We start from the raw sequence: 55,959 nt of genomic DNA, 5'->3' as shown, positions 1-55,959 counted from the left end.
TCCTCGGCGTGCTCGGCGTCGCCAAGCTCATGCGCTTCATACCGCGCAGCGTCATGGTCGGATTCGTCAACGCGCTCGCGATCTTCGTCTTCAGTTCGCAGTTCCCTCAGCTGATCGGCGTGCCGTGGCTGGTGTATCCGCTGGTCGCGCTCGGCATCGTCGTCATGATCGTGATGCCGAGGCTCACCAAGGTCGTCCCCGCCCCACTGATCTCGGTGATCATCGTGACGGGCGTCGTGCTGGTGTTCTCGATCGGAGTGCCCACGGTCGGCGATCAGGGCGAGCTGCCCCGGAGCCTGCCGTCGCTGTTCCTCCCGAACATCCCGTTCACCTGGGAGACGTTCACGATCATCGCCCCGTTCGCGCTCGGAGTCGCGCTGGTCGGCCTCATGGAGTCGCTGCTCACCGCGAAGCTCGTCGATGAGATCACCGACACGCACTCGAACAAGACGCGCGAGTCGTGGGCGCAGGGCGTCGCGAACATGCTGTCGGGGATCTTCGGCGGCATGGGCGGCTGCGCGGTGATCGGTCAGACGATGATCAACGTCAAGGAGTCCGGGGCGCGCACCCGCATCTCGACCTTCTGCGCGGGCGTCTTCCTCTTCCTGCTCGTCGTCGTGTTCGGCGACTTCGTGGGCACGATCCCGATGGCGGCGCTCACCGCGGTCATGATCATGGTCGCGATCGGAGCATTCGACTGGCACAGCGTGAAGCCGTCGACGCTCAAGCGGATGCCGAAGAGCGAGACCTTCGTGATGATCGCGACGGTCGTGCTCGTGCTGCTCACGCACAATCTGGCGGTCGGCGTGGTCGGTGGCGTGCTTGTGGCATCCGTGCTGTTCGTCCGCCGGGTGGCGCACGTCGTGAACGTCGAGCGCATCGTGTCGGATGCCGGTGTGCGATACGTCGTCGACGGCGAGCTGTTCTTCGCTTCGAGCAACGACCTGACGACTCTGTTCTCCTACACCGACGACCCCTCGCACATCGTGATCGATCTGTCGGGCTCGCACGTGTGGGACGCGTCGACCGTGGCCGCGCTCGACGCGATCGAGACGAAGTACTCGGCCCTCGGCAAGACGGTCGAGATCGTCGGCATGAACGAGGCGAGCGAGCGGTTCCACGGACGGCTCAGCGGCGGGTTCGAGTAGCCTGCGGGGGTGACTCTCACCCCTAATCAGCTCGACCGCGCCGCGGGTGCGGTGCTCGCCTCGGCCGCCGGAGACGCGCTCGGCTCGCAGTACGAGTTCGGTCCGGCGCTCGACGACGCCGTGACTCCCGAGTTCGGCGTGGGCACGTTCGGCCACGGCCTCGGCGAGTGGACGGACGACACGAGCATGGCGATCCCGATCCTCGACGTGCTCGCCCGCGGCGATCGGCTCGAGGACACCGCGTCTCTGACGGAGATCGTGGGGCGCTGGATCGGCTGGGCGCAGACTGCGAAGGATGTCGGCGCGCAGACCCGGACGGTGCTCTCGGGCATCCCCTCGCCGTTCACGGAGAGCGACGTGCTGCGGTCGTCGCAGGCCGAGCACGAGCGGGCGGGTCGCAGTGGAGGCAACGGCGCGCTGATGCGGACGGGTCCTCTGGCGCTAGGTTATCTGTCGCGGCCTGCCGATGCTCTGGCCGCGGCCGCCGAGGCGGTGTCGAAGCTCACGCACTGGGAGCAGGACAGCTCGTCCGCCTGCATCCTGTGGTCGGCGGCGATCCGACACGCGGTGCTGACCGGCGAGCTCGATGTGCGAGCGCAGTTGGTGCTGCTGCCGGCGGCGGATGCTGCGCGGTGGAGTGTGCTGATCGATGAAGCGCTGTCGCCGGGGGCGCATCCGCGGGACTTCATGGCGCAGAACGGCTGGGTCGTGCGGGCGTTCCAGGGCGCGCTGGCGGCCGTGGCCGGAGCGTCGTCGCTGCGGGATGCGCTGGAGCGGGCTGTGCGGGGTGGCGCCGACACCGACACGGTCGCCGCGATCGCCGGGTCGCTCGCGGGAGCGGTGTGGGGCGCGTCGGCGGTTCCGTCTGAGTGGCGCGGGCTGCTGCACGGCTGGCCCGGGTACACCGGAGACGACCTGGTGCGGTTGGCCGAGGCCGCAGCACTGGCTCCCGGTGTCTGACGCGCCCGGTCCCTGAGCGAGGAGCGCAGCGACGAGACGAAGGGCGTCGTCGAGATGTCAGCCGAAATGACGAGTGTCAGCCGAACCACGATTCTCGACCGACTTTCGTCATCTGAGCGACATTCCGCAGCCGGCACGCACGGACCCCGGGCCCGAACCGGCCCCGCATAGGCTGTCAACCATGCCCAACGACGAGCCCGCTCCCCGGAAGGCGTCGCGAGCCCAGGTCGCGACCGGCGCCCTCATCGGCGCCGCGATCGCGGCTCCCGTCACGGCGTGGGCGCTGCAGAACGCCCTCCTCGGCCTGCCCATCGGCGCTGTGGTCGGCGCGTGCATCGGCGGCACGATCCTCGCGCCTTTCATCGGCCGGCGTCGCGACGACGACCGGTGATCCGCGGCCCCCATCCGCACCGGTTGTAGGCCACCCCTGATCGGACCCGCGCGCACCGATGACTCGCCTTCAGAACTCCGGAGATCTCGACGACCGCGGCTCCCTCGTCCCCGCAATCACGCGCGCTCCGACCGTGGCAGCCTCCGATCTTCCGGAGTTATGCGCGCCCCGCCGTCGGCAGCGTCAGGATCTCGGCCCCGCTCTCGGTGATCGCGATGGTGTGCTCGGTGTGCGCGGTGCGCGCACCGGTCGCGCTGCGGAGCGTCCAGCCGTCGGCATCCGTCACCAGTTCGTCGGTGTCGGCCATGATCCACGGCTCGAGCGCGAGCAGCAGCCCGGGGCGCAGCACGTAGCCTCGGCCAGGGCGGCCGTTGTTGGCGACGTGCGGATCCTGATGCATGGTCGAGCCGATGCCGTGGCCGCCGAACTCCATGTTGATCGGGTAGCCGTCGGCCTTGAGCACCGTGCCGATCGCGCGGGAGATGTCGCCGACGCGAGCGCCGGGCTTGGCGGCCGCGATGCCCGCGGCGAGCGCACGTTCGGTCGTGTCGATCATGGCGAGGTCCTCGGGGCGCTGCGTCGACCCCACCACGAAGCTGATCGCGGCGTCGGCGGCGATGCCGCGCAGCGAGACGGCGAGGTCGAGGGTGAGCAGGTCACCGTCGGCGAGCGTGTAGTCGTGGGGCAGGCCGTGCAGCACGGCATCGTTGACCGCGGTGCAGATGTAGTGACCGAAGGGCCCGCGGCCGAACGAGGGGGCGTAGTCGACGTAGCAGGAATCGGCTCCGGCATCCTCGATCATCTGCTTGGCCCAGCGGTCGATGTCGAGCAGATTGGTGCCGACGGTCGCGCGGGCTTTGAGCGCGTGCAGGATGTCGCCGACGAGTGCGCCGGTCGCGCGAGCCTTGGTCAGTTCGTCGGTCGTGAGGATCTCGATCATGGGATAACTATACCGGGATTACTATAGGAGCCATGATGGTCCGGATGCCGCTCACTCCCGCCGACGTCGCCCGCGGCGAGCGCTTGGGTGCACTGCTGCGCCGAGCTCGCGGCGAACGACCCACGCTCGGCATCGCGCTCGAGGCCGGCATCTCGCCCGAGACGCTGCGCAAGATCGAGTCCGGCCGCGTGGCGACGCCGTCGTTCTCGACGGTCGCCGCGATCGCCGAGGTTCTGGACCTGTCGCTGGATGCGGTGTGGGCCGAGGTCGGGGCGGATGCTGCGGGGCGGAAGGTCGCGTCATGACAGGCGGATTCAACCGATGGCGGCCTGGATCTGACCGGCGAGCTTCTCGACCGCTTTGCGGTTCTTCACGCCGTCCATAAGGGCGGGCGGGCGGTTGTGGTGCACGTCGAGCGACAGATGCACATCGGATCCGGATGCCGCGGGCGTCGTGATCGCGCGACCCACGAGCTCCCAGTTGAACATCGTCTTCTTGGTCTGGAAGTCGATCGTGCTGCCGTCGGGCGCCTGGCCCAGCACCTTGGCTTTGGTGTCGGCGAGCACCCGCTGGATCGCGGCCGCTGTGGTGGCCGCATCAGCGGTCGAATGGAAAGTGGTGGTCGCTGCAGATGACATCGTGATCCCCCTCGGTCATAGTGATGCCCTCACCCTAGCGAAGGCGTGTTCGCCGCCGGTGTCAGGCCGTGAGCACCGAGTCCAGCAGTCCGGGGAAGAGCGCGTCGAGGTCATCGCGCCTGAGCGTCAGCATCCGTCGCCGTCCGTTGGGTTCGTTGCGGATGACGCCGGCCTCGCGGAGCACCTTCATGAAGTGCGATTTGGTGGACTTCGGCAGGTTCGGGTCGGTGGCGAGGCAGTCGGCCATGTCGAGGGGGCCGTCGGCGAGCTGGCGCGTGATGGCGAGGCGTTCGGGGTCGCTGAGGGCGAAGAGCACGTCGGTCAACTGGATCTCGGAGCGCTCTGGGTGCGGAAGCTCGCCAGGCATGGTTCGAGAATAGTTGAACAATCGTGGGTTGGCGAGTAGTCTCCGATAGTTCGATGAATCTCGAACCATTGAGGAGCCTGTCATGACCACCACCGAACCGATCGTCGTGCCGCGCACCCCGACTGCTGGGCGCCCGCGCCCCGTTCCGGTCCCTGAGCGAGCGAAGCGAGACGAAGGGCGCCCCACCACCGGGCGCACCCGTTTCGGCTTCACCCTCGCAATCGTCGCGCAGATCCTCATGATGTTCGGGGCGAGCGCGCCGTCGCCGTTCTATCCGGTGCTGGCGCAGCAGATCGGCTTCGCGCCGGTCGTGATCAGCGCGGTGTTCGCGGTGTACGCGATCGCGCTGCTGCTGACGCTGCTCACCGCGGGTTCGCTCTCGGACCACGTTGGTCGCCGGCCGGTCGCGATCGCCGGGTTCCTGCTGCTCGCCGCCAGCATGGTGCTGTTCTGGCATGCGGATGCTGTCGCTACGCTCGTCCTCGCCCGGGCGCTGCAGGGGATGGCGAGCGGCCTGCTGATCTCGGCCCTGTCGGCCGCGGCTCTGGATCTCGCTCCCGCAGGACGTCCCGGTATCGCGTCGCTGTGGAACTCGCTCAGCCCCGGCATCGGTCTCGCGTCGGGTGCGCTGGTGTCGGGCCTCGTGCTCGATGTGACGGGTGAGCCGCTGCTCGACGTGTTCGCACCGCTGACCGTCGCGTACGTCGTGCTGGCCGGGCTGTTCTTCCTCGCGCCGGAGACGGCTCCGCTGCGCGAAGGTGCGTGGGCGTCGCTGAGCTTCAGGCTGTCGCTTCCGGCGGCGATCCGCGTGGACTTCTGGCGTGCAGCTCCCGCGGTGATCGCGGGCTGGGCGACTGGCGGGCTGTTCCTGTCGCTCGGGGCGAACATCGTGCGCAGCGAGCTCGGCGGCGAGGCGCACCTCTGGCAGGGACTCGCTGTCACGATGCTCGCCGGAGTGGGCGCGGTGACAGCGTTCCTCATGCGGCGCGTGTCAGCGCGGTCGACGGTGCTGTTCGGCACGGCAGCGTTGGCGGTCGGCACGCTGCTGTCGCTCGTCGCGCTGGGCGTCGGATCGCTGGCGTTCTATCTCGTCGCCGCCGGCGTGACCGGCATGGGCTTCGGGACGACCTTCTCCGGCGTGGTCGCGTCACTCGCTCCGCGGATTCCGGCGGAGGCGAGGGCGGATGCTTTCGCCGTGATCTACCTGCTGGCGTATCTCGCGTTCGGGGTACCGGCTGTGGTGGCGGGGGTGCTCGTGGGGATTGTCGGGTTGGGAGCGGTGTGCGTGGGGTACGGGGTTGTGGTTGTGGTGCTGGCGGGGGTGGCGTTCGGGATGCGGGCGAGAAGAAGGACATAGCCGCGTCGGTGGCCACAAGCTGCCCAGTCTGACCGATCCCGGCGAGCTTGTCAAGTTGTGTGTGTAAGGAGTCGGGGTCTCACGGTTAGAGGTAGGGCTCGATGCGCTCGGGATAGACGAGGGCGAGTTGTTCGAGGGCTTTCATCCAGTTCGTGACGACTTGTCCTTCGACGAGGCGTCCTTCGGCTTTGCGTTTCGCGCCGCGCCCGAGGCCGCGTTCCTTCGCGCGGTCGCGGGCGCGTTTGTCTTCGATGTCGCAGATCGCGAGCCAGAGCAGCTTCACGGCGGCGTGATCGTTGGGGAAGTGGCCGCGGTTCTTGATGATCTTCCGCAGCTGGAAGTTCAGCGACTCGATCGCGTTCGTCGTGTAGATCACCCGCCTCAGTTCCGGCGGGAACGCGAGGAAGGGTGTGAACCGCTCCCAGGCGTCCTCGAACACCTGCGCCGATCTCGGGTTCGCCCGCCCGAGCTCAGAGGCTGTGAACGCGTCCAGAGCCGCCTGGGCGGCGTCCGCGGTCGGGGCCTGGTAGATCGGCTTCAACGCGGCCGCGACGGCCTTGCGCTGCCCGTAGGCGACGAAACGCATCGCGTTGCGGATCAGGTGGACCACGCAGGTCTGGACCATCGATTCCGGCCAGGTCGCCTCGATCGCCTCGGGGAACCCGGTCAGCCCGTCGACGCAGACGATGAGGACATCGCGGACGCCCCTGTTGGCGAGCTCGGCGCAGACCGACGCCCAGAACTTCGCGCCCTCGACCTGCTGGATCCAGATCCCGAGGACGTGCTTGATGCCGTCCATGTCGACGCCGACAGCGATGTGCGCGGCCTTGTTGCGGACATGCCCACCATCTCGGACCTTCACCACCAGGGCGTCGAGGTAGATCACCGGGTAGAACGCCTCCAACGGGCGTGACTGCCAGGCCAGGACCTCGTCCGCGATCTCCTCAGTGATGTTCGAGATCGTCTCATGCGACAGATCGACGCCGAGAGTGGCGACGAGGTGATGCTCGATATCGCGGACCGTCATCCCGCCGGCATAGAGCGAGATGATCATCTCGTCCAACTGTGAGAGCCGTCGGCTGCCGGTCGGGACCAGACGCGGCGTGAACGACCCGTTCCGATCCCGCGGGACCCGCAGCTCGATCTCCCCGGCCGTGGTGCCCACCGTCTTCGGGAACGACCCGTTCCGCGAGTTCTCGAACAGCCGTGCTTCCGGGTCGCCCTTCTCATACCCGACGTGATCGGTGAGCTCTGCCTGCAAACCCCGCTCGAGACCAGTCTTGATCAACTGCTGGATGAACCCGCCATCCCCGTCCAGCTGGACCTCGCCCGCGTCGATCTTCGCGAACAGATCATCCAGCATGCCCGAGTCGATCAGACGCTGAGCGCCCTCCGCCTGAGACTTCCGCCGCGCCTCACGCGACGCCTTGTCAATAGCCACCAGTGTGCTTCCTTTCATAAGGAGACCCACCCCTTACACACACCATTTGACACGCTCATCCCGGCGCGACAGCAGACGCCAGCGACAGATGCCATCAAGTATTCGCGCCACCTTCTGATCCGGCCCTACGGTGAAGAGATGCGTATTGACGCCACGACCCGCTAAGTTGCTCATGTGACCCCCTCCATTCAGTTCGAGACAGAAGAAGCGGATCATCTATCACGAGTCGCAAATTTTAGGCAAGCGTTAACCGTCGAACCAGATGGAGAGCAAATTGTTCGACAACACATACTTCATGGCTCCGCTGTCGCAATCTCGAACGCTCAGGAATACGCGCTCAAGAAGAGCGTGAGCAGTCAATTCTCCGTGGACCCGAACCAGGATGTATTCGTCGTAGGGTCAGCCAAATTGGGATTTAGCATTGCGCCACACAAACGCTTTAATGCCTTCAACGATCGAAGCGACATTGATGTCGCGATAGTTAGCCACGACCTCTACTTTCGCGTATGGCATGAAGTTCACCAGTATTCGCTCCAGGGCGCGGACTGGCCCGAGCAGGAAAAGTTCAAGGGCTATCTCGCTTGGGGTTGGATTCGACCCGATCTACTCCCTCGCTCGAAACAGTTTCAATTTTCGAACTCATGGTTCGAGTTCTTCCGAAGCCTTCAACAGGAGAGGGTAGCCGGCCCTTTCAAGGTGGCCGCCGCCTTATACCACGACATCTCATTCTTAATAAAATACCAACACAGCGCTGTAGAGAAATGCCGGGAAGAGTAGAATATATGGACACTTCAGCCACAAATTGGCGGATTCACACTATTGTGACGGGAATTCGGGATGGGAGAATCAAGCCCGACCCCAACTTTCAACGTCGTCTCGTTTGGTCTGCTCATCACAAAATTGCCCTCGTTAGAACTGTGCTAGAAGGGCTGCCCTTCCCTGAAATATTTATTGCGGCCGGAGAGCTCAATGAAGATACCGGAGATTCAACCCAGGTGATTGTTGACGGCCAGCAACGCGTTTCCACCTTGTACCAATACTTCAGCGGCTCGGAGGACTTCCCGGAGCTGGACGGAACAGACATAGCCCCATACGCCGGTCTCAGCACGGACGAAAAGAAGTCGTTTCTCGAATACAGCGTGGTAGTCCGCGACCTCGGCTCGTTGCCGGAGGAGGAGACTCGTCGAGTTTTTCAGCGCATCAACTCAACGTCCTATTCTTTGAACGCAATGGAGATTAATCACTCCAGATTCGACGGGGTTCTGAAAAAGACGGCCGAACACCTTGCGGAAAATGACTTCTTCTTAAAGCATAATATCTTCTCGGCTCTTGATGGGCGCCGAATGAATGACGTTCGGTATGCACTGACTATTCTCATCACGATGATGAGTGGATACTTCAACGCCGAAGATGAGCATGAATCATATCTCGAGCAATACAATGATGATTTCCCCTTGAAGTCGGATCTCCTGACTCGACTTGAAGCAGTATTTTCCCTTATTGAACAGGCCGAATTCGATTCAAAATCACGCGTTTGGCGCAAAGCCGATTTGTCAACGGCGATCATCGAACTGGATCGAACAATTAACTCGGGGGGCATTAAACTGAACCCCAGTAAACTGCGCTCCGCGTTGGAGACCTTCTACTCGGAGGTGTCCAGTGCAGCCTCGGACCAGCCAACAAGCAACCAAGAGGCCCTCGAGTACTCAAGGCGAGTGCGGGCAGGTGTAAATCAGCGCATGTCCCGAGTACTTCGCGGAGAGATATTTTCCCAAGTGATCCGAACGGCTGAAGAAGTCTAACCCGCGTTCTCTTCTATCGCTCGATACGCGTGAGGAGAGCTTTTTGGCCCGACGATCGCCCCAATACCAGATTGAACCTCGGGAGGTTTACGCTGACGGCACCTCAGGGGCCGCAACGATGGGATCGTCGACATTACCAACGCGCCAATATTCAGACCCGAGAAAGACGGCGAACGCATCCACCGCTTCGGCGGGAACGATCCGAGCGCTCACTACCTCCCCCGGCTCCGGCATGATTAAACCCAAACCGGTGGCGACCGCTCGATGTCTCGCATAATCGCCGCCAAGGACGATTATGCCCTCGGGCTGGAGAAGAGTGCGGGCGCCTCCGTTCGCGCGCACCCGTTTCATGAAGTCGTCCTGCTGCGCAACAGTTGCGATCGCGTTCCGTCCGATCCGCTGGCCCTGAACTCGACGCAGAAGCTCATTCACTCGCTGCTGGCCCGATCGCCGCGAGAAGATCGCTCGTAGATCCTCATCATCGCACTGAAGCAACACATTCGGGGGCAACTCACCCGGGCGCTCAAGCCATCGCACCGCATCACGGCCCAGTGGGTTGAGCTGCACTTTGGCGTCTCGGTTAGATGCCGTGCGACAATGCTCGGCGCTCGCTCGAACGACGCCGAAAGCGAACTCACTTACTGCGTCGTCTACGAATCCCACTACGAGAAGGTGACCTATCGCTTCCGGCGGGATCATCCAGCCATACATGCGCTGCGAAAATTTACAGTCGACATCCAACCCGGCAACCCGATAATCGAGCTTGACCCCCTCATCGATGACGTCATCAAACTCTCGACGCAAATTGATCTCGAACAACGTGCCGAAGTGAGTTCGCTCAGTCTTGTGGAGCTGCTGCCAGGAGTATCGCCCAGTTCGCTGCCCGTCGTAAAGCTGGTCCAATGTCCTGCGCATCAACCTGCCGATCCGAGCTCCATCGGGATCAGCCGACCGAAATGCGTTGAAGACTGCAACCAGTTCTTGATCCGTTTCGCCGTAGAGCGGATCGGCAGACCAGCCGTCCAACGCCTCTAGTGTCATCTCAGCTCACTCGATTTGAGTGCTTCGCGAGCATTTCGTGACGCCAGTGGTCGCTCTGCCCAGTGAAACCCTTGAACTCACCAAGGAGGTACCGCTCAGTTTCCCCATCTTGAACCGTGACGAGCTCAAAGTCGCGCTGAAGTGCCGCGAGGCGCTGTTGAACAGCAGCGACACTACCGTCGTTGTAGTTGGCGACGAGCTCATCAAGACTGAGCCCGTTCTCGCTGCGAGCAAGCGCGCGATATACCGGGTCATGCAGATCAGCATGCTCCGCGAGATCAGTGCGCTCCTCCCCCTCGTGGAGCAGTGCCGCTCTGATGCTGTCTCCGATGGCCTTTGCAACGGGAGGCGGAAAAGCGTTCCCAATCTGTCGATATTGAGAAGTCTTGCGACCGGCGAACTGGTAATGGTCTTCTTCAGCCCACCCTTGAATCCTTGCCGCCATCTCGACGGTAAGGCGCGGCATCCACTCACTTGGCGGCGGCGCGTCCTTGCTGGGTGGCGCGTCCGCGACACCCTTACCGTCGACACCAAGCCGTGCCCAGCCGAGCTTGGCGCGGGTTGGACCCAGATCTGCTCCGCCGTGCTTTTTGCTACCGCCAACCAGGGTTGGCCCGATGTCATTCGCCACCTCGCGCCACGCGTCAGCGTGCCTCCACCCGCCCGCCGCCATAAGGGAGTGCAGTGCATCGCCGACCGTCGTGCGGGTCCGATCTTGAGGCTCCGGCCAGCGGAAGTACCGCATGTCATCAGCTTGCATGGCGACAAGTACAAAGCGCGGCCTCAGCTGAGGGACACCAAATTCTGATGCGTTCAGGAGCTTCCATTCGCCAACGAAGCCAAAGTCATCGAGCCGATCGAGGACACGCTGCCTGTACGCGGCGAACCTCGGCGCAGAGAGGCCACGGACGTTTTCAAGCATGACTGCCCTCGGCTTCATGACGGGAATCTGCTCAATCGCCCAGGCGAAGAGGTCGCGCTCATCTGAGGTACCGAGCTGCTTGCCTGCGGCCGAGAAGGGAGGGCACGGCACTCCGCCAGCGAGCAAGGTCACACCTTCGAAGTCGCTCGGCTGCCACACCTGCGGGTCCGCAACGTCCCCGACAACCACCGGGAACTTGAGATTCTGGCTGAGCGTCAGTGCCGCGGTCGCGTCGAGCTCGACTGCCACGCTGTGCGTGAAGCCTGCCTTGTGGAGTCCTAGCGACTGTCCTCCAGCGCCAGCACAAATCTCAGCAACAGTGAACGCGGCGGCAGATAGAGATTTTTTGCGAGGCACCTGCTAATCGTACGTTCGGCCGCGGACATTGGAAGCGTGCCCGACGCGAGTGACGAATCAAGACAGATCAAAGATGCTGATACTCTCCGTGCCATGCCGTCCGAGCAGACTCTCGCAGCCCTCCGCGCCTTCGTCGAGGCCCGCGAATGGGACCAGTTCCACTCCCCCGAGAACTTGGCGAAGAGCATCAGCATCGAGGCCGCGGAGCTCCTCGAGTGCTATCAGTGGAACTCGACGCCCGACCAGCAGAAGGTCGAGGACGAGCTCGCGGATGTCGTCACCTACTGCATCCACCTCGCGAACAGGCTCGGCGTCGACCTCGACGAGATCGTGATGAACAAGCTCACGAAGTCCGCGGAGAAGTACCCGGTCGACCTCGCCAAAGGCAGCATGAAGAAGTACACGGAGCTGCACGAGTGACTAGCATCCGCCGCCTGCCGTTTCGGCGAGAAGCGCTGCAGACGAACATGGATCCCCAGCTCCGGGACTGGCCCGTCGTCTACGTCATCGATGGACGCCTGAAGCTCTACGTGGGTGAGACGATCAGCGCGCAGAAGCGGATGCGCCAGCACCTCGACGGCCCGAAGCAGCACGAAGGACTCCAGTCGGTCCGCGTCGTCATCGACGACACGTTCAACAAGTCCGCCTGCCTCGACCTCGAGTCGCACCTGATCCGCTGGTTCTCCGGCGACGGCCGCTTTGAGGTGCTCAACGGGAACGACGGGCTGACCGACGCCAACTACTACAACCGCGAGGTCTACCGGCAGACCTTCCATGACGTCTTCGAGCAGCTTCGCGACGAAGGCCTGTTCACGCGCAGCATCCCCGAGATCGAGAACTCCGACCTCTTCAAGCTCTCACCGTTCAAGGCTTTGACGACGGATCAGGCCGCGGCCGTCGAAGACACCGTCGAGGGCCTGGTCGACGATCTGCGGCATCCGGATCGCCGGTCCACGCTCGTCGTCCAGGGCAACCCGGGCACCGGCAAGACGATCATCGCGATCTATCTGATGAAGCTGCTCGCCGACATCCGCGACTTCCAGCATCCGGACGATGTCGAGCCGGAGTCGATGTTCGCGGAGTTCTTCGTCCCTGAGAACCGCGAGCTGTTGAAGGACCTGCGGATGGCATTGGTCATCCCGCAGCAGTCGCTCCGCGAATCCGTGCGGCGCGTGTTCAAGCGAACCCCGAAGCTCAAGCCAGAGATGGTGCTCTCTCCCTTCCAGCTCGGCGAATCGGCCGACTCATTCGACCTCGTTCTCGTCGATGAGACGCACCGTCTGAATCAGCGCGCCAACCAGGCATCGGGCGTGCAGAACAAGAAGTTCACAGACATCAACACGGCGCTGTTCGGCGCCGACGATCCGCGGTACAACCAGCTCGACTGGATCAAGGCCCGCTCCACGCATCAGCTGCTGCTCATCGACGGCGATCAGACCGTACGGCCCCATGATCTCTCCCCCGCCACCCTCGGAGCTGAACTTCAGGGGGCACGCAACGCGCACCGCCACTATCCGCTGACCACGCAGATGCGCGTGCGGGCCGGAGCCGATTACGTCGAGTACGTTCGATCGCTGCTTCGGGGTGAAGCAGCGCCTCGACCTGATCTCGGCGAGTACGAACTCCGCTTCTTCGACGACCTCGGTGAGATGCGCGCCGCGATCCGCGAACGGGATGCCGAGAAGGGCCTTGCCCGTCTCGTCGCCGGTTACGCCTGGCAATGGAAGTCGCGACGCACCCCGGATGCTGTCGACATCGAGCTCGACGGCGAACGCATGCGCTGGAACAGCACCGACAAGGACTGGATCAACTCACCGCACTCTCTGGACGAAGTCGGCTCGATACACACTGTGCAGGGATACGACCTGAACTCTGCCGGCGTGATCATCGGTCCGGACCTGTGTCTCGACACGGCGTCAGGCCGGATCATCGCCGACCGCGACTCCTACCGCGACAAGAAGGGCAAGGAGAACACCGGTCATCTGAAGGATGCCTTCGGTGACGACGACCTGCTCGTGTTCATCCGGAACATCTATGCGGTGCTGATGACCCGCGGGATGCTCGGAACCTATGTGTATGTGTGCGATCCGGCGCTGAAGCAGTACCTTCGGGCTTTGTTGACCTGATGTATCGCGCCGTCATCTAAAGATGCAGAGCTGCCTGCTCGTAGGCAACCACCGCGCGCCGACGACTTCGTGCGACCGCTGGCTGCGAGGAGTTCCCTAGATGGAAGTTCCCGCAGTGAACACACCGGAATGCGTTCAGGGTGTCGTCCGCGAAGCCAAAGATCGCCGTCACCCACGCCTCTTCCGCCGTGGCGTACGAGAACTTCTTCGTATCGGGACACCGAGCAGACGAGGCTCGCAAATCCTGGCCTCCCATCCGGCGCTCCAGCGCGTCCTTCCATGGCGCAATGTCCACCTCTGCGCGTCGAGGCTCGTCAGCTACGAAACGCGCTTCGTTCTTGCGTCGCTGCCTTCGCGCTTTGTCACGAGCCCGCCGGCCGCAACGCGGACTGCAGAATCGGGGCTTCTGACCTGCGAAGACGTACAGCTCGACTCGCTCCCCACAATGATCGCAATCGACGATCGTTCGGACGCGCGTCGTGTAGTGAGTAACGATGTCGACCATGGAATGAACGGTGCCGTGACCCACGGACATTGTGACGAAGACGTTGCCACCAGCGACCATTCCGCAGGCCGCTTCTCCCGGGTTATCCCCTGACGCACAGCGAGGGCTTTTGCGTCTCACGCGCGACTGCCGATATACAGGTCTGATGCGCGCGAGTTCTGGCTGCGCGTCACGCGTAATGGGGGAAGTCGCAATGGCGAAGGCAGCACGAACGACTCGCAAGTCGGGCTGGCGCACAGGGGGCGTGATCATCGGAGCCCTGGTGGTCGGTGGGCTCCTCGCGAGATGGTCGCCGGTCGCGATCGTTCTGGCGGCGATCGCGGCATTCGGAATCGCACTTTTCGTGCTGTTCGCTCGGCCGGTGCCGGCGCTCGGCCTGCGGTCGCGCGCGTCGGGCTTCGCCGCCCTCGGCGTGGCCGCACTGCTGGTCACCGGCGGCGGCATTGCGAGTGCGAACACCGGCAGCGCGCCGACGACGGCATCCGAGCCTCAGAGTTTCGCCTCGATGCCGACATCGACTCCGAAGGCTACCCCGACCCCGACCCCGATCCCGATCCCGACCACGTTCGAGACGGTGACGGAGGAAGTACTGATTACGTTCGAGGCGACGACGATCGATGATCCTCAGCGCGATCAGGGCACAACCGCGATCGTGACCGCAGGTGCGAACGGCGTGAAGGTAATCACCTACCGCGTGACGCGCGTCGATGGTGTCGAGACCTCGCGTGAGGTCGTTAGCGAGACAGTGCAGGTCGCTCCGGTGAACGAAGTGACTGCAGTGGGCAGCAAGGCACCGGCTCCGGCGCCCGTGCCTGCGGCTCCCGTGCCTCTTGTCCAGCAGGGCGGCAACGGCTGCGACCCGAACTACACCGGCGCCTGCGTTCCGATCGCGAGCGATGTGGACTGTGCGGGTGGCGGAGGCAATGGCCCCGCGTATGTCACTGGCCCCGTGCACGTCGTGGGAAACGACATCTACGACCTCGACCGGGACGGCGACGGGATCGCCTGCGACTGACCGATGCTCATAGTGTCAGTTCGCGTTCAGACCCCAATGTCGCGTATCTAGCGCGATCTTGTAATGACTCTCCGCGCCGTTGATCTCGTGCTCCGGCGTGCTGGGATCGAACACGCGCAAAAGCGAGTACCGAAACGACGACGGATCAAGGCCCTGCAGGTCTCGGTTGCCTCCGTGCCCATTGGTGGCGTACACGTTCCATCGCTGGCGGATGTTCTCCTCCCCATCCGCCTTGCCGATGTAGTGACGGCCGTCCTGAGTGTCCGTGATCAGATAGATGCCCTTCACGGCCGATAACGCCGTCCGCCATGTCGCGTACCGCGTCTCACGCATCACCGCCTGAAGCTGGGCATAGTCGAGCACCAAGCGATCGAAGCCAGGGAAAGGTATCGGCTGGGAGTCAGCGATCTCCTTCACCGGATACCCCGCCGCCGTCGTGCCGTTGATCCACCACGCTCGCGGCGAGCGCCAGCCGATCACGAGACGGTTCCGCAGATCGGCAAGTTCTGGCGACACAGTCAGCTCGAATGCACGTTGTCTGCCGTCGTTCCAACTCTCGCCGTGATTCTCGACCACGGACCACAGCCGAGCCCGATCACCACCGTCTCGCACGAAGACGACCCACACACGCGGTGGCACCACCGGGAACACCCGCGGCTTCGCGCTCTGGCGTGACGTGTAAAAGAGAATCTCGTCATCCGTCGAGTCTGCGTGGATGCCGATGAGGCCGGAGTCTTCGTGCTCGCGCACGTACGCGTGGCGAATCACCATCGCTTCCTCCGGACGGATACCGGCGCTCTGGAGAACAGCGTCAAGTGTTAAGACCATGTCGGTGACTTCCCCTGCCCGCGCATGCCCTCAGGATAGTGAGGACATGCACGCTAGACCCGCTTCGTCTCGCTGCGCTCGCTCAGCGACCGGGTGTGCAAGCGGCCGAAGAATGAAGAGGGGGCCCTCGGCAACGACCGAGGACCCCGCTCACCACCTACTGACTGTCAGGCCTTCCGCTTCCGCAACACCAGCGTGATGCCGAGAGCAACAACGCCCGCGGCCCCGGCAACCCACAGCAGCATCCACGCCCCATCCAGACCGGTCGTCGCGAGCGGGTCGCCCGCGGCATCCGTTCCGCCGGCACCGATGCCACCGCTTCCGGAACCGCCGTCACCAGGAACCGAAACCACCGAAGGGTCGAACACCTCGACGGCATCCCAGCCGATGACCGTGCCATCCGCCGCATACAGCGCCAGCTGGTGATCGCCGAACGCGACCGACGATGGAACCGTCAGCGTCACCGCATCAGAAGCAACGACCGCCGACCCGAGCGCCACCGGCGACGAGAACAGGAATCCATACACGGTCTGACCGGAGAAACCGGCCGGCAGCGTCACCACGACGGAGGAACCCGGCGCGAACCGCGACGGATCCACCGACACGAGCCCCTCGAGCGACGGCGAGAGATCCGCGACATCCGGCACCCAAGGAGAAGGAGCCTCACCGATCACAAGCACGCCCTCGAACACTGAACCCGACCGAGACCCGAGAGACTGCACGACCGACACCGTGTGCGACCCCGAGCCGGCGATCGGCGTCGACAGCTCCGCCGTCCACGACCCATCAGCCGAGACGACAGCAGACCCGGCGACAGCGCCATCGACAGACACCGTCACCGACGCACCCGCATGCCCGGTTCCCGCAAGCGACGACACCACCGAATCGTGAGCACGAACCGTCGCCAGATCGGTGGTCACCGCCACATCGAGCGAGACCCGCTGGTACAGGAACTCCGACGACGCCAGAGCGTGGTCCACGACCCGCGTCTCGCCCACACATCCGAACCAGCCGTGGTCGGCCTCAGTGTTCCACGTCGACGTGCCGATGATCCACGGCATGATGTCCGCCGCCAGCATCCCGCCCACGTTCGACGCGTTGCGCAGCACCGGCACGCCGTCGACGTACATGATGACGGTGTCCGCAGCAGGATCGTTCACGATCGCGACATGGTGCCACGACCCCGGCATGATCTCGCCTGACCAGAGGGTGTAGGAGTTCGAAGACGAGGTGTCACCCGCCGACCACTGGTACTCCCGCAGACTCGAGATCCCAAGCCACGACGCACCCGCACCCGGGTCGGACCCGTCGTTGATGCCCATCCACTCACGAGCACCGCCGCGCGTGATCGCCGCACTCCACCGGTTCGCCGCCTCGGTCCACTCCTCATCCACCTGCAGGAACGTCTCGAGCGTGTATCCGCTCGTCGAGTCGAGATCCGCGAACGTCGCCGGAGCCCCGTACTCGGTCGTGATGTACGACAGATTGTCGGGTCCGGATGCATTGCGATAGACGTCCGAGAAGCACACCGCACCCCGATCGGCCGAGTAGAACGGCACGTTCTCGTGCGACACCTGCACGTCGTCGAGCTCCTCCGGAGCATCCGTGTTCTCGATCGCGTTGCGATACATCGGGCTGCCACCCGCGATGTCGGGGATCACCGTCGACTCATCGACGATGCCCTCGTCGACCGAACCGAACCGCCAGTGCGCCACCGTGCCGTCGACCGCGATGTAGTCATCCGCCGATCCCGCAGCCGCCCACGTCTCGCCGACGCCGGTGCCGTCCCAGCCCTCGGACACGATCTCCTTCGCGCGCTCGGACAGATCGCCCTGCGTCGCGACCGCCGGCTCGTACCCGAACCGCGACTCGAAATCGATCGGCATCGAGAACGACTGCCACGTGCCGTCGAGCACGGGAGCGTCGTTCGCGGTGAGCGACTGCTTGTCCTTCACGGTCACCCACGGCGACACCGTCTCGACATCGATGCGGTCGTTCGTCAGATCGAACTCGAACAGCGACATGATGCCGTTTCCGCCGTCGGCGGCCATCTGGTAGTCCGTCAGCACCTGGTAGACGGTGTTGCCGAAGTCGTTCGTGCGCTCACGCATCGTGGCGCCGTGGAAGTGCCCGTTCACCGTCAGGATGATCTGATCGTTCTTGCGGATCAGCGCATCCCACAGCTCCTCGCCCCAGCCCCAATCGGCCGGCGACGTCTGGTCGAGAGCGATGTTGATGATCGCGTGCGACGACAGCACCACCGGGATGCCGGGATGAGCGTCGAGGATGCCCTGCGCCCACGTGAACGTGTCGACCGAGGCGTTCCAGGCGAGAGCCAGCGACATCCACCGGTGCCCCTCGGCCTCGAAGATGTACGCGGTCGACAGACCGTTCTGGTAGCTGCCGACGAACGTGTCACCGCCCTGCGCCGCCATCTTCGCGGCGTCGAAGCGCTGCAGGTACTGCCACGAGTTCGCCTCCGAAGACCGGGCGCCCTGGTTCGCCACATCGTGGTTGCCGGGGACGACCGAATACGGCACGCCGCCGTCAGTGAGACCCTTCATGGCCTTCGCCGCGGCATCCCACTCGCCGGTCACCCATTCCTGGTCGACGACGTCGCCGACGTGCACGGCGAACGGGATGTTCAGCTCGTCCTGGTTCTCGACGATCCAGTCGGTCTGCACCTCGAACGGGTTGGTGTCGTACTTCGGGTAGAACTGCGACGCGCTGTAGCGCGAGTAGAACTGCGTGTCGGGGATCACCGGCAGCACGAAGCTCGACCGGAGCTCGGCGGACGCCGCCTCGATGCCGGCGGCGAGCGCACCGCTGACGGTGGGTGCGGAATCGGATGCCGCGGACGCGGGCACCGCGGGCACGGCCAGCAGGCCGAGCGCGATCGCGGCCGCGCTGAGAGCGCGCCAGGGACGGCGCGGGGACGGAGAAGTCATCATCATCTCGGATCTCGAATCGGGGTCAGCCGGCGAGCGCGGGGCCGTAGGCCTCGACCTCGGACAGGCTCATCCAGTTGTCGTTCGTCTTGTTCGTGATCACGACGCGCATGCCGGTCGCGAGGACGGGCGTGCTCGTGAACTCGAGGTTCAGGTTCGGGGAGGGGTTGACGTAGGGCCAGCCGCCCTCGCTGGGCATGTCGATCCAGCCGCCGATCAGGTCGCGGTACTGCACCGTCACACCGCCGATGTTCTGCCGGCCGGCGTTGTCGAACACGGCGGCGCCGGTGAGCTGTCGCGGCTGATCGAAGTAGAAGCTCACGGTGTTCGGGTTGACCCGGTTCGCGGCTCCGCCTGAGCGCCAGTCATCGAAGCCGGGAGCGTTGCGGTTGCCGTCGAGCAGGCCGAACGACGTGCCGTTCAGGTGCGTGTAGTCGTAGTGGATGCCGCCGTCGCGCAGCACGTTCACTATCTCGGCCGGCGCGATCGTGATGAGCAGACGGGCGTCGAACCCGGTCGCGGCCGTCGCCGGCACCTCGAGAACGCCTTCGGTCGCCGTGGAGGCCTCGGTGAGCACCGACCAGTCCCACGTGACGGATGCCGTGACCGTGGTGTCCGACCCCGACACGGTGCGCTCGACCGTGGTCGGCGCGTGCATCTGCAGCTCCTTGAGCGAGATGCCGACGTAGCCGGTCATCGCAGCATCCGCTGCCGAGCCGAGCGATCCGACCAGGTACTCGGCGGTGACCGGGATCGCCTCGCCGAACAGGCCGGCGGCGGTGCCCTCGACCGTGACGATGCCGTCGGTGTTCCAGATGGCGGCATCCGGAGCCGACCAGGTCGGCGTGAGCGTCGTGGTCAGGCCCCAGCTGTAGCGGCCGGTGAGGGATGCCGGGAACGCCGGCGCTGCGCCCGCATCGACGCGCGTCTGCGCGAGCGGCGCCACCTGCGCCTCGAGACGGTGGAGCTTCCACTTCTGCACGTCGGCGGTGCCGGCGTCGTAGGTCTGCACCTCGGATCCGGTATCCGTCTTCCAGTTGTACATGTCGAGTCCGGCGGGCGCGCCGTTCGCATAGGTCTGCGCGTTGCGCAGGTACGAGGCGCCGTTGCCGGCGTCGCTGATGTTCCACTGCGCGAGCGGGTTCGCGGCGGCCTCGTCGAGCGTGAGTCCGGGGATCGTCAGGTAGCGGAAGTTCGCGTCGTCGTTGCCGCGGCGCACGAGCACCTGGCCGTCGTCGTTCGTGAGCACGACGCTGGAGGCACCCTCGACCGGATACGCGAGCACGGCCTGGGCCTGCAGCTCGGCAGGCGTCTTCGCGAGGGGGAAGACCGCCGCTGCCGCGAGCGAGTTCTCGGGAACCGTGGTCTGGGCGTTCGGGTTGCCGATCTCGAGCACCTTGCCCGAGGCGGAGACGCTCTCGATGAGGTACGGAGTCGGCTCGCCGAGAAGCTCGGGATCGGACTCGGCGACGGCGACGGAGGGCAGGAGGGCGACGGTCGTGAGCGCGGCAACACCGAGTGCGGTGAAGGCACGCCGACGGACACGCCGGGTGGGCGTTCTCATGGGGGTGGGGGTCCTTTCGAGGGCGCGCACGATCGGGGTATCGCGGCACCGCCGACGAACCTACTGATGCCGGATGCCGTTGCGGGAAGGATCCGTGAATGAAAGGTGAACGGAGTTCGGCGTTTGGGTGGCCTGGGTCTCGTGCTCGTTCCGGATGGCCCAGCGCAAGAACAGGCAGACCGCTGCGAGAGCGGATGCAGGCGATGCTGCTGCCGTAGACGACACGTCTTCTGCACGTCTTCTGCACAGAGGGCTTCAACCCGCGAATGATCCACAGTCTCCGTGACGGGCGGTCAGTATCACCCGTCTGTGTCCCGCCGGGCTCCTAGCGTGCCCTCATGGTCATCTATCACCCGCGCTCCCACATCACCCCGACGGTGCTCGTCGAAGTGAAATCCCCCGAGCATCCGGAGTACCGACGCGTCATCGAGCTTCCCCGTGGGTGTTCACCCGGTTGGCTCGCCCGCGCGTACCTGCTCAGTCTCGGCATCGAGATGACGCTCGGAACCGATCCGCATCTGCGGCTCGAACCGCGCACCGTCTACCGCCCCTTCTGCAGCGACGAGGTGGACGACGTCAGCCAGACGTTCGAGCTCGATCAGTGCCCCGTGCCGTTGCGGGCGACGGTGCTCTCGGGACGCGACCCCGAGGTCGGTGAGCCCCGCGTCATCCTGCATGAGACGACACCGGGAACGCCGTCTCCGCTCGGATGGCCGTCGCACAGCGCGCAGAGCACACGCGATCAGATCAACGCCGAGTTCGTCCGGCTGTTCGGAGTCGTCGTGCCGCACTACGACAGCACCGTGGCCGTCCCCCTCTGCGCGGCGATCGATGAACGCTCACTGCTCGCCCGCTTCGCCCATGGGCTGACCCCCGCGCGTCGCCTCACTCTCGTCGACCACGTGGAGCGACACTTCTCTCCGGCTTCTCAGACGCCGCTCTCCGGCGAGGGTGCCGAACGGATGCTCCGTGGAATCCGTGCACTCCTCGAAGCCATTGGCGCTGACGGCGTGGCACAGGATCCGGCGACGGGATGGCTCACCCCCGCATTCGTCGAAGACGTTGGCAGCCGGCTGGGCTGGCCAGACCGCGCCGATGCGATGGCGCTGATCGACGTTGCGCGCACCATGCGACATATTCGCCGCTTTCGTGGCCGGGTCGTGCGAAGCCGGGATGCCGAACGGACCCTGAGCGATCCGATGTCCGTGATCCACAAGATCGCCTGCGACGTGATCAATGCCGACCCTCGTTCCTACGACTCCTACCCCTCGGCAGGCGTGATGGTCGCACTCCTCGCGCTCGCCGACGGATCCGCCGCTGGCGAGCGCGACCTCCTCGAGACCATCAACGCCGCGCACGATGTCCACGAGGAGCACCTGTATCCCTCTGAATCCGAGCGCTGTTACGGAAACGAGTACGGCCACGGCTACGGCGCGTTCACCTACGGTACGCGCGGGAGCGACGTGACCTCGACGAGCAGGATCCCCGCCGACGTGCGCACCGTTCTCGATCGTCTCGCCGCGCTGTCGGGCACCGCCTGGCGACCTCAGATCTCCCTGGAGATACGCGCACTGGCCCGTATCGCACTCACATCGAGCGCTCGATGTGAGCCCGTGCTGCCTCGACAGCAGCGGAGCGTAGAATGACTGCATTGCCAGCATTGCAGTCAGGAGGCACGATGCCGACCATCACCGTACGCGGGCTCGATGCCGACGTCATCACTGCCCTCAAAGTGCGCGCCGCCCGCGCAGGGCATTCGATGGAGGCCGAGGTCCGCAGCATCCTCACCGCCTCGGTAGCCGCGTCGCCGGCCAGGGCGGGATTGGGCACCGCCATCGCGGCGATCTTCGCGGGTGCGGATGCCCCAGAGTTCCCCAGCCGATCCGAGTTCCCCCAGCCCCTCACATGATCATCCTCGACACCAACGTGATCTCGGAGCTCATGCGGCCTGCGCCCGACGGTCGGGTGATCCGCTGGGTGGATGCTCTCGCATCGTCCGACGGCTGGACCACTTCGGTGACATACGCCGAGATCGCGGCCGGGATCGCTCTCCTCCCACGAGGATCCCGACAGCGACACCTCGCCGATGCCTTCGACCAGATGCGCGCGCTGCTCGACTCGCACGTACTGAGCTTCGATGCGAATGCGGCCTCGGAATACGGTGGCGTGATCGCCCGACGCAGCAGAATCGGACGCCCGATCAGCGTCGTGGATGCCCAGATCGCGGCAATCGGGATCACCGCGGGCGCGACCATCGCCACCCGCAACACGGCCGACTTCGCTGAGACGGGTGCCGACGTCATCAACCCCTGGGAGTCGTGACCCCCCGCAGCACAAGCTCGACAAGCGCATCCGCGCGCTCAGCCCCCAGCGGCCGTCCGAGCAGCGCAGAGTACGAGCCCAGTGCGATCAACTGGTCGGCGACGACCGCAGGGTCGACATCACCACGAACCTCACCAGCATCCACAGCCCTGGCGAGCCGCAGCCCGGTCCAGTCCCGGATCGGTGCCGCCAGCCGCTCGTTCAGTTGAAGCCCGAGCTCCGGATCCGTCGCGGTCACCGCGATGAGCGCTCGCGCCAAGGCGATGGTCTCGCCGTCGTCCCGAACAGTGAACATCGCCCGCAGATCTGCCGCCAGATCATCGGTCATCGGCAACGGCGGCCCCGGCAGTGACCCGCTGAGCAGCGCCTCCCCCAGGATCGCCGCCTTCGACGGCCACCAGCGGTAGATCGTCTGCTTCGAGACTCCTGCGTCGAGCGCGAGCCCCTCGATCGTCACCGCCTCGTACCCCGACGAAGACAAAGATGAGCGCATCGCCTCCAGCACGGCCTGCCGGGCGGATTCACTTCGGGGTCGGGGCACATGCTCAGGGTACTCAGGCGTATGCTGTGCAATAAGTAGACGCACCGTTGCGAAACTCGAACAAGGAGAACGAATGGCCCTGACCGCACACTCCAGCATCGGCGACTGGCTGAACGACCCCACCGGCGGACCGCTGATCCGCGGCCTGTTCGAGCAGACCGGCGCAGACCCCGCGCTGCTCACCCCCGTGCTCGGGCTGCCGCTGCAGCAGCTCGTCGCGATGAGCCAGGGCGCCATGCCGCAGTCCGTCATCGATGACCTGGTCCGCGCCGCGAACGGCGGCGAGCTGCCCGTCGACGAGGCTCCCGCCGAGGTGCCGACAGGCGCCCGCTTCGCCGGCAAGACCGTGATCGTCACCGGCGCGGCATCCGGCATCGGCAAGGCCACCGCGCAGCGCATCGCCCGCGAGGGCGGCCGCGTCATCGCCGCCGACATCTCGGCCGAGCGTCTCGACGAGCTGAAGACCGAGTTCCCCGACATCGTGACGGTCGCCGGCGACCTCACGAAGCAGGACGCGATCGACGCCGTCGTCACCGCCGCGGGCGACACCATCGACGGGCTCGCCAACGTCGCCGGCATCAACGACGACTTCTCCCCCGCGGGCGAGACGACGGATGCCGTGTGGGACCGTGTCATCGCGATCAACCTCACCGCACCGTTCAAGCTCATGCGCGCGGTGCTGCCGATCATGGAGAAGGCCGGCCGCGGCTCGGTGCTGAACGTGTCGAGCGAGGCGGGCCTCCGCGGCAACTCCTCGGGCAACGCCTACACGGCCAGCAAGCACGGCATCATCGGCGTGACGAAGTCGGCGGCGTTCATGTACGGACCGAAGGGCATCCGCGTGAACAGCGTCGCGCCCGGCGGTGTGGCCACCGGCATCCCGATGCCCCCGAACATGTCGGAGTACGGTTCGGCCCGCCTCGCGCCGTTCCAGCAGGCGATCCCGACCGTCGCGACCGCCGAGCAGCTGGCCGCGTCGATCACGTTCCTGCTCTCGGACGACGGCGTGAACATCAACGGCGTCGTGCTCGCCTCCGACGGCGGCTGGTCGGTGCAGTAAGCCCTGGGTCGCGGGACAGGTGGATCCGGTCCCGCGACCTGCCGCCACCTGCCGCGGCATCCGCTCGGGAACAGGTCAACCGCGCGAGTTCATGATGAAATCGACCGAAACGTCATGCCCTGGCGCGGTTGACGTGTTGTCGCGCAGGTAAGAACGCCTCCCAGGCACGTCGGACCCCGCGACCGGTACCGTGGCGAACATGAAGAAGCTCGCTGCTCTCGCGTCCGTCGGCCTCGCTGCCGTGCTGCTGACCGGATGCTCGGAACAGACATCTGCGCTGGCCGCATGCGCCCAGGTGGCGACCCAGACGGCACGGGTGACCGGCGTCGTCGACGCAGCATCCTCTCCGACCGTCGAGACCGCACAGGCGGCGTTCGACGAGATCAGCACCATCGTCGACGACATCCGCGCCATCGAGGGCCCGGCGGAGTTCGTCACGCTCCGCGATTCCTGGACGACGAGCATCGACGCGTTCCTCGCCGCAAGCAAGAGCGCAGTGGCCGGCGAAGCCGCAGACGTCACGACCGCCACGACCGCCATGCAGAACGCGACGGACGCAGTCATCACCTACTGCACTCCGTAGCGAACGACACCGTCAGAGTCGTAGCGCACGGCCCCGTCAGAGTCGGCTCCGCACCTCATCCGCGAAGTCGGGGGCGCCCGCTCTCGACAGAGCGGTAAGCACGTCATCGAAACTCCGCCGCGGATTTCGCGTCGCAGCGGCCTGCGCCTCCAGCACAGACATCACCACCGCGCTGCGCATGTCCAGCTGGCTGAGGAGGAACGCATCCGGCGGGATCACCTCCAGCTCGAGTTCATGCAGGACGTCCACCGGAAAGTCGCGGACGTTCGCCGTGACGACAGCATCCGCATGCGCCCGCAAGGCCGCAGCCACGACGTGCCTGTCGTCGGGATCCGGAAGGATGAGGCCGCTCTCGATCTGCGCGAATCCTTCAACTCGTGCACCCGGGAACGTCTCATTCATGTACGCGACTCGCCGCTCGATCAGCTCGACGGGGATGCCGGGATGGATGCGCGAGATCGCATCCGCCGCTTCTGCCAGGATCCGATCCGACCAGATCGGGCGGTACATTCGTTCCTCCGCCAACCGCAACAGCGTGTCACACAGGGCGACGGGCACCATGACGCACGCGTCGAGGACCGCGGCGAAGATAGCCATCGCTACTCGGTGCGCGACCGCTTCTTGGCGGCCATCAAGGCCTCGGCATAATCAGTCTGTTCCACATCGTAGAGACCGCTCGAGGATGCCTCAGCGGTCAAGGCATCAAGACGATCGACTGCAGCCCTGTGGGTTCGATCGCGGTATGCAAGGACGTCGGAGAGTCGAACACGACGATGCCGTCCGGGCTGCTCGAAGGGGATCTCCTGGCGTTCCAGCAAACGCACGAAGGTCGGGCGGCTGATCCCCAACATCTCCGCTGCCTCCTGCGTGCTCACTCGCATGGCGTAGGGAACGACGCTCACGGCGTTGCCCGCGCGCATCGCGGCTGTCACACGGACGAGGATCTCGTACACCTCATCAGGCAGCTCGATCGACTCGTTGTCGGGCCCCACCAGTCTCGGCTTGACGTCGACGACCGCCTCGCGCTCGATGAATCGAGCGAGTCCTGCGATGCCCTGGGCGTCTGTCGGGCTGACGGGGTCGACAGACCTGCGGGATCGAATTGCCGCACTCATGAGTTTCTCCAACCTCTTCCTTCAGTGTGCGCTTCAAACGAACAAAACGCAAGAATCCGCCAAATCGAACATCGCGTCTCGCGCCGGCATCCTGATCACTTCGAGGACCGGATGCCGCGCGCCGGGTACCGTGGAAGGACGTCTCGCGCGGGGGAGCTGCGCGACCCGACGACCGGAGTCCCATGACATCGCTGCGCCTCTACGCCGCCCTCGCCGCTCTCGGCCTCGCCGCCGCAAGTCTCGCCGGGTGCGCAGCATCCGCCACGGTCGACGGCAACGGCCCGACCGAGGCGAGCGTCGCCCTGCTCGATGAGTTCTTCGACCACCTCGGTGCGGCAGAGACGACCGAGGCCGCCGCGATGACGAGCATCGACTTCGCCGACGAGTATCTCGACGTCGACTTCTATCGAGCATCCGTCTCGCTGCCGTCGAACGCCAGGGTCATCGCGACGAAAGGCAGCGACGAACACACCGTCACCGCGACCGTGGAGTACGTCCTCGATGGCCCCGACGAGCCGGTGACGGCGGAGTACACAGTGAAGAACTTCGACGGCGAACGCCTGATCAGCTGGAGCAGCGAGGGCAAGATGTCGTTCATCAACGTCGGCTCCCCCGGACGACTCGTACTGAACGGCGAGAAGGAGTTCCCGATCGCGGCCGAGGCCTACACCGCCACGCTCCTGCCCGCGCTGTACGACTTCGCCTACGTCGACGAGACCGGAACGACGCATCTCGATGCCGACGGCACAGATGAATTCGCCCTGCCGATCCCTTATGAATTGCCACGAGGGTCCGACACCCTCCCCGGATTCGACATTCCCGACAAGGTCAGCCTGAACATCGCGAGCCTGTCGCTCTCGGTCTTCGTCGGAACCGACATCGTCAAGCCCGCGGATGCCGAGATCATCGAACTCCGTGACGCGTGCACCGCCGAACTTCTGGTCGGTCCGTCGTGCCCGCCGGCGCTGCTCGACGTTCCGATCACCGTCGCGGACCCGTCGACGATCGAATGGTTCGGGGCATCGAACGCCGACTGGTCAGAGGTCACCGACGGTTCGGTCGCCTACGCGAAGGGGTTCACGCTGCGCTTCGACGGCAATGTCTACCCCGAGCCAGTGGTCTACGAGGGTCACATCACCCGCGACGACGACGGCACGGTACACTTCACCCGCGACTGAGCCCCGCCCTCGGCCCCCATCCCGGCGGTGATGGATCAATAGTGCTGCTAAACCGCGACGCGTGGCAGCATTTTTGATCCACTATCAGCGTCACCAGCGGCGGCCCTGACGGCGCCTCACCCCTGTCAGGCCCGCCGCGCGGCGATGTGCTCGCGCGCAGCGCGGACGAGATCGGCATTGCCGGGTGCGACCGCCCCGGACGGCAGGGTCAGCACGTCCTCGAGGCCGATGCGCGTGTCCCAGCCCCACGCGCTCGCCAGCACGAGAGCGGGCCAGGCCGACTGCTCCTCGCCGTGCAGCAGGATCGGGATGCTCGGCTCCTCACGCGCGACGTGCGCGATCATCCCCTCCGCATGCTCGCGCACGACGTCTGCGGTCTCGTCGGGCAACTCGATGAGCACGCGCATGGTCGAGCCGCGGGATGCCGAGCGACGCCAGACGTCCAGACCCGCAGCATCCCAGATCCCCGCCTCGACGCCGACCCCGCGCGACTGCAGCAGCACGGCGAGCTCCTCCGCCCCCTCCTCGTGGAAGTTCACCGACGCGAAGTCGGGAAGGTCCGTCCAGGCCGCCACCGCGGCGAGACGCCGCGCAGGATCGGGCTCGCTCCACGCTCCGGTGCTCACGCCGACGCGAACGCCCGGACATGCCGACCTGATCGCTCCGAGCCAGCGTGCGACATCCTCCGCGGCGACGCTGTCACGACCCGCCGAGTCCTTCACGTGCACGTGGATCTCGTCCGCACCCGCTTCGACGGCTCGGGCGGCATCCGCCGCGACCATCTCGGCATCTGCACTCAGCCACGGATGCTCGGCCACATCCCTCGCGCCGTTCACGCACACCTGCAGCACTGGCGTCCTCGCCATCCGCTCTCCTTTCCGAACTTCATCGCCTCAGTCCAACCGCCGTCCGATGAGATCCCGGGGATTCGTCTCCCCCGGCTCGAGATCGTCGGACGGCCCCTCCTCCTCGCGCACCGTATGCGCGACCTGACGCGCCGCCGCCGATCCCCGGCCGGCGACGACGGCAGCCGCTCGATCGTCGTAACCGGAACCGATCACACCGGTCTCGCCCTGGATGCGGTTGAACCAGGTCCCGCCCCGACGGAACGTCTCGATGTCTCCTGCAGCCACGTCACTCTCCTCGCCTCGTGCTCCTTTTCTACGTGCGGCCACCGACATCGCGAACCCCCTTGCCGTTCCCGCTCGCGCCGACTAACCGCCCCGCAGCGGCAGGAAGATTTCCTGCAACAGGCTCGACACAATGTGGATATGTTTCGGACATAGCGAGTCCGTAGGTTGCGAGCATCCCGCCGCGACCAGGCCACAAGCCACAGCCACCCCACGACGACGTGACCTGTCGCCTCTGCCCATGCCGATCTGAAAGCTCTCATGACTCGATCCACCTCCTCCCCCCGGGGGCGGCGGCTTCTCGCGACCTCCGCGGTCGCCGCGCTGCTCGCCGGTTCCGTCCTCGCCACCGCCCTGCCGGCATCCGCCGCCGACGACCCGATCGACGGGGCGCAGACCTCCGGCGACGCGATGTTCCCGAACGTCGGCAACGGCGGCTACGACGCCCTCGACTACGACATCGACCTCACCTGGAACGCCACCGGCGTGGTGAGCAACTACATGACGGGCACGATCCCCCAGGCGAGCACGACGATGACCGCCCGTGCCGCGGCTCCGCTGCGCTCGTTCTCGCTGGATTTCGAGGGCATGACCGTCGACTCCGTGCTCGTGAACGGCGCACCGGCCACCTGGACCCGCGACATCGACGCGGACGCCATCAAGTACAAGCTCATCGTGACCCCGGCGACCCCGGTCAGCGGCGAGTTCACCGTGACCGTGGACTACAGCGGCACGCCCTCGCGCCACGTCGACGCGGACGGCAGCTACGAGGGCTGGAACCCGACCGCCGACGGCGCGGTGCTGCTCGGCCAGCCGATCGGCATGATGACCGGCTTCCCGCACAACAACACCCCCAGCGACAAGGCCACCTACACGATCTCGGTCGACGCACCGAGCGAGATCACCAGTGCCACCGGCACCGGTGCCGCGGCGGTCGCCAGCAACGGCGAGCTGCAGTCCAAGACCGTCTCCGGCGACCGCACGACCTGGACCTGGCGGCAGAGCCGGCCGATGGCCTCGGAGCTGGCGGTCATCGACATCGGCAAGTTCGACGTGATCGAAGGATCCGTCACACTGACCGACGGTCGGGTCATCCCCTCCTGGTCGTTCATGGACTCCGCGCTGAGCGCGCAGAACAAGACGACCATCACCAACCGCGTCGCACAGCTCGAGACCATCACCCGCAACCTCGAGTCGCTGTTCGGCCCCTACCCAGGCGGCAGCACCGGCGTCGTGGTCGACACCGTACCGAGCGGCGTGAACTACGCGCTCGAGACGCAGGACCGCTCGTTCTTCCCCAGCACCAACTCGGTCGCGGGCAACACTCTCATCCACGAGCTCGTGCACCAGTGGTACGGCAACAACGTCGCCCCCAGCACCTGGACGAACATCTGGATGGGCGAGGGCATGGCGACCTGGGCGCCGACGTTCTACAACTCCACCGAGGGCTTCGGCACCAATGCCACGCCGTCCGAGCAGACGTACTTCACCTCCTGGAACAACATGGCGGAGACGAGCCCGAACTGGGCCATCGCCCCGGGCGGCCAGACGGACTCGGCCGAGCTGTACTCGTACCAGACCTACACGCGCGGCGCGCAGTTCTGGGCGGCTCTGAAGGTCGCCATCGGCGACGAGGCCTTCTTCACGCTCATCAAGCAATGGCAGGTCGACAACACCGGTCAGAGCCGCACCGGCGCTGAGCTCAAGGCCCTCGCCGAGGAGCTCTCCGGCATCGACCTCACAGCATTCTGGACCGACTGGATCCTCGAGCCCGGCAAGCCGGCCTGGCCCGACAAGCTCTCGGTCGCACTGACCGGCGGCAGCGAGACGGCGCTGCTGCCCGGCGACTCCGTCTCGTACACCGTGTCGGCCACCAACACCGGTCGCGTCGCGCTCGCCTCGTCAGTCGTCGAGATCGACCTCACCGAGCTGCTCGCGAACGCCGAGCTGGATGCTCTGCCCGAGGGTGCGACCCTCGATGGAACGACCCTGCGCTGGCAGGTGCCGGCCGGCACCGCCGTCGGGACCACGGTCGAGCTGACGCTCAGCGCGACCATCCTCGACTCCTCGCCCGGCGGCACCTTCGCCACGACGAGCCGAGTCGTCACAGTCGGTGGCACCTGCGCCGACTGCTCCGTCGACACCCTCGTGGTCGAGAAGCTCGCCCCCAGCGAACTCCCCGTGATCACGGGTGACGCCGTCGTCGGCGAGACCCTCACGGCCTCGTCAGCGGGCTGGCCCGAGGGCACCGAACTCGCCTACGAGTGGGCGATCGACGGTGTCCCGGTCGAGACCGAAGAGCCCGTCACCGAGCCCGCTCCGGCGCTGCGCGCCGCCGCACTCGCGGCGAACGAGTTCCTCATCCCGGCCGACGCCGAGGGCTCCCGCATCACGGTCACCGTCACCGGAACACTCGAAGGCTTCCGCGACGGATCGGCGACGAGCGCTCCGACCGACGTCGTCCGCGCCGCCGAGGTGCCGGTCGACAGCGATGCGGATGCCGATGGTTCGGCGGATGCCGGCGGGACCGACGGCTCTTCGGATGCCGGTGGAACATCGGGCGCCGACGGCACCTCGGCAGCGGGCGGTTCCTCCGCCAACGGCACCGGAACCAGCAGTGGCAGTGGCAGTGGCAGTGGCAGTGGCACAGGCGAGCAGCTGAGCGAGACCGGAGCCGAGCTTCCGATCGCCGCGGGTCTGCTGGCCCTGATCCTGCTGACCGCGGGTGGCATGTTCGCCGCCGCGCGGCGCCGGAGCCGCATCGAGGCCTGACCTCGACGCCTCACCGGAGGGCGCACACCTCGCATCGAGGTGTGCGCCCTCTGCACGTCGTCGCCCCGGCGTTCACTCGCTCCGCGTCACCGCCCGTGCGGCAGCCGTTGTCACGCGGTGCGCACGTCGAGGGTCCAGGTCACGCCGAAGCGGTCCGTGAGCATGCCGAAGCCCGGCGACCAGGCCGATGCGGCGAGCGGCTCGACGATCTCGGCCCCGACGGAGAGGGCCTCCCAGTACCCGGTCAGCTCGTCCAGGGAGTCGGCGCTGAGCGACTGGAAGAAGGGCCGATCCGTGAGCGTCACGCCGTTCTCGCGCCGGGTCCACCCGGAGGCCGCCGCGCTCTGCCCCGGGATGTCGTAGCCGAGCAGGCGGATGCCGTCTGCTCCCTCGACCCGACCGAACACGATCCGGTCGGCGCCCGGAGCATCCGCCGGCATCCCGAAGTCGGCGTAGGTCGACAGCGTGACGGCGCCGAACACCGAGCCGTAGAACTCGAGCGCCTCTCGGGCGGTACCGGGGAAGTTGAGGTGGGTGGTGGTGGAGATCATGACCATGTCCTTCGATTCGATGCGACGAACGGATGCCGTCGGGCCTCACGATCGCAGGAGTAGAGGTCAGATTCGGTCCGCTACTCGGCGCACAATAGGAGCATGATCGGTGCCTCGGCTCGCATGCTCACGCTCCTCTCGCTGCTGCAGACGCCCCGCGATTGGCCGGGGCAGGTGCTGGCCGACCGTCTCGAGGTCACACCCCGCACCGTGCGTCGCGACGTCGACCGGCTGCGCGAGCTCGGCTATCGGATCGTCGCGATCAAGGGCCCAGACGGCGGCTATCGCCTCGAGGCCGGCTCCGACCTGCCCCCGCTGCACTTCGACGATCAGCAGGCCGTGGCCATCGCGGTCGCGCTCCAGAGCGTCGCCGCGACGGGGGTCGACCTCGACGAAGGTGCGGCGCGAGCGCTGGCCACCGTGCGCCAGGTGATGCCGTCGCGTCTGAGGCACCGCGTCGACGGCATCCGCTTCTCGGGTGCTCCGTCTGCGACGCGCGTCGATCCCGCCGTTCTGGAGGCCGCGAGCGCAGCCGTGCGCGATCGGATGGTGCTGCGGTTCGGATACGGCGGGACCGACCGGCCGTCGCGACGCACCGAGCCCCACGCCGTCGTGTCGCGCGAAGGGCGCTGGTATCTGCTCGCCTGGGATCTGGATGCCGACGACTGGCGCATCTTCCGCCTCGACCGGATGACCCCGCGGGTGCCGACCGGACCGTCGTTCACGCCGCGTCCCCTACCGGCCGCCGACGCGCAGACCTACCTCGCCGCCCGCGCCAAGGGATCGGATGCCGAGGACCGCTGGCCGTGCGTGGGCGAGGTCGAGATGTCCCTGCCCGCGCACGAGGTCGCGGGGTGGATCGGAGCAGACGGGACCGTCGAGCCGGTCGGCGAGGGCTCGTGCCGGCTCACGCTCGGCTCGTGGTCGTGGACCGGTGTAATCGCGGCGCTCGCGCGCTTCGACGCGCCGTTCACGATCGTCGGGCCCGCCGCGCTGCGGGAAGCGTCCGCCGCTCTCGCCGCTCGCCTCTCGGCGGCCGGGACCTCCATGTCCTGATAGCGCTCGTCCTCGCCTCCCGATCACGAGACCTCACGATTCGGCGTCCCCCTTCGTCAAATCTGTTGAGAGAGCTATGGGCCGCGGAGTTCCTCACGGACGCGAGGCGGCCTCACAGAGAGGCGAGAGATGTCGCGAGACGAGCCGGCAGGGTTCCCGGCCGAGGGTGATGCGGGTGTGGTCGGCGAACGTCGCCGCCTGGTTTCCCTGGCCTATCGGATGACGGGAACCTTGGCAGACGCGGAAGACATCGTTCAGGAGACCTATATCCGCTGGTATCGGCTGACCGAACAGGAACGCGGCGAGATCCGCAGTCCGGCGGCCTGGCTGACCCGAGTCGCCAGCCGAATCGCACTCGACGTGCTCGGCTCGGCCAAGGCGCGCCGCGAGAAGCAGATCGGGCAGTGGCTGCCGGAGCCGATCCCGCCGGACCTCTTCGTCGGCACGGGAGCCGTCTCTGATGCCTCTGCGGGAGCGGTGGAAGATCCGCTGGACCGCGTCACTCTCGATGACGCGGTGAGCACCGCGCTTCTGATGGTTCTGGAATCGATGACGCCGGCGGAGCGCGTCGCGTTCGTGCTGCACGACGTGTTCGGCACTCCGTTCGATGAAATCGCAGATCTGGTAGGGCGTTCGCCCGAAGCCGCCCGTCAGTTGGCTTCCTCCGCGCGACGACACGTGCGTGAGCGGCGTACGACGGTGGTCGCGTCGAAGACGCATGACGATGTGGTTCGCGCGTTCCTGGCCGCGAGCCAGGGAGGGGACATGCGGCTTCTCATGAAGACTCTCGCACCGGAGGTCGAGCTGCGCGCGGATGGCGGCGGAGTCGTGAGTGCCGCCCCCAACGTCGTCACAGGCTCGGACCGCGTCGCGCGTTTCCTCTTCGGTGTCATGCGGAAGCGGCCGGAGCTCGTGTTCGAGGAGCGGCGCACCGCCGACGGCTTGGGATACGCCTTGACTCTCCGCGGCCAGCTCTTCGGAATCGCCAGCTTCCACGTGGAAGCGGAGCGGATCACCGACGTGTGGCTCGTGCTGGACCCCCGCAAGCTCAGCGAATGGGTATCCCCCGATCAGACCAGCGAGATGGACACGCACAAGCCCTTCTCTTCACACGGCGCATCGACGGTCGGCGTCGAGGAACGGACCTCTCATGAATGACCACGCCGATCTCTCCGTCGAGGCAGCGAGCGACGACCGACGCATCGGCGGAGTTCAGGTCGCTGCTCTCGTCGGCTCCATCATCATCGCCGCCGTCGTCGGCACGTGGGCGTACTTCTTCCCCGCGCAGTTCTACGACCACTTCCCGGCGGTCCTGGGCGAGTGGATCTCGCAGGACGGGCCCTTCAACGAGCACCTGATCCGCGACCATGGTGCACAGTATCTTGCGCTCGGGGCGGCCAGCGTCTTCGGCCTGTTCTGGCACTCCCAGATCGGCTATCGGCTCCTCGGTATCGCCTGGACCACGTTCGGGGTGCTCCATTTCCTCTATCACGTCACGCATCTCAGCCACATGTCCGTATCGGACCAGATCGGCCAGGTCATCGTTCTCGGATTCGCTGTGCTGCTTGGTGCGGGCCTCTTCCTGCCCCCGCGCCGCCACCGCGCCGCGTGATGGCCAGATACGGAGAAGAGCCTCACCGACCACGCTGACAAGGCTGTGATGGGTGAGGCTCTTGATCCGAGGCCCGGACGCGCCCGGTGATCGAAACGGGAGTCAGCTCGCGAGGGGGATGTCGCGGATCGGGTACAGAGTCTTCCCGACGAGGTACTCGCCTCGAGGCACCAGCGCGTCTTCCGCACCAGAACTCTCGACCGTGACGACGTCTCTGGGGTCGCCGGCGACTGCGAGCGTGGCACGGAGCAGGTCGTCCATGCGGAACCGCTCGGGTCCTGCGATCTCGACCTCTCCGAGGGGGCCGCCGGACAGCGTGACCTCAGCCAGCAGAGCGACGAGCTCATCGAGCTCCACGGGCTGAATCAGATCCCGCGGAGCGAGAACCTTGCCGTCCACCGTGTGCTGGTCGGCCAGCACCGGAACATAGCCCTGGAACTGCGTCGAGCGGACGATGGTGTACGGAATCGAACCGGCCTTGAGCGCACGCTCTTGCGCCACCTTTCCCAGGTAGTAGCCGATGTCCGAGCCGTCTTCGTCGCCGACGCCCACGATCGAGAGGAGGACGTGGTGCGTCACCCCTGCCTCTTCAGCGGCGGTCGTCAGTGCGCGGGTCGTGCCGTCGAAGAAACCGACCGCGCCTTCCTCGTCGAATCGATTGGTGTTGAGGACGTTGATGATCGTGTCCACGCCCTCCAGAACCTCAGCGACTCGCGTGCCCTCGATGTAGTCGACTCCGTCATCCAGTCCGCCGGAGACGACCTCCACGCCGCGCGCCTCGAGAAGATCCGCAACCTTCGATCCCACTCGACCTCGTCCACCGGCAATGAGAACTCTCACTTCGCTCACTCCTTCACCCGGGTGGCGTCTCCACCCTCTCCATAGGTGACGACGGGCCCGCCCTCGATGTGAGGTCGAACGGCCCGGCGCTCACAGGTCGATCCGCTCCCGCCGCGCCGACCCGGCACCGCGGTGCGCGGTCACCTCGATCTCGGCCTTGTACTCGCCCGCGAGCGGGCTGCGCGTCATCGTGAGCGCCGGTTCGATGCCGCGGAACACCTCGCCGAGCACCTGCGTCGTCTCGTCCACATCGGCCTCGTCGGGGACGAAGACCTGGATGCGCACGACATCGGCGAGCGAGGAGTCCACGGCCTCGAGCGCGCGCTCGACGGTGGCGACCGCGAGTCGCAGCTGCTCCGCCGCCGTGTCGGGCAGCGTCCTCGTCTCGTAGTCGATGCCGGCGGTGTTCGAGACGAAGATCCAGTCGCCGATCGCGACCGCCCGCGAGTAGCTCGCGAGGGTCTCGAACTTGCTTCCGCTCTTCACACTGGTGATCATCATCGGTTCGGTCCTTCGTGTCAGTGGCCCTGGAGGACCGGATAGTCGTCGGCGAGCACCAGATCGTCGGCCCGCGCCCGGGCGCGACGTCGATGATGATCGAGGGTGAAGAGAGGATGCTGCAGCGCGCTCGATCCGCTCTCGGCGAGTTCTGCGAGCATCCGCCCGTAGGCGGGAGAGAACTTGAAGCCGTTCCCCGAGAAGCCGGCTCCGATCACGATCCGCCCCGACTCGGAGACATCGAGGATCGGGACGTGATCGACCGTCGTCGACTCCGGGTGGATCGACGAGCGCACCACCTCGGGCAGGATGCCGGGGAACATCCGGGTGGCGATCGCCGTGCACTCCCGCAGCTGCGCACGCGAGAGCTCCCTGGGGTCCGTGGCAGGGTCGTCGATCGTCTCGATGTCGGTGGTGGGAGCGATCTTGACCGAGTAGCCGTCGAGCGTGGGAACGCCGAACGCGTGCTCGCCGTCCATGTCCCGCATCCAGCACGGGAAGCGATCCGGGGTGAACTCGCTGATGTCCTCCGGCATGAACCACGTGAGCGGGATGGCGATGGCGCTCACCAGATCGCGCAGCTCCGGCACGATCCTCGTCGTCCACGCGCCGGTCGTGACGATCACCCGCTGCGCGTGGACGATGCCGGCCGACGTCGAGATCGTCACCGCATCCGCGCCCTCGTCGATGCCGAGGACAGGGGTGTTGTACAGGATCTCCGCCCCACGCCGGATCGCGGCCCGCTGCGCGGTCGCCACCGCCAGCTCGGACCGCAGTCCGCCACCCAACACATCCATGACCCCGATGTCGCCGTCCTCGACGGCGAACTGCGGGTACTCGCGGCGGAGTTCCGCCGTGTCGAGGACCCGGTGCGGCAGATCTCCCTCGGCGATCGATCGCTGCGTCGACTCGAGGAACGGATGCCCATCCTGCGCGACCGCGAGGACGCCGGTCTTCAGCAGCAGCTGGCGGCCGGACTCGCGCTCGAGCTCGGTCCACAGCGCCCTGGCCTCGAGCGCCGCCGTCGTGTACAGCGCGCCCTCCTTGTTGGCCGCGCGGAACAGGCGCGATTCGCCGGCGAACGCGGAATGTCCGTGCGCCGGACCGTACTGCTCGATGCCCAGCACCGACAGCCCCGTCGACTTCGCGAGGTGCCACAGGGCCATCGACCCCATGGAACCCGCACCCACCACCGCGACATCGACAGAGCGGATGATCTCTCCCGCACTCATGCGAGCGCCGGCTCGGTCCACAGGTTCAGCTTCTGACCGATGCCGCGTTCGAGAGCGTTGCGGTAGACCTTCGTCCCCCAGGCGACGTCCTCCACCGGCATCCCGCCGACCGACATGATGACGATCTCGTCGTCGCTCTGCCGGCCGGGCCGCTTTCCAGAGACGACATCGCCGATGTCGATGAGCTCATCGCGCGCGAGCTCTCCCGCCTTCACGAGGTCCATCCACTTCTGCCCGACCATCGGGATGTACTCGAACGACGGCTTCGGGAACTCCTCGTACCAGGTCTCGTACAGCCCGTACGCGTCGACGACCTTGGTGATGTCGCTCTCCAGGAGGGAGTCGTCGGTGTTGCACAGCGACGGCATCGCGAAGAACGCTCCGGGCTTGATCCACTCCCGCTGGATCGTCGGGTAGTTCTCCGACCCGCCGGATCCCGTGCCCGTGGTGCAGAAGCTCACCAGGTCGCTGCCTCGGACGACGTCCTCGATCGTGTCGACGACCTCGATCGTGGTGATCGTCGGGAACTCGTCGCGCACCCAGTCCTGGAAGCGCGCGAGGCTCTCGGCGCCGCGGCCCTTGATCTTCAGCGTGTCGATCAGCGGGCAGGCGTCCATGAAGGCCAGGAGCACCGTGCGCGCCATGACGCCGGGGCCGGCGATCCCGGCGACACGCGAGTCCTTGCGGGCGAAGTGCCGAGCACCGACCCCTGGAACGGCGCCGGTCCGATAGGCGGAGAGCAGGTTCGCCGACATGAACGCGAGCGGTGCCCCGGTGTCGGTGTCGTTGAGCGTGAACATGAGGATCGACCGCGGAAGCCCCTTCTCGCGGTTGGCGATGTTGGAGCCGTACCACTTGACGCCGGTCGTCTGGAAGTCGCCGCCGAGGTAGGCCGGCATGGCCATGAACCGCCGGTCCTCGGTGGGCACGGGCATGTTCGGGAACGGCGAGGTCTCGGGGAACGTCATCATCGCGCCGTGCGAGTCGTTGCTCTCACCGGTCATGCGGTAGTCGCCGGCGGCGAACAGCGCGAACATCTCCTCCATCGTGTCGACGCACTGGTGCATGTCGGTCACGCCGGCCGCGATCATGTCGGCTTCGGAGAGGTAGAGGAAATCCACGTGAGGCAGGGGCGCCGCGGTGTCGGCCGAGCTCTCCGGCAGGTCGGCGGGGCTTCCGGTGGGGGCGGTGAGTGTCATGGTGATTCTCCTTAGGGGTGTCGGGGTGCTTCTCAGCCGGCGATCGCGTCGGTGAGCTTGGCGTATGCGGCGGGCCGTCGGGCTCTGATCCATACCGCCTGGGCGTACCCGAGGAGGGGGAAGACGACGACCAGCCCGAGCAGGCAGCAGCTGACGGCGCCGAACGCCGGGTTGCCTTCGGCATCCACGTCGCCGACCATGATCGGGAAGTAGACGACGATCATGACGACCGAGAGCACCAGGCCGATGAACCCGAGCACCGGGGCGATCACGGTGTTCCAGATCCGCTTGTCCTTGCGCGTCCTGGCGAAATAGACGATCACGGCGATCGACGTCACCGCCATCAGCAGGGCGATCGCCACGGTCGCCACTCCGGCCAACCACGTGAACACCTGCAGCACCGGGTCGAGCCCGAGGACGGCGAACAGGGCGACGAGGACGATCGCGGTGATGGTCTGCACGAACGAGGAGACGTGCGGCGACATGTGGCGGGAGTGGACGGCGGCCACCCGGTCGGGCAGCACCCCGGCACCCGCCATGGAGTACTGGTAGCGTGCGACGACGTTGTGGAACGACAGCACGCACGCGAACATCGCGGTGATGAGGAGGACGTTCGTGATGATCTCGCCGGTCGGGCCGAGGTACGCCGACATCGTGCGGAGGATGAGCGTTCCGGGGTCGGCCGCGGCCTCATCGAGGATGTTCGAGGGCCCCCAGGCCATGACGAGGCCCCAGGATGCGAGGGTGTAGAACACGCCCACGCCGATCACGGCCATGTAGGTGGCGCGCGGGATCGTGCGGTCGGGGTCGCGCGCCTCGCTGCGGAACACTGCGGTCGCCTCGAACCCGATGAAGGCCGCGATCGCCATCATCAGCCCGACGCCGGGAGAGCCGCTCGCGACGTTCGCCGGCTCGAACGGGGCCAGGCTCAGCCCCTCAGGACCGCCGGAGAACACGACCGCCGCGACGAGGACGAGGACGATGCCGACCTCGGCGCACAGCAGGACGCCGAGCACCTTGCTGGACAGATCGATGTGACGGTAGCCGAGGTAGCCGACCAGCGCGACGACGGCGATGGCGTACAACCACCAGGGAAGCGAGATGCCGAAACCCTCGAAGGTGAAGCTCAGCACGTACCCCATGTATCCGTAGACCGACACCTGGATCGTCGTGTAGGTGAGCATCGCGATCCATGCGGAGGCGAGACCGGTGGAGCGTCCGAGCCCGTAACCGACGTAGGTGAAGAAGGCACCGGGGTTGGGGACGTGCTTGGCCATTGCGGACACGCCGACGGCGAAGAGGAGGAGGACGACGGCGCTGATGGCGTACAGCGCCGGGAAGCCCGAGCCGTTGCCGAGCAGGATGCCGAGCGGGGCCGACCCGCCGATCACCGTGAGGGGCGAGGCGGCGGCGACGACCATGAAGACGATCGCCGTGGCGCCGAGCGATCCGGACAGGACCTTCTTCGAGGACGCCGCGGCGGTACTGGACTGAATCTGGACCATGTGCAGACCCTTCTGAGAGAAGCGGAGCGGAGCAGTTCCCTCACCATCCCGCGGCGGGATTGCCTGTCCGTCTCGCCGGGGTGACATCTCCCCTCACGGCGAACGGGACAGCGTGGTGCGGGCTGTCTCATTCGGACGACATCTGCGTGAAACACCGCGGACGCGTTCCGGCAACCGATCGCTCGTAGCCTCGTCTCATCGCGCAGAACGCATCGCGTGACGGGCGGCGGAGGTCACATGTCTGCACTGGAAGAGGCGATCGAGCGCCCGGAGACCGTCCGCTCGTTCGCGGCCCGTTCCCCCCTGCACGGACTCGACCGGCACACCGTGGGCTTCGCCGACGTCCTCGCGCAGTCGGTCGCGGCCATCGCCCCGGCTGCGGCTTCGGCGATGGCCGTGCTGATGGTGGCGGATCTGGCCGGCGGTGCGACCGTCCTCGTGATGGCCCTCGCCATGATCATCACGTTCCTGGTGGCACGGACGATCAACCAGTTCACTCGGCGGTTCGCCGCCAGCGGTTCGCTCTACACCTACGCCGCGAGGGGACTCGGCGCGGCAGGTGGACTCGCGACGGGCGCGGCGATCCTCGTCGGGTATGCCTTCATCTCGATCTTCGCCCTCCTGGGCGGTGCGCATTACGCGACGATGCTCGTGACCCGGCTGTGGCCCCATCTCCCCGCGACCCCGATCGCTCTCGGCGCGCTGGTCATCGAGGCGGCGGTGCTCGCGATCGTGCTCGTTCGCGGCATCCGTCTCTCGTCCCGGGTCGCGCTCCTCGTCGAGCTCGTCTCCGTCGCGTTGATCCTGCTCCTGCTGATCGTGCTCCTCGTGCAGATCGGGCCGATCCACCCGGCGGCGGTCTTCTCACCCGACGACGTCTCGGTGGCCGGCGTGGCCGGCGGGGCGGTGCTCGCGATCACCGCGTTCGTCGGTTTCGAGAGCTCCGCGACGCTCGGCGTCGAAGCCCGCTCGCCCCTGAAGAACATCCCTCGTGCCGTCGTGTGGAGCGTCGGCGTCACCGGAGTCTTCTACCTCATCGCCGCCTACACGCAGATCGCCGGAGCCGCGGCGATCGGAGGGACGAACTCGGTCGCGCTGCTCGACGAACTCGCCTCGCGATTCGGTCTCTCCGCCTGGGCCGCCGTCGCGGACGTCGGCGTCGCCACCTCGGGCCTCGCCTGCGCCATCGCATCGACGACCGCACTGACCCGCATCGTGTTCGCGCTCGCGCGCGACGGGGTCGTCCCCGCGCAGCTCGGCCGCACGCACCGACGTCACCGCACGCCGATCGGCGCGATCGTCGTCGCGGTGCCGCCGATCGTCGTGGTCCCGATCGTGATCGTCGCGGCCGGGGTGTCGCCGTGGGAGGCGATGAAGGCTGTTCTGCTGATCTCGGCCGCGGGCTACATCGTCGCCTACGTACTGGTCTGCATCGCCGCTCCTCTGTTCCTGCGTCGCATCGGGGAGATCACCGCCGGATCCGTCCTCGTCGCCGTCACTGCGGCGGCGGCGCTGACGGGATGCCTGACCGTCTACCTCACCGCGGAGGCCACGGCCGGGAACCCGGGGGTCTGGCTCACTCTCGGCTTCGCCGTCATCGCTGCGGCCCTGATCCGATGGCGACGGCGCGCGCCGCTCGGAGAGGTCGGACGTTACGACGAGCCGGTCGCCGCGCACGTGCTCGGCGGCGTCGCCCGCAGCGGAGGCGTGCCCGGAGACGCCGCCGAATGACGGGTGGCGAGGCGGTATCGATCACGGCGCGACAGCCCACCGCCATCCACAGCGCGCTGTCGATGCTCGAGGCGGTCGCGGCGATGGGGGCCGGCGTCACCGCACGACAGCTCGCCGAGCGGCTCGGGATGCCGCGCGCGACGACCTATCGTCTGCTCAACCTGCTGGTGCAGGACGAGTACCTGGTCCGGACGCCGGATCTCGCCGGCTTCGCACTGGGCACGAAAGTGGCGCTGCTGGCCGGCAGCATCGGCGTCGAGCGCATCCCGCGCGCCGCACGGGACATCCTCGAGCGGACCAGGGCGAGCGCGCGAGGTGGCATCCATCTCGTGCTCTACCGCCAGGACAGAGTCGTCGTCGCCGATGAGGACCCTGACTTCCCCCTCTCGAACAGGCAGGGCCTGCAGCACGAGCCCACCCGATACGCGCTGGGCATGCTGCCCCTTGTCGTGCGAGGGGAAGCGGTGCGCGGGGAGCATGTCGCCGACGATCTCGTCGCCGAGTTCCGCGAGCTGGGGGTGATCCGCGTCCGCGACGGACAGCGCGGGTGTCTGGTCGCGCCGATCACCGACGCCGCCGGCATGCTCGCCGGAGCGCTGTCGTACTCGGGTCCGCGCAGACACATCGACGATTCCGGCGCGATCGCCCTGTCCGTCATCGCGGCGGCGCGGGAGCTCGGACCGCTCCTGACCTAGACCCGAGCTGCGGGCAGTTCCCGACCCGCTCCCCTTTTCCTGATGATGGATCAGAAACGTCGCTCCGATGCCCTCCGGGGATGCAGTTCTGATCCACCATCGTGTTGCTCCGCCTCGACGCGAGTACGGCTGGTACCGCGGTCACCGCAGGCGTACGATCCGGTCAAGAGGTGCAATCATGCCCGAACCCGACAGCCTGTTCTCCGGCTCCATCCCCGAGAACTACGACCGCTACATGGTGCCGCTCATCTTCGAGCCCTACGCGGCAGATCTTGCGAGCAGGGTCGTCTCGCTGTCACCACGACGAGTGCTCGAGACCGCTACCGGCACCGGTGTCGTCGCGAGGTTCGTCCTGCCCCGGCTGCCCGCAGGCGCGAGCTACGCTGCGACCGATCTCAGCCCGCCGATGCTCGAGTTCGCTGCATCCGTCCTGTCGGATCCCCGCGTGCGCTGGCGCGCCGCCGATGCGCTCGACCTGCCGTTCGACGACGAGGCGTTCGACCTGGTGCTGTGCCAGTTCGGCGCGATGTTCTTCCCCGACCGCGTGCGCGGCTATCGCGAGGCGCTGCGCGTGCTCTCGCCCGGCGGGACATTCGTCTTCAGCGTGTGGGACGCGCTCGACAGCAACGACTTCGCGAGGGAGGTCGGCGAAGCGCTCGCCGAGATGTTCCCTGCCGACCCGCCGACCTTCATGGAGCGCATTCCGCACGGCTATCACGACGTCGGGCGCATCGAGCAGGACCTGAGGGATGCCGGCTTCACCCGCATCACGATCGACACCATCACCGCGCAGAGCATCGCGCCGTCTGCGCTGATCGCCGCAACCGCGTACTGCCAGGGGACACCGGTGCGCGCCGAGATCGAGGCCAGAGATTCCGGCGCCGTGCAGCAGGCCACCGAGCGGGCGGCCGAGCGGATCGCGGAGCGTTTCGGTGAGGGCGAGATACGCGGACGCATCCAGGCGCTCGTGATCACAGCGTCGGACTGATCCGTTTCGACCGTGAAGGCGGCGACCCGCCCGCGCTCTGCATCACGCAGAGACACGAGCGGGTCGCCGTCGGGACTCACTCGCTGTCGGTGACCCCCAGAGTGCGGCGACGTCGGTGCGTCATCCATGCACCGGTACCCAGCGTGAGCAGCAGGGCGCCGAGGAGCGCAGCGTTGAGAGTGCCGACCGCGTCAGCACCCGTGTTCGCCAGCGACCCACCGGAACCGTCGGAGCCCGTGCCGGAGCCTGTTCCCGTGGCGGAACCGGTCCCCGTGGCGGTTCCCGAGCCGGATGCCGTTCCTGCGCCATCGGCGCCCTCATCGGCACCCGCACCATCGGTACCCGCGGTGCCCTCGCCGGACGCCGTGACCGTCAGAGCCAGCCTCGCCAGTTCGGTCTCGCCGTCGCGGATCACGATCTCGTGCGCACCCGGCTCGACGTCGGCGGGGATGACGAGCTCCGCCTCGAACGCGCCCTCGGCGACCTCGACGGTCGCGAGAGCACGGTAGGTGCTCTCGATGCCGACCTCGACCTCGGTGGCGGGAACGCCGGATGCCGTGAGCGTCACGGATCCGCCGGCCTCGACCTCGTCGCGGGACAGCTCGGCGACCAGCTCGGTTCCCGGGCCCTCCTCAGCAGGGGCGAACGCCCAGTTGTCGACCTCGACGAGATCGGTGTCCGCGCTCGCGCCCTCGGGGGCCGCGAAGACGAAGAACACGTCGTGCTCACCGATCGCGCCGGTCACCTCGGCCTCGACGGTCGTCCACTCGCCGACGGTTCCGTCGACGGGGATCTCCGCGACGACCTGACCGTCGACGTCATCGAGACGGACCTGGATGCTGCCGCCGGCGACAAGCGGCTTGACGCGCGCCGACACCGTCTTGGCGCCCGTGCCGAAGTCCACTCCGGAGAGTCCGGCGAAGTCGCCGTCATCGACACCCGACAGCACCATGTTGCCGCCGCCGTTGTGCTCGGGGAACTCTACCGACGCAGCATCCGTCGCAGTCACGCTGACACCGAGCTGCCAGGCCAGGGTCTCCGCCTCGAACGTGCGGTAGGGGTCGAAGGCCTCGACCTGCTCGACGCCGGCACGCGTGCCCACGATCGGCTTGACCGTGCCGTCCTCGTTGAACTCCAGCTTGTCGATGTGCACCGAGCGGTAGCCCTGGGTCGCCCCCGGGGTACCGAGCGCCGCCGCCCACGCCGCACCGCGCGTCTGCGCGTGATAGGTGAAGTACGTCTCGCCCTTGAAGGTGAACATGTCGGAGTGGTTGTTGCCGCCGTTGCCCGCTCCGAAGAACGCGCTCGGGTTCTGGAAGGCCACACCGGCGTACTTCGAGGCCGTGAGGTCCATCGGGTCGTCGGTCATCATGTAGGCGATGCCGCCACGCGAGGGGTACTGCCCCGGCACCTCGTTGACCTGGAAGTTCGACGAGTAGGAGTAGTAGTAGGTGTCGCCGCGCTTGAAGATGCTCGACGCCTCGAACATGCCGGGTCCGTCGATCTCGACGGGGTCGCCGTCGAGGGTGACCATGTCGTCCTGCAGCTTGACCACGCGGGTCGACTTCGGGTTCTGCGGTCCCTGCACGTTCGGCGCGGTGCCGATCTGGGAGTTGCCGCCGAAGTACAGGTAGCCCTGACCGTCGTCGTCGATGAAGACCTCGGGGTCGAAGAGCCACATGCCCGCGGGGAAGCCACCGCCGGCGATGTAGTCGCGCGAGACGGTGTCGGGGATGATCTTCTTGCCCAGCGGGTCGGTCCAGGGGCCGAGCGGCGAACCGCCGACGACCACGGCCGTGCCGGTTCCGCTGTCGCAGAAGTAGAGGTAGACCTTTCCGTCTTTCTCGATCGCGGCCGGCGCCCAGGAGTTCCGGGACCAGGGTGCCGCTCCGCCTTCGCGGGCGACCGGAACGGTGCCGTGGTCGACCCAGTTGACCATGTCGCTGGTGGACATGACGTTGAGTCGGGTGATGCCGCCGTAGCCGTTGGACTGCGTGGGCAGGCCGTTCGCGTCCTTGCTGTTGAGCTCGTACTGCTGGGTGTCATCGGTCGAGTAGATGTAGAGGCGACCGTTGTAGATGAGGTGGTGCGGGTCGGCGCCGAACTTGTGGCCGACCAGTGGGTTGTGGTCGCCGATCGGCTTGGTCTGCACCTTCTCGAGGCTGGTGAACTCCGGGCCCTCCGGGGCGTCGGCGATCTTCACCAGCGACACCTCGTCGACCTGGAAGTCCTGCAGGGCGTTCGAACCCCACGGCGTCTCGACGAAGAGCCACCCCGCGGCGACGTGCTTCGCCTCGGCGGTGAACTCCTGCGAGAACGATCCCCACTCGCCCTTCGTGTAGCTCTGGCCGTAGTCGGCGCACCCGTTGAAGTTCGTCGGGCAGAAGGTGAAGTTGAACTGCTGGGTCGCGTTGCCCTCGTCGTACTTCAGCTTTCCGCTGAGACGGTACGAGGCGCCGAGTTCGAGTTTGTCCGCCACGTTCGCGAACGGCCCAGACTGCGTGTTCTCCCGGCCCGAGACCTTCAGCGAGTGGGCGCCGCTGGCCGCGTCGTCGCTGAGCGAGAGCGTGCCGCCGCGGGTGTTCGTCCACCCGGTGAAGTCCGAGACGAAGCGACCGTCGGGCAGCAGATTGCCCGGCACCGCCGGGGGCTCGGCGACGGCAGCAGTGCCGTTCTGGATGATGTCGACGGGTGCCGCGTAGGCGGCACCGCTGATGCCCACCGCTGTCACTGACGAGGCGATGAGCGTGGCGACGCCCATCACCGCCGCCGCGCGGGCGATCGGATGCCGCGTGCGGGCCGATCTGACTTGTGATCTCACGTGTCTCACTCCTTGGTCGCGCTCGCTCGAGGGCGCACGACAGCACCGGCTTCCGTCGACGACGGAAGCCTGCGATCGGCCTCGGGCGAAGCGTGGATGATTCACCGGCCGCCGCGGTCTCTGGGTACCGTCGTCGCGAACCGGTACTGCTTCGGTTCTGAGAGCTCGATCCCGCACGGGGCCGCGGCGCGGCCAGAGCGAGTCTCCCTGTCGTTCTCCTCCTCGAGATCCGAGCGCACGGTCGTCGTGCGCGCATCGCACGGTGCGGGGCGTGCGTCTGGGTGATTTGGATGTTACCGGTAACAGATAACGTTTAGCAAGAACTGCGCGCCGAGGAGGAATCTGCAGAACATCATCGGCATCCGTCGCCCCGACGCACGAACCGAGGGCCTCGGCATCCGCCGGTAGAATGGAATCGCCCCGCCGGCCCCTTCACTGAGGAGTGCGCGTGACCAACGCCCCCGAAGCCACCGCCCACACGCATGTCCCCGACTCCGTCGAGAACGCGATCGCGACCCCCGAGAAGGAACAGCCCTACGGCGCCCTCGGACTCAAGGACGACGAGTACGCGCGCATCAAGGAGATCCTGGGCCGTCGCCCCACCTCCGGCGAGTTGGCCATGTACTCCGTCATGTGGTCGGAGCACTGCTCCTACAAGTCGTCGAAGAACTACCTGCGCCGCTTCGGCCAGAAGGTCTCCGACGAGATGAAGGAGCGCCTCATGGTCGGCATGGGCCAGAACGCGGGCGTCATCGACGTCGGCGAGGGCTGGGCCGTCACCTTCAAGGCCGAGTCGCACAACCACCCCTCGTTCATCGAGCCCTTCCAGGGCGCGGCGACCGGCGTCGGCGGCATCGTCCGCGACATCATCTCGATGGGCGCTCGCCCCGTGGCCGTGATGGATGCTCTGCGCTTCGGTGCGATCGACCACCCCGACACGGCCCGCGTCGTGCACGGCGTGACCAGCGGCATCAGCTTCTACGGCAACTGCCTGGGCCTTCCGAACATCGGCGGGGAGACGGTGTTCGACTCCGTCTACCAGGCCAACCCCCTCGTGAACGCCCTGGCTGTGGGCGTGCTGCGGCACGAGGACCTCAAGCTCGCCAACGCCACCGGCGTCGGCAACAAGGTCGTGCTGTTCGGCGCCCGCACGGGTGGCGACGGCATCGGCGGCGCGTCGATCCTCGCCTCCGACTCGTTCGACTCCACCGGGCCGACCAAGCGTCCCGCAGTGCAGGTCGGCGATCCCTTCGCCGAGAAGGTGCTCATCGAGTGCTGTCTCGAGCTCTACCGCGACGAGCTCGTCGAGGCGATCCAGGACCTCGGTGCCGCCGGCATCTCCTGCGCGACGAGTGAGCTCGCCGCCAACGGCAACTCGGGCATGCACGTCTCGCTCGACAACGTCCTGCTGCGCGACCCCACCCTGACCGCTGAGGAGATCCTCATGTCGGAGTCGCAGGAGCGCATGATGGCGATCGTCGCCCCGTCCAAGCTGGATGCCTTCCTCGAGGTCGTGAAGAAGTGGGACGTCGAGACGTCCGTGCTCGGCGAGGTCACCGGAGACGGCCGCCTCATCATCGACTGGCAGGGCGAGCGCATCGTCGACGTCGACCCCTCGACCGTCGCGGTCGACGGCCCGGTCTACGACCGTCCGGTCGCGTACCCGACGTGGATCGACGCTCTGCAGGCGGATGCTGCGGAGAACCTGCCGCGTTCGAACGACCCTGCCGAGCTGCGCTCGCAGTTCCTCGACCTGGTCGCCTCGCCGAACCTCGCCGACACCCGCTGGATCACCAACCAGTACGACTACTACGTGCTCGGCAACACCGCCCTCTCGTTCCCCGACGACGCCGGAATGATCCGCGTCGACGAGGAGTCGGGTCTGGGCTTCGCGATCTCGACCGACGCCAACGGCCGCTACTGCCAGCTCGACCCCTACGCGGGTGCGCAGCTCGCCCTTGCCGAGGCGTATCGCAACGTCGCCGTGACCGGCGCCGTGCCCACCGCGATCACCGACTGCCTGAACTTCGGTTCTCCCGAGAACCCCGAGGTCATGTGGCAGTTCGGTCAGACGGTCGACGGCCTGGCAGACGGATGCTACGAGCTCGGCACCCCCGTGACCGGCGGCAACGTCTCCTTCTACAACCAGACCGGCGACGTGCCGATCCACCCGACCCCGCTCGTGGGAGTGCTCGGCATCATCGACGACGTCTCGCGCCGCATCCCCTCCGGATGGCAGGACGAGGGCCAGAACATCTACCTGCTGGGCACCACTAAGACTGAGCTGTCCGGGTCGGCGTGGGCCGAAACCGTGCACCAGCACCTCGGCGGGCGCCCGCCTGTCGTCGACCTCGCCGGCGAGAAGCGCCTCGCGGGTCTGCTGGCTGCTGCCCGCGACGAGTGGCTGATCTCATCGGCGCACGACGTGTCGGAGGGCGGCCTCGCGCAGGCTCTCGCCGAGGGTGTCTCGCGCTTCGGCGTCGGCGCGCGCGTCTGGCTGAACGAGATCATCGAGCGCGACGGAGTGGATGCGGCATCCGCGCTGTTCTCGGAGTCGACCGGCCGTGTGATCGTGACCGTGCCGCGCGAGGACGACGTGAAGTTCCGTGGCCTCTGCGAGGGCCGGGGCTACCCGGTCGCCCGCATCGGTGTGACCGACAGCGAGCCGCAGCTCGAGGTGCAGGACGTGTTCACGGTTCCGGTCGCCGAGATCCGCGAGCGCTCACAGGCCACGCTGCCCGCGGCCTTCGGCCCGACCGTGTCGGAGCCGGTGGCCTGATGACTTCCGGGGTGCACGCTGCTCGGACGATCGCACGTTCTTCGGATGATTCCGGCGAGATCGTCCGATTCGGGTGCATTCTTCCGATCTCAGTGCGAGAGGTGATGCGATGAGCGAGCTCAACCGGTCGGATGACGACTACGGCGACCTGGATGTGCGGCGCAACAAGCGCATCCGCATCGTCGCGTGGACCGTCATCGTCGCGCTGATCCTCGGCGGCGGCGGCGCCACGGTGCTCACACTGCTGTTCGGCTGAGATTCTTGTTCGGCTGAGATTCTTGTTCGGCTGAGATTCTTGTTCGGCTGAGATTCTTGTTCGGAACGCCCCTCCTCGGAGGGGCGTTCCTGCGTTTCGGGGCGAGCCACGTGCCCCCCACGGCTCCGTCCACAGAGTGCGCCGAAAGAAGGTTCTCCACAGGCCGCGGGAATCGCCGTGCCGCTGTCCGAGCCCCGGCGCAGGATCGCCGCATCACCAACCAGAGGAGATGCCATGCCGCAGGACAAGATCGACCTGATCGCCAAGCTTCTGGCGAAGGCCGAGAGCACGACACCGGAAGAGGCCGAGGCGCTCACCGAGCACGCCGAACGCCTGATCCTGAAGTACGGGATCGAGCAGGCGCAGCTCGATGCGCACCGTGCGAGACGCGGAGAAGCGCAGGAACCCATCGTGAAAGAGCGGATGCTGTTCACCGGGGTCTACGCGCGCGACCTGCGGGAGCTCGGCATCGGTGTGGCCGGAGCGCTGGGCGCCGTGCGACCGCTGATCGCGGAGTTCCCGCCGACGTCCGTCCTCTACCTCGTCGGCTGCTCGTCGGATGTGCGCCAGGCGATGCTGCTGACGTCCAGCCTCCAGGTGCAGGCGACCGTGGCGATGCGCGCGTGGTGGGTCGGTGTGCGCGACACGTACACCTGGGCCTCCGAGAGTGACAGGCGCCGCGCGCGAAGCGGGTTCCTCCGCGGTTTCGCGGTCGGCGTGGTCGCGCGGATGACCGAGAGCCGCAGAGCCGCCGTCGCCGAGGCCGGCCACGGGACCGATCTCGTCCTCGCCTCACGAAAGGAGCGGGTGGATGCCGTCGTCGAGCAGATGCACACCCGTCGAGCTCGCCCCCGCGGAGGCGCCGATGCCGGAGCGTTCTGGGATGGACATCGATCCGGGCGCGAGGCGAACACCGGCGAGCGGCCCGTCGGCGCCGGGCGTTAGGGGCGGTGAAATGAGCGTAAGCGGAGCCGCTGCGCAGCACCGCGAGCCAGGCCAGCCCCGGAACGAGGCACCTCGTCAGCGCGCGAACAGGTACCTGGTCAGCGCGACGATCGAACCGATGTCGTGCCTTTCGCGCCCGAGCGACTCGACGATGATCGCACCGAGGATCGCACGCCCGAGCTGCTCGACGGGCGCGTCCCCGGGCAACTGCCCGTCGCGGATGCCCCCACGAATACGCTCGGCCAGGTACTTCTCGACCCCGAGGCTCTCTCCGAGGTGCGCTCCGACTCCGGCGTCCTCGGTCGCCGCGGCGACGAGCGAGCGCAGCAGAGCTCCACCCTCGGGGGCGTCGAGGATCGACAGCACGCTGCGCAGCCAGGTCTCCACGTCGGCGGAGAGATCACCCGTGTCGGGCACGACGAAGTCGACGGGGATGAGCCGGCCATCCGCCAGGCATTCGCCGATCAGCGCTCCGCGCGACGGCCACCACCGGTAGATCGTCTGCTTGCTGACCCCGGCCTCTTTGGCGATGCCCTCGATCGTCAGCCGGTCGTAACCCTGATTGTGGAACAGCCGCGCTGTCGCCTCGAGTATCGCCTCCCGCGCAGCCGTGCTGCGCACGGGGCCGCTCCGATGCTCGTTCACCACCTGTTCAGGATAACCACAGAACACGAGACGAGACGCACCGTATGATCAAGAAGTCTGAAGGAGATCACGTTGGCCGCACTGCTTCTCCGTCTGGGTTCTCTCGCCGCCCGCAGGGCGTGGACGGTGATCATCTCCTGGGTGCTCATCCTCGGTCTGGGGGTCGGTGCCTATTTCACGCTCGGCAGCACGCTGAGCAACAGCTTCGATATCCCCGGCACGGCCTCCGGCGCCGTCACCGACGAGCTCGCCGAGAAACTGCCCGACACCGCGGGTGGCACGGGAACCGTCGTCTACCAGACCAGCAACGGATCGGCCTTCACCGAGGAGCAGAAGGAGGCGATCTCCGAGCTGGCGATCAGCGCCGAGGACCTCGACGGCGTCGCCTCCATCGTCGACCCGTTCGACGCGCAGCAGCAACAGAACGACCAGGCCGCGCAGCTGGCAGACGGTGAGACGCAGCTGGCAGACGGACGCACGCAGCTCGACGACGGGCAGGCCCAGCTGGACGCCGGACGCACACAGCTCGAGGCGGGCCTCGCCCAGCTCGACGCCGGGCGGGCTCAGGCCGAGGCCGCCGGCGCGCCCGCCGCACAGCTCGGGGCCCTCGACGCGCAGCGCGCAGAACTGCAGGCGCAGCTCGACGGACTCGATGCGCAGCAGCAGACCATCGATGACGGCCGGGCAGAGCTCGAGGAGAACGCCGAACAGCTCGATCTCGGCACGACGCTGCTCGATCTCGCGAACGGCATCGGCGTGGTCTCCGCCGACGAGTCGACCGCGATCGTCAACATCTCGTTCACCGATCCGCGCCTCGAGCTCTCCGAAGAGGTCAAGCAGGGTGCGATCGCCCACTTCGCCGACTCGCCCATCGACGGCCTCGAGGTCGACTTCGGCACCGACATCGCCCAGGGCGTCCCCGAGATCTTCGGCGTCGGTGAGGCCGTCGGTCTTGCCTTCGCCGCCGTCGTGCTCATCGTCATGCTCGGCTCCCTCCTCGCCGCCGCGCTCCCGATCGTCACGGCCGTCGTCGGCGTGGGAGTCGGTGTCACAGCATCCCTCGCGTTCTCCGGCGTCGTCGACATGGCGTCCGTCACTCCCGTCCTCGGCGTGATGCTCGGTCTCGCCGTCGGCATCGACTATTCGCTTTTCATCGTCAACCGGCACCGCAAGCAGCTGCTGAACGGCGTGCCCGAGCAGGAGTCGATCGGTCTCGCGACCGGTACGTCCGGCACCGCGGTCGTGTTCGCCGGAACCACGGTGATCGTGGCCCTGCTCGCGCTGAACGTGACCGGAGTGCCGTTCCTCGGCCTCATGGGAACCGTCGGCGCCGTCTGCGTCGCCGTCGCCGTGCTCGTCGCGATCACGCTGGCTCCGGCCGTGCTCGGTCTCGTCGGCACGAGGCTGCTCAGCGGGCGCGCACGGAAGACCATCGGCAAGCCGCACGCCGCGGGCAAGCCCGTGAAGCGCATGTCCACGCTGCGTGCGGTCGTCACCACCCTCGTGAGCATCGCGGCGCTGCTGGTGATCGCGATCCCGTCGATGTCCATGCGTCTGGGGTTGCCCGACGGCTCGAGCGAGCCCGCGGACTCGACGAGCTACCGCGCGTTCCAGGCGGTCGATGAGCAGTTCGGCGAGGGAGCGAACGGTCCGCTCCTGGTCACGGCGTCGCTCGATGAGGCGGTGAGCGACGACGACCTGCTCGCGACCCAGGTCGAGATCGCCCAGGCCATCGCCGACCAGGACGACGTCGTCGCCGTGGCTCCCGTCGCCACCTCCGACGACAACACGCTGATCGCCTTCCAGGTGCTCCCCGAGGAGGGCCCGAACAGCGCGACCACCGAAGCGCTCGTGAAGGAGCTTCGTGGTCTCCCCGAGATCGCAGGCGCCACGCTGGGCGTGGCCGGTCAGGCGGCGATCAACATCGACATCTCCGAGGCGCTCGCGAACGTGCTGCCGCTCTACCTGGTCGTGGTCGTCGGGCTCTCGCTGCTCATCATGATCGTGGTGTTCCGCTCGCTGCTGGTGCCGATCATCGCGACCGGAGGCTTCGTGCTGTCGCTGTTCGCGACCTACGGACTGATCGTCTCGGTGTTCCAGTTCGGCTGGGGCGCCGACCTCATCGGATTGCACAGCACGGGGCCGATCCTCAGCTTCCTGCCCGTCATCCTCGTCGGCATCCTGTTCGGTCTCGCGATGGACTATCAGCTGTTCCTCGCGTCGGGCATGCGGGAGGCGTACGTGCACGGGGCATCGGCGCGGGATGCCGTCGCCCAGGGCTTCCGCGCCGGCCGCTCCGTCGTGATCGCCGCCGCGCTGATCATGGTCTCGGTGTTCGGCGGGTTCATCTTCTCGGAGTCGACCATCATCCGCTCGATCGGCTTCGGCCTCGCGTTCGGCGTGCTGCTCGACGCGTTCGTCGTGCGGATGCTGCTGATGCCGGCGCTCATGCACCTGCTCGGAGCATCCGCCTGGTGGCTGCCCAGCTGGCTCGACCGCATCCTGCCGAACGTCGACATGGAGGGTGCCGCTCTCGAGCGCGAGCACCCCGGCGTGCGGACTGACTCCGTGCCTGTCGTCTCAGCGAACTGACACACGAAGAAGGCCTGTCAAGAACACGAGTTCGCGACAGGCCTTCGTCGTGTGTCGGCGGCTCACCGGTCGTTCAGTGCTGAGGTGGAGCCGGGCTGGCTGGCCGGCTGCCCGGGCCTGCGTTGCGGAGGAGATCTGCGCACCGGAGGTCGATCCCGCCTTGGTAGTCCTCCGCACTGCAGATCTCCTCCGAACTGCACGCCCCTCCGAACTGCAGGCCCCTCTAATTGCAAGTCCCCCGCACTGCGAGTCCCCCGCACTCGGGGTCCCCGCACTGGGGTCCCCCGCGCTGCAGTTCTCCTCCGCACGGCGATCCGGCCTCGCCGCTCGTAGGAATGTCAGCCCAATTGACGAATGTCGGCCCAGAACCGAGTTCTGAGCCGACATTCGTCTTCTCGACCGACGGATGCGGTCAGACGAGATGTGACCGCTGAAGGAGAGGGACTCAGCCCGCGTCGGACTTGCGGCTGCCGGCCTCGAGCACGTCGCCGGCCGGGCGCTCCTGGTGTCCGCCGAACTGCATGCGCATGGCGGAGAGCACCTGGTTCGCGAAGCGGTCCTCGTCGCGCGAGGCGAAGCGCTCGAACAGCGAGGCGGCGAGCACCGGAACGGGCACGCCCACGTCGACGGCGGCCTTGACCGTCCAACGCCCCTCGCCGGAGTCGGACACGCGACCGGCGAGACCGTCGAGAGTCGGGTTCTGCGTGAGCGCAGCGGCCGTGAGGTCGAGCAGCCACGACGAGATGACCGATCCGCGACGCCACAGCTCCGACACCTTCGCGGTGTCGATCGGGAACTGGTAGAACTCCGGCTCCTCGAGCGGGGCGACCTCAGCCGAGTGCTCGGCCTCGCGGATGCCGGCATCCGCGTTCTCGAGCAGGTTCAAGCCCTCGGCGAGAGCGGCCATGATGCCGTACTCGATGCCGTTGTGGACCATCTTCACGAAGTGTCCTGCTCCGGACGGACCGCAATGCAGGTACCCCTGCTCCTCCGAGGAGGGGTCGCCGGTGCGTCCCGGGGTGCGTTCGATCTCGCCGACGCCCGGGGCGATGGTCTTGAGGATCGGCTCGATGTGAGCGAACGCGGCATCCGATCCGCCGATCATGAGGCAGTAGCCGCGCTCGAGACCGAACACGCCGCCGCTGGTGCCGATGTCGACGAATTCGATGCCGCGCTCGCGCAGTGCTGCCGCCCGACGCACGTCGTCGCGGTAGTTGGAGTTTCCGCCGTCGATGATGATGTCGCCCGCCTCGAGCGCGTCGGCGACCTCGTCGACGACCGCACCGGTGAGCGAGGCGGGAACCATGAGCCACACGACGCGGGGTCCGCTGAGCTTGGAGGCGACGTCCGGGATGCTCTCGGCGCCGGTCGCGCCCTCGGCCGCGAGCGCGGCGACGGAGTCGGGGTTGACGTCGTACGCGACGACCTCGTGTCCGTCGCGCATCAGACGGCGGGCGATGTTCGCACCCATCCGTCCCAGTCCGATCATGGCCAGCTGCATGTCTGCTCCTTCTGACGGGATCGACCCACCACGGACCGGTCTCCACCCTCAATCCTTTCACGCGCAGGCGGCACCGGATGATGTCGGATGCCGGGCGTAGGGTGGCGGCATGTCCACCGACGCCCGTGCTCTGCTCGAGGCGCTGCGCGTCTCGGCGGCCGCGCGCCTGGATGAGACGCGGGCCGCTCTCGACGAGCTCGCGCAGGCCCGCGCGGGCGCGAACGACGATGACGAGCACGACCCCGAGGGCGTGCCGCTGTCGGCCGAATGGTCGCGTCTGGCCGGACTGTCGGATGCCGCGGCTGCGAAGCTGCGCCAGATCGACGATGCGCTCGCCCGACTCGACGCCGGCATCTACGGCATCTGCGCGCGCTGCGGCGACCCCATCCCACCCGCACGCCTCGAGGCGCGACCGTTCGCCGAGCACTGCGTGGCGTGCGCGGAGGTCCTCGGGCTCTGAGGCTCCCGGGCTCCGAGGCTCCGAGGCTCCGAGGCTCTGAGGCATTTCCGCGCCCGCCCGACGGGAGGGAGACTCACGTTCGGGAGGAGATTCTGAGCCGAAACCTCAGCCCGAAGGCGAGAACTCAGCCCGAACGCGAGAGGCGGATGCCGCGCTCTGCGCAGGTCACCGCGGCTTCAGGCGAGCCCGTTACGCGACCATCCCCCGCCAGATGATCTCGATGCCCGCGCGCAGCCGTGCGACCACGGCGGGATCGTCGACCCGGTCTCCGCGCACGACGAGCTGGTAGTAGGCGAGTCCCGCGATCGTGTCGAAGCAGGCTTCCACGTCGAGATCGGCTCGCAGCTCACCACGCGCGATGCCCGCGCTGAGCGCGTTGTGCATCGGGACCCGCCTGCGCGACACGTGCGACCGCCAGTACGCCTTCTGCAGCGCACGATCCGCCATGACCAGACGGATGCGCTGCCGGAAACGCTCCTCGGAGTATCCAGGTGCCGACGGCGCGACGCCGTCGTGACCGAGGCCGAGGCCCGACAGCAGGATCTCGCGCAGATCGGCCTCTTCGGGGTACTCGGGCGGAATCTCGCGTCCGACGTCGAGCGCCGCCGCGATCAGAGTCGTCAACGACGGCCACCGACGGTACAGCGCGGCCCTGCTCACACCGCTGCGCTCCACGACGCGAGCGACGGTGACGTCTTCGCCGGCGTCGATCACGGCGAGCGTCGCGCTGAGGATCTGGCCGTCGATCTCCTCGTCGCGCGGACGACCGGGGCCGCGACGACGGGCCGCGACCGGCAGACTCGCACCCTGGGCGTCCGCCCCGTCATCCGGTTCGTCCAGGCCCGCACCCGCAGCAGCCAGCCGAGCCCCACCATCCGGACCGCCCGCACCCGCAGGAGCCAGCCGAGCCCCACCGGCCAGACCGCCCGCACCCTCAGCAGCCAGGCGAGCTCCACCATCCGGACCGCCCGCACCCGCGACGTCGGGTCTCGACCCCTCGCC

Annotated in this window: 52 protein-coding genes (1 of these 52 only partly in view); 28 read left to right on the top strand and 24 right to left on the bottom strand. The window is 66.9% G+C overall.

All coding sequences use genetic code 11. The annotated features are described in order from the left end of the window. The 3 genes from ACI3KS_RS11065 to ACI3KS_RS11055 form a co-directional block, all read left to right on the top strand. Window positions 1–1,148 carry the 3' portion of a SulP family inorganic anion transporter gene (locus ACI3KS_RS11065; RefSeq protein ID WP_404918195.1) on the top strand. It extends 349 nt beyond the left edge of the window, so 1,148 of the gene's 1,497 nt are visible here — the last part of the coding sequence; its start codon lies off the left edge, out of view; it ends in the stop codon at window positions 1,146–1,148. 9 nt (window positions 1,149–1,157) lie between these two features. Beyond that, on the top strand, window positions 1,158–2,108 hold the full coding sequence (locus ACI3KS_RS11060) for an ADP-ribosylglycohydrolase family protein (protein WP_404918193.1): 951 nt from the start codon (window positions 1,158–1,160) through the stop codon (window positions 2,106–2,108). 181 nt (window positions 2,109–2,289) lie between these two features. Continuing rightward, complete coding sequence (locus ACI3KS_RS11055; RefSeq protein ID WP_404918191.1) at window positions 2,290–2,499, top strand: hypothetical protein; 210 nt, start codon at window positions 2,290–2,292, stop codon at window positions 2,497–2,499. Window positions 2,500–2,656: 157 nt separating this feature from the next. Here ACI3KS_RS11055 and map read toward each other — a convergent pair whose 3' ends face one another. After that, window positions 2,657–3,439 carry a type I methionyl aminopeptidase gene (map, locus tag ACI3KS_RS11050; protein WP_404918189.1) on the bottom strand — a complete coding sequence of 261 codons (783 nt, stop codon included), beginning with the start codon at window positions 3,437–3,439 and terminating at the stop codon, window positions 2,657–2,659. A gap of 35 nt (window positions 3,440–3,474) precedes the next feature. On the opposite strand from map, the gene ACI3KS_RS11045 reads away from it, so the two are divergent. Then, window positions 3,475–3,744, top strand: coding sequence for a helix-turn-helix transcriptional regulator (locus ACI3KS_RS11045; protein WP_404918247.1), 270 nt, complete (start codon window positions 3,475–3,477; stop codon window positions 3,742–3,744). Window positions 3,745–3,753: 9 nt separating this feature from the next. Here the strand turns inward: ACI3KS_RS11045 and ACI3KS_RS11040 are convergent, their stop codons facing one another. Both ACI3KS_RS11040 and ACI3KS_RS11035 read right to left on the bottom strand, forming a co-directional pair. Next, complete coding sequence (locus ACI3KS_RS11040) at window positions 3,754–4,077, bottom strand: hypothetical protein (RefSeq protein ID WP_404918187.1); 324 nt, start codon at window positions 4,075–4,077, stop codon at window positions 3,754–3,756. Between the two features lie 61 nt (window positions 4,078–4,138). Then, window positions 4,139–4,444 (bottom strand): ArsR/SmtB family transcription factor, encoded by a 306-nt coding sequence (locus tag ACI3KS_RS11035; protein WP_404918185.1) that lies wholly within the window; start codon window positions 4,442–4,444, stop codon window positions 4,139–4,141. Between the two features lie 82 nt (window positions 4,445–4,526). Between ACI3KS_RS11035 and ACI3KS_RS11030 the strand changes: the two genes are divergently transcribed. Continuing rightward, window positions 4,527–5,801, top strand: a complete 1,275-nt coding sequence (locus tag ACI3KS_RS11030; protein ID WP_404918183.1) for an MFS transporter — start codon at window positions 4,527–4,529, stop codon at window positions 5,799–5,801. Window positions 5,802–5,886: 85 nt separating this feature from the next. On the opposite strand, the gene ACI3KS_RS11025 is transcribed toward ACI3KS_RS11030, so the two are convergent. Next, window positions 5,887–7,164, bottom strand: coding sequence for an IS256 family transposase (locus ACI3KS_RS11025; protein WP_404918245.1), 1,278 nt, complete (start codon window positions 7,162–7,164; stop codon window positions 5,887–5,889). Window positions 7,165–7,416: 252 nt separating this feature from the next. Here ACI3KS_RS11025 and ACI3KS_RS11020 point away from each other — a divergent pair, with 252 nt between their 5' ends. Together ACI3KS_RS11020 and ACI3KS_RS11015 are read left to right on the top strand one after the other, a co-directional pair. Continuing rightward, window positions 7,417–8,019 (top strand): hypothetical protein, encoded by a 603-nt coding sequence (locus ACI3KS_RS11020; protein ID WP_404918181.1) that lies wholly within the window; start codon window positions 7,417–7,419, stop codon window positions 8,017–8,019. Between the two features lie 5 nt (window positions 8,020–8,024). Continuing rightward, window positions 8,025–9,044, top strand: a complete 1,020-nt coding sequence (locus tag ACI3KS_RS11015; protein ID WP_404918179.1) for a DUF262 domain-containing protein — start codon at window positions 8,025–8,027, stop codon at window positions 9,042–9,044. 87 nt (window positions 9,045–9,131) lie between these two features. Here the strand turns inward: ACI3KS_RS11015 and ACI3KS_RS11010 are convergent, their stop codons facing one another. Beyond that, window positions 9,132–10,085 (bottom strand): NaeI family type II restriction endonuclease, encoded by a 954-nt coding sequence (locus tag ACI3KS_RS11010; RefSeq protein ID WP_404918177.1) that lies wholly within the window; start codon window positions 10,083–10,085, stop codon window positions 9,132–9,134. A gap of 1 nt (window position 10,086) precedes the next feature. Beyond that, entirely contained in the window at window positions 10,087–11,364 is a 1,278-nt protein-coding gene (locus ACI3KS_RS11005) for a DNA cytosine methyltransferase (RefSeq protein WP_404918175.1), read from the bottom strand. 93 nt (window positions 11,365–11,457) lie between these two features. Between ACI3KS_RS11005 and ACI3KS_RS11000 the strand changes: the two genes are divergently transcribed. From ACI3KS_RS11000 to ACI3KS_RS10990, 3 genes are all read left to right on the top strand, one after another. Then, window positions 11,458–11,784, top strand: a complete 327-nt coding sequence (locus tag ACI3KS_RS11000) for a nucleotide pyrophosphohydrolase (RefSeq protein WP_404918173.1) — start codon at window positions 11,458–11,460, stop codon at window positions 11,782–11,784. Window positions 11,785–11,831: 47 nt separating this feature from the next. Further along, entirely contained in the window at window positions 11,832–13,490 is a 1,659-nt protein-coding gene (locus ACI3KS_RS10995; protein WP_404918171.1) for a DNA/RNA helicase domain-containing protein, read from the top strand. Between the two features lie 698 nt (window positions 13,491–14,188). Further along, the gene (locus tag ACI3KS_RS10990) at window positions 14,189–15,010 is read left to right on the top strand and encodes a G5 domain-containing protein (protein WP_404918169.1); all 822 of its coding nucleotides are present in this window, start codon (window positions 14,189–14,191) and stop codon (window positions 15,008–15,010) included. Window positions 15,011–15,025: 15 nt separating this feature from the next. Here ACI3KS_RS10990 and ACI3KS_RS10985 read toward each other — a convergent pair whose 3' ends face one another. From ACI3KS_RS10985 to ACI3KS_RS10975, 3 genes are all read right to left on the bottom strand, one after another. After that, the gene (locus ACI3KS_RS10985) at window positions 15,026–15,838 is read right to left on the bottom strand and encodes a GIY-YIG nuclease family protein (protein WP_404918167.1); all 813 of its coding nucleotides are present in this window, start codon (window positions 15,836–15,838) and stop codon (window positions 15,026–15,028) included. A gap of 167 nt (window positions 15,839–16,005) precedes the next feature. Continuing rightward, on the bottom strand, window positions 16,006–18,786 hold the full coding sequence (locus ACI3KS_RS10980) for a LamG-like jellyroll fold domain-containing protein (RefSeq protein ID WP_404918165.1): 2,781 nt from the start codon (window positions 18,784–18,786) through the stop codon (window positions 16,006–16,008). Between the two features lie 25 nt (window positions 18,787–18,811). Then, window positions 18,812–20,350 (bottom strand): Ig-like domain-containing protein, encoded by a 1,539-nt coding sequence (locus ACI3KS_RS10975; RefSeq protein ID WP_404918163.1) that lies wholly within the window; start codon window positions 20,348–20,350, stop codon window positions 18,812–18,814. Window positions 20,351–20,688: 338 nt separating this feature from the next. Between ACI3KS_RS10975 and ACI3KS_RS10970 the strand changes: the two genes are divergently transcribed. Genes ACI3KS_RS10970 through ACI3KS_RS10960 form a run of 3 tightly spaced genes read left to right on the top strand, consistent with a single transcriptional unit; the run spans window position 20,689 to window position 22,672 of the window. Then, window positions 20,689–21,996 (top strand): hypothetical protein, encoded by a 1,308-nt coding sequence (locus ACI3KS_RS10970; RefSeq protein ID WP_404918161.1) that lies wholly within the window; start codon window positions 20,689–20,691, stop codon window positions 21,994–21,996. 32 nt (window positions 21,997–22,028) lie between these two features. Beyond that, window positions 22,029–22,259 carry a FitA-like ribbon-helix-helix domain-containing protein gene (locus ACI3KS_RS10965; RefSeq protein WP_404918159.1) on the top strand — a complete coding sequence of 77 codons (231 nt, stop codon included), beginning with the start codon at window positions 22,029–22,031 and terminating at the stop codon, window positions 22,257–22,259. After that, window positions 22,256–22,672 (top strand): type II toxin-antitoxin system VapC family toxin, encoded by a 417-nt coding sequence (locus tag ACI3KS_RS10960; RefSeq protein ID WP_404918157.1) that lies wholly within the window; start codon window positions 22,256–22,258, stop codon window positions 22,670–22,672. Before ACI3KS_RS10965 ends, ACI3KS_RS10960 begins: the two co-directional genes overlap by 4 nt. On the opposite strand, the gene ACI3KS_RS10955 is transcribed toward ACI3KS_RS10960, so the two are convergent. Next, the gene (locus tag ACI3KS_RS10955; RefSeq protein WP_404918155.1) at window positions 22,653–23,213 is read right to left on the bottom strand and encodes a TetR/AcrR family transcriptional regulator; all 561 of its coding nucleotides are present in this window, start codon (window positions 23,211–23,213) and stop codon (window positions 22,653–22,655) included. The two genes, ACI3KS_RS10960 and ACI3KS_RS10955, sit on opposite strands and share 20 nt — an antisense overlap. Window positions 23,214–23,286: 73 nt before the next feature. Here ACI3KS_RS10955 and ACI3KS_RS10950 point away from each other — a divergent pair, with 73 nt between their 5' ends. Both ACI3KS_RS10950 and ACI3KS_RS10945 read left to right on the top strand, forming a co-directional pair. Beyond that, window positions 23,287–24,273, top strand: coding sequence for an SDR family NAD(P)-dependent oxidoreductase (locus tag ACI3KS_RS10950; RefSeq protein ID WP_404918153.1), 987 nt, complete (start codon window positions 23,287–23,289; stop codon window positions 24,271–24,273). A gap of 199 nt (window positions 24,274–24,472) precedes the next feature. Continuing rightward, window positions 24,473–24,856 (top strand): hypothetical protein, encoded by a 384-nt coding sequence (locus tag ACI3KS_RS10945; protein ID WP_404918151.1) that lies wholly within the window; start codon window positions 24,473–24,475, stop codon window positions 24,854–24,856. Window positions 24,857–24,892: 36 nt separating this feature from the next. On the opposite strand, the gene ACI3KS_RS10940 is transcribed toward ACI3KS_RS10945, so the two are convergent. Further along, window positions 24,893–25,453, bottom strand: a complete 561-nt coding sequence (locus tag ACI3KS_RS10940; protein ID WP_404918149.1) for a PIN domain-containing protein — start codon at window positions 25,451–25,453, stop codon at window positions 24,893–24,895. Between the two features lie 2 nt (window positions 25,454–25,455). Beyond that, window positions 25,456–25,971: a helix-turn-helix domain-containing protein gene (locus tag ACI3KS_RS10935; RefSeq protein WP_404918147.1), complete on the bottom strand. Its 516-nt coding sequence runs from the start codon at window positions 25,969–25,971 to the stop codon at window positions 25,456–25,458. Between the two features lie 182 nt (window positions 25,972–26,153). On the opposite strand from ACI3KS_RS10935, the gene ACI3KS_RS10930 reads away from it, so the two are divergent. After that, entirely contained in the window at window positions 26,154–27,149 is a 996-nt protein-coding gene (locus ACI3KS_RS10930; protein ID WP_404918145.1) for a hypothetical protein, read from the top strand. 125 nt (window positions 27,150–27,274) lie between these two features. Here the strand turns inward: ACI3KS_RS10930 and ACI3KS_RS10925 are convergent, their stop codons facing one another. Beyond that, entirely contained in the window at window positions 27,275–28,015 is a 741-nt protein-coding gene (locus ACI3KS_RS10925; RefSeq protein ID WP_404918143.1) for a 3-keto-5-aminohexanoate cleavage protein, read from the bottom strand. Window positions 28,016–28,042: 27 nt separating this feature from the next. After that, the gene (locus ACI3KS_RS10920) at window positions 28,043–28,282 is read right to left on the bottom strand and encodes a hypothetical protein (RefSeq protein WP_404918141.1); all 240 of its coding nucleotides are present in this window, start codon (window positions 28,280–28,282) and stop codon (window positions 28,043–28,045) included. 258 nt (window positions 28,283–28,540) lie between these two features. On the opposite strand from ACI3KS_RS10920, the gene ACI3KS_RS10915 reads away from it, so the two are divergent. Continuing rightward, window positions 28,541–31,051 carry a M1 family aminopeptidase gene (locus ACI3KS_RS10915; protein WP_404918139.1) on the top strand — a complete coding sequence of 837 codons (2,511 nt, stop codon included), beginning with the start codon at window positions 28,541–28,543 and terminating at the stop codon, window positions 31,049–31,051. A 110-nt stretch (window positions 31,052–31,161) separates the two neighbouring features. Here ACI3KS_RS10915 and ACI3KS_RS10910 read toward each other — a convergent pair whose 3' ends face one another. Further along, the gene (locus tag ACI3KS_RS10910) at window positions 31,162–31,602 is read right to left on the bottom strand and encodes a VOC family protein (protein ID WP_404918137.1); all 441 of its coding nucleotides are present in this window, start codon (window positions 31,600–31,602) and stop codon (window positions 31,162–31,164) included. Window positions 31,603–31,704: 102 nt separating this feature from the next. Between ACI3KS_RS10910 and ACI3KS_RS10905 the strand changes: the two genes are divergently transcribed. The 3 genes from ACI3KS_RS10905 to ACI3KS_RS10895 all read left to right on the top strand — a co-directional run bounded on the left by ACI3KS_RS10905 (window position 31,705) and on the right by ACI3KS_RS10895 (window position 34,270). Beyond that, a complete protein-coding gene (locus tag ACI3KS_RS10905; protein ID WP_404918135.1) occupies window positions 31,705–32,658 on the top strand; it encodes a helix-turn-helix transcriptional regulator in 954 nt (317 codons plus the stop codon). A 177-nt stretch (window positions 32,659–32,835) separates the two neighbouring features. Then, window positions 32,836–33,816, top strand: a complete 981-nt coding sequence (sigJ, locus tag ACI3KS_RS10900; RefSeq protein ID WP_404918133.1) for an RNA polymerase sigma factor SigJ — start codon at window positions 32,836–32,838, stop codon at window positions 33,814–33,816. Beyond that, a complete protein-coding gene (locus tag ACI3KS_RS10895) occupies window positions 33,809–34,270 on the top strand; it encodes a hypothetical protein (RefSeq protein ID WP_404918131.1) in 462 nt (153 codons plus the stop codon). Before sigJ ends, ACI3KS_RS10895 begins: the two co-directional genes overlap by 8 nt. Window positions 34,271–34,372: 102 nt before the next feature. On the opposite strand, the gene ACI3KS_RS10890 is transcribed toward ACI3KS_RS10895, so the two are convergent. From ACI3KS_RS10890 to ACI3KS_RS10870, 5 genes are all read right to left on the bottom strand, one after another. After that, window positions 34,373–35,077, bottom strand: a complete 705-nt coding sequence (locus ACI3KS_RS10890; RefSeq protein WP_404918129.1) for an SDR family oxidoreductase — start codon at window positions 35,075–35,077, stop codon at window positions 34,373–34,375. A 123-nt stretch (window positions 35,078–35,200) separates the two neighbouring features. Then, window positions 35,201–35,611: a RidA family protein gene (locus ACI3KS_RS10885; RefSeq protein WP_404918127.1), complete on the bottom strand. Its 411-nt coding sequence runs from the start codon at window positions 35,609–35,611 to the stop codon at window positions 35,201–35,203. A 17-nt stretch (window positions 35,612–35,628) separates the two neighbouring features. Further along, complete coding sequence (gene solA, locus ACI3KS_RS10880) at window positions 35,629–36,840, bottom strand: N-methyl-L-tryptophan oxidase (RefSeq protein WP_404918125.1); 1,212 nt, start codon at window positions 36,838–36,840, stop codon at window positions 35,629–35,631. Further along, window positions 36,837–38,039, bottom strand: coding sequence for a tyramine oxidase subunit B (locus tag ACI3KS_RS10875; RefSeq protein ID WP_404918123.1), 1,203 nt, complete (start codon window positions 38,037–38,039; stop codon window positions 36,837–36,839). The genes solA and ACI3KS_RS10875 overlap by 4 nt, the downstream gene beginning before the upstream one ends. A gap of 32 nt (window positions 38,040–38,071) precedes the next feature. Then, on the bottom strand, window positions 38,072–39,544 hold the full coding sequence (locus tag ACI3KS_RS10870; RefSeq protein WP_404918121.1) for an APC family permease: 1,473 nt from the start codon (window positions 39,542–39,544) through the stop codon (window positions 38,072–38,074). Window positions 39,545–39,781: 237 nt separating this feature from the next. Between ACI3KS_RS10870 and ACI3KS_RS10865 the strand changes: the two genes are divergently transcribed. From ACI3KS_RS10865 to ACI3KS_RS10855, 3 genes are all read left to right on the top strand, one after another. After that, window positions 39,782–41,275 (top strand): APC family permease, encoded by a 1,494-nt coding sequence (locus ACI3KS_RS10865; protein WP_404918119.1) that lies wholly within the window; start codon window positions 39,782–39,784, stop codon window positions 41,273–41,275. Beyond that, window positions 41,272–41,970 carry a helix-turn-helix domain-containing protein gene (locus tag ACI3KS_RS10860; RefSeq protein ID WP_404918117.1) on the top strand — a complete coding sequence of 233 codons (699 nt, stop codon included), beginning with the start codon at window positions 41,272–41,274 and terminating at the stop codon, window positions 41,968–41,970. The genes ACI3KS_RS10865 and ACI3KS_RS10860 overlap by 4 nt, the downstream gene beginning before the upstream one ends. 178 nt (window positions 41,971–42,148) lie before the next feature. Beyond that, window positions 42,149–42,958: a class I SAM-dependent methyltransferase gene (locus ACI3KS_RS10855; RefSeq protein WP_404918115.1), complete on the top strand. Its 810-nt coding sequence runs from the start codon at window positions 42,149–42,151 to the stop codon at window positions 42,956–42,958. A 76-nt stretch (window positions 42,959–43,034) separates the two neighbouring features. Here the strand turns inward: ACI3KS_RS10855 and ACI3KS_RS10850 are convergent, their stop codons facing one another. Continuing rightward, the gene (locus tag ACI3KS_RS10850) at window positions 43,035–45,779 is read right to left on the bottom strand and encodes a family 43 glycosylhydrolase (protein ID WP_404918113.1); all 2,745 of its coding nucleotides are present in this window, start codon (window positions 45,777–45,779) and stop codon (window positions 43,035–43,037) included. Window positions 45,780–46,227: 448 nt separating this feature from the next. Between ACI3KS_RS10850 and purL the strand changes: the two genes are divergently transcribed. From purL to ACI3KS_RS10835, 3 genes are all read left to right on the top strand, one after another. Then, a complete protein-coding gene (gene purL, locus ACI3KS_RS10845) occupies window positions 46,228–48,558 on the top strand; it encodes a phosphoribosylformylglycinamidine synthase subunit PurL (RefSeq protein WP_404918111.1) in 2,331 nt (776 codons plus the stop codon). A gap of 109 nt (window positions 48,559–48,667) precedes the next feature. Beyond that, a complete protein-coding gene (locus tag ACI3KS_RS10840; protein ID WP_404918109.1) occupies window positions 48,668–48,814 on the top strand; it encodes a hypothetical protein in 147 nt (48 codons plus the stop codon). A 234-nt stretch (window positions 48,815–49,048) separates the two neighbouring features. Then, window positions 49,049–49,759, top strand: coding sequence for a DUF2786 domain-containing protein (locus tag ACI3KS_RS10835; RefSeq protein ID WP_404918107.1), 711 nt, complete (start codon window positions 49,049–49,051; stop codon window positions 49,757–49,759). Window positions 49,760–49,834: 75 nt separating this feature from the next. Here the strand turns inward: ACI3KS_RS10835 and ACI3KS_RS10830 are convergent, their stop codons facing one another. Next, complete coding sequence (locus ACI3KS_RS10830) at window positions 49,835–50,407, bottom strand: TetR/AcrR family transcriptional regulator (protein WP_404918105.1); 573 nt, start codon at window positions 50,405–50,407, stop codon at window positions 49,835–49,837. Between the two features lie 69 nt (window positions 50,408–50,476). Here ACI3KS_RS10830 and ACI3KS_RS10825 point away from each other — a divergent pair, with 69 nt between their 5' ends. Continuing rightward, window positions 50,477–52,996 carry an MMPL family transporter gene (locus ACI3KS_RS10825; RefSeq protein WP_404918103.1) on the top strand — a complete coding sequence of 840 codons (2,520 nt, stop codon included), beginning with the start codon at window positions 50,477–50,479 and terminating at the stop codon, window positions 52,994–52,996. Window positions 52,997–53,441: 445 nt separating this feature from the next. Here the strand turns inward: ACI3KS_RS10825 and gnd are convergent, their stop codons facing one another. After that, window positions 53,442–54,497, bottom strand: a complete 1,056-nt coding sequence (gnd, locus tag ACI3KS_RS10820; protein WP_404918101.1) for a phosphogluconate dehydrogenase (NAD(+)-dependent, decarboxylating) — start codon at window positions 54,495–54,497, stop codon at window positions 53,442–53,444. Between the two features lie 109 nt (window positions 54,498–54,606). On the opposite strand from gnd, the gene ACI3KS_RS10815 reads away from it, so the two are divergent. Next, complete coding sequence (locus ACI3KS_RS10815) at window positions 54,607–54,957, top strand: TraR/DksA family transcriptional regulator (protein ID WP_404918099.1); 351 nt, start codon at window positions 54,607–54,609, stop codon at window positions 54,955–54,957. Window positions 54,958–55,146: 189 nt separating this feature from the next. Here the strand turns inward: ACI3KS_RS10815 and ACI3KS_RS10810 are convergent. After that, window positions 55,147–55,959, bottom strand: an 813-nt coding sequence (locus ACI3KS_RS10810) for a TetR/AcrR family transcriptional regulator (protein ID WP_404918097.1), incomplete at its 5' end; no start/stop codon positions are given.

Origin of the sequence: Microbacterium sp. ZW T5_45 (genome assembly GCF_044987415.1) — a bacterium.
Classification (GTDB): Bacteria; Actinomycetota; Actinomycetes; order Actinomycetales; family Microbacteriaceae; genus Microbacterium.
Note: the sequence above shows the minus strand (reverse complement) of the source record. Positions and strands in the feature narration are given on the sequence as shown.

Excerpts from the sequence above, each read along its gene's own strand:
- ACI3KS_RS11055 (WP_404918191.1), top strand. The coding sequence starts at position 2,290 with ATGCCCAACGACGAGCCCGCTCCCCGGAAGGCGTCGCGAGCCCAGGTC.
- map (WP_404918189.1), bottom strand. The coding sequence starts at position 3,439 with ATGATCGAGATCCTCACGACCGACGAACTGACCAAGGCTCGCGCGACC.
- ACI3KS_RS11045 (WP_404918247.1), top strand. The coding sequence starts at position 3,475 with ATGGTCCGGATGCCGCTCACTCCCGCCGACGTCGCCCGCGGCGAGCGC.
- ACI3KS_RS11040 (WP_404918187.1), bottom strand. The coding sequence starts at position 4,077 with ATGTCATCTGCAGCGACCACCACTTTCCATTCGACCGCTGATGCGGCC.
- ACI3KS_RS11035 (WP_404918185.1), bottom strand. The coding sequence starts at position 4,444 with ATGCCTGGCGAGCTTCCGCACCCAGAGCGCTCCGAGATCCAGTTGACC.
- ACI3KS_RS11030 (WP_404918183.1), top strand. The coding sequence starts at position 4,527 with ATGACCACCACCGAACCGATCGTCGTGCCGCGCACCCCGACTGCTGGG.
- ACI3KS_RS11025 (WP_404918245.1), bottom strand. The coding sequence starts at position 7,164 with ATGCTGGATGATCTGTTCGCGAAGATCGACGCGGGCGAGGTCCAGCTG.
- ACI3KS_RS11015 (WP_404918179.1), top strand. The coding sequence starts at position 8,025 with ATGGACACTTCAGCCACAAATTGGCGGATTCACACTATTGTGACGGGA.
- ACI3KS_RS11010 (WP_404918177.1), bottom strand. The coding sequence starts at position 10,085 with ATGACACTAGAGGCGTTGGACGGCTGGTCTGCCGATCCGCTCTACGGC.
- ACI3KS_RS11000 (WP_404918173.1), top strand. The coding sequence starts at position 11,458 with ATGCCGTCCGAGCAGACTCTCGCAGCCCTCCGCGCCTTCGTCGAGGCC.
- ACI3KS_RS10995 (WP_404918171.1), top strand. The coding sequence starts at position 11,832 with ATGGATCCCCAGCTCCGGGACTGGCCCGTCGTCTACGTCATCGATGGA.
- ACI3KS_RS10990 (WP_404918169.1), top strand. The coding sequence starts at position 14,189 with ATGGCGAAGGCAGCACGAACGACTCGCAAGTCGGGCTGGCGCACAGGG.
- ACI3KS_RS10985 (WP_404918167.1), bottom strand. The coding sequence starts at position 15,838 with ATGGTCTTAACACTTGACGCTGTTCTCCAGAGCGCCGGTATCCGTCCG.
- ACI3KS_RS10980 (WP_404918165.1), bottom strand. The coding sequence starts at position 18,786 with ATGACTTCTCCGTCCCCGCGCCGTCCCTGGCGCGCTCTCAGCGCGGCC.
- ACI3KS_RS10975 (WP_404918163.1), bottom strand. The coding sequence starts at position 20,350 with ATGAGAACGCCCACCCGGCGTGTCCGTCGGCGTGCCTTCACCGCACTC.
- ACI3KS_RS10970 (WP_404918161.1), top strand. The coding sequence starts at position 20,689 with ATGGTCATCTATCACCCGCGCTCCCACATCACCCCGACGGTGCTCGTC.
- ACI3KS_RS10965 (WP_404918159.1), top strand. The coding sequence starts at position 22,029 with ATGCCGACCATCACCGTACGCGGGCTCGATGCCGACGTCATCACTGCC.
- ACI3KS_RS10960 (WP_404918157.1), top strand. The coding sequence starts at position 22,256 with ATGATCATCCTCGACACCAACGTGATCTCGGAGCTCATGCGGCCTGCG.
- ACI3KS_RS10950 (WP_404918153.1), top strand. The coding sequence starts at position 23,287 with ATGGCCCTGACCGCACACTCCAGCATCGGCGACTGGCTGAACGACCCC.
- ACI3KS_RS10945 (WP_404918151.1), top strand. The coding sequence starts at position 24,473 with ATGAAGAAGCTCGCTGCTCTCGCGTCCGTCGGCCTCGCTGCCGTGCTG.
- ACI3KS_RS10940 (WP_404918149.1), bottom strand. The coding sequence starts at position 25,453 with ATGGCTATCTTCGCCGCGGTCCTCGACGCGTGCGTCATGGTGCCCGTC.
- ACI3KS_RS10935 (WP_404918147.1), bottom strand. The coding sequence starts at position 25,971 with ATGAGTGCGGCAATTCGATCCCGCAGGTCTGTCGACCCCGTCAGCCCG.
- ACI3KS_RS10930 (WP_404918145.1), top strand. The coding sequence starts at position 26,154 with ATGACATCGCTGCGCCTCTACGCCGCCCTCGCCGCTCTCGGCCTCGCC.
- ACI3KS_RS10925 (WP_404918143.1), bottom strand. The coding sequence starts at position 28,015 with ATGGCGAGGACGCCAGTGCTGCAGGTGTGCGTGAACGGCGCGAGGGAT.
- ACI3KS_RS10915 (WP_404918139.1), top strand. The coding sequence starts at position 28,541 with ATGACTCGATCCACCTCCTCCCCCCGGGGGCGGCGGCTTCTCGCGACC.
- ACI3KS_RS10910 (WP_404918137.1), bottom strand. The coding sequence starts at position 31,602 with ATGATCTCCACCACCACCCACCTCAACTTCCCCGGTACCGCCCGAGAG.
- ACI3KS_RS10905 (WP_404918135.1), top strand. The coding sequence starts at position 31,705 with ATGATCGGTGCCTCGGCTCGCATGCTCACGCTCCTCTCGCTGCTGCAG.
- ACI3KS_RS10895 (WP_404918131.1), top strand. The coding sequence starts at position 33,809 with ATGAATGACCACGCCGATCTCTCCGTCGAGGCAGCGAGCGACGACCGA.
- ACI3KS_RS10885 (WP_404918127.1), bottom strand. The coding sequence starts at position 35,611 with ATGATGATCACCAGTGTGAAGAGCGGAAGCAAGTTCGAGACCCTCGCG.
- solA (WP_404918125.1), bottom strand. The coding sequence starts at position 36,840 with ATGAGTGCGGGAGAGATCATCCGCTCTGTCGATGTCGCGGTGGTGGGT.
- ACI3KS_RS10875 (WP_404918123.1), bottom strand. The coding sequence starts at position 38,039 with ATGACACTCACCGCCCCCACCGGAAGCCCCGCCGACCTGCCGGAGAGC.
- ACI3KS_RS10870 (WP_404918121.1), bottom strand. The coding sequence starts at position 39,544 with ATGGTCCAGATTCAGTCCAGTACCGCCGCGGCGTCCTCGAAGAAGGTC.
- ACI3KS_RS10865 (WP_404918119.1), top strand. The coding sequence starts at position 39,782 with ATGTCTGCACTGGAAGAGGCGATCGAGCGCCCGGAGACCGTCCGCTCG.
- ACI3KS_RS10860 (WP_404918117.1), top strand. The coding sequence starts at position 41,272 with ATGACGGGTGGCGAGGCGGTATCGATCACGGCGCGACAGCCCACCGCC.
- ACI3KS_RS10855 (WP_404918115.1), top strand. The coding sequence starts at position 42,149 with ATGCCCGAACCCGACAGCCTGTTCTCCGGCTCCATCCCCGAGAACTAC.
- ACI3KS_RS10840 (WP_404918109.1), top strand. The coding sequence starts at position 48,668 with ATGAGCGAGCTCAACCGGTCGGATGACGACTACGGCGACCTGGATGTG.
- ACI3KS_RS10835 (WP_404918107.1), top strand. The coding sequence starts at position 49,049 with ATGCCGCAGGACAAGATCGACCTGATCGCCAAGCTTCTGGCGAAGGCC.
- gnd (WP_404918101.1), bottom strand. The coding sequence starts at position 54,497 with ATGCAGCTGGCCATGATCGGACTGGGACGGATGGGTGCGAACATCGCC.
- ACI3KS_RS10815 (WP_404918099.1), top strand. The coding sequence starts at position 54,607 with ATGTCCACCGACGCCCGTGCTCTGCTCGAGGCGCTGCGCGTCTCGGCG.